The sequence below is a fragment of the Gemmatimonadaceae bacterium genome (genome assembly GCA_016720905.1).
GTDB lineage: Bacteria > Gemmatimonadota > Gemmatimonadetes > Gemmatimonadales > Gemmatimonadaceae > Gemmatimonas.
The window spans coordinates 115,196-172,866 of record JADKJT010000030.1 but is presented as its reverse complement, the minus strand read 5'-3'; the positions used below and the strand labels follow the sequence as shown (position 1 = coordinate 172,866).

At 64.2% G+C, this 57,671-nt stretch carries 45 protein-coding genes and 5 pseudogenes (2 of these 50 running past the window's edge); 17 read left to right on the top strand and 33 right to left on the bottom strand.

What is annotated here, in order from left to right; all coding sequences use genetic code 11:
• Positions 1–748: the 5' portion of a hypothetical protein gene (locus tag IPP90_19660; GenBank protein ID MBL0172877.1), read on the bottom strand. 389 nt of this gene lie to the left of the window's left edge; only the first 748 of its 1,137 coding nucleotides appear in the window; it begins with the start codon at positions 746–748; its stop codon lies off the left edge, out of view.
• Positions 749–946: 198 nt separating this feature from the next.
• On the opposite strand from IPP90_19660, the gene IPP90_19655 reads away from it, so the two are divergent.
• Positions 947–2,164 carry an NADP-dependent isocitrate dehydrogenase gene (locus IPP90_19655; protein MBL0172876.1) on the top strand — a complete coding sequence of 406 codons (1,218 nt, stop codon included), beginning with the start codon at positions 947–949 and terminating at the stop codon, positions 2,162–2,164.
• A 17-nt stretch (positions 2,165–2,181) separates the two neighbouring features.
• On the opposite strand, the gene IPP90_19650 is transcribed toward IPP90_19655, so the two are convergent.
• Together IPP90_19650 and IPP90_19645 are read right to left on the bottom strand one after the other, a co-directional pair.
• Positions 2,182–3,048, bottom strand: a complete 867-nt coding sequence (locus IPP90_19650; GenBank protein MBL0172875.1) for an ATPase — start codon at positions 3,046–3,048, stop codon at positions 2,182–2,184.
• A gap of 2 nt (positions 3,049–3,050) precedes the next feature.
• Positions 3,051–4,331: an MFS transporter gene (locus IPP90_19645; GenBank protein ID MBL0172874.1), complete on the bottom strand. Its 1,281-nt coding sequence runs from the start codon at positions 4,329–4,331 to the stop codon at positions 3,051–3,053.
• A gap of 158 nt (positions 4,332–4,489) precedes the next feature.
• On the opposite strand from IPP90_19645, the gene IPP90_19640 reads away from it, so the two are divergent.
• Together IPP90_19640 and IPP90_19635 are read left to right on the top strand one after the other, a co-directional pair.
• Positions 4,490–5,959: an aminopeptidase P N-terminal domain-containing protein gene (locus IPP90_19640; protein ID MBL0172873.1), complete on the top strand. Its 1,470-nt coding sequence runs from the start codon at positions 4,490–4,492 to the stop codon at positions 5,957–5,959.
• A 23-nt stretch (positions 5,960–5,982) separates the two neighbouring features.
• On the top strand, positions 5,983–7,206 hold the full coding sequence (locus IPP90_19635) for an aminotransferase class V-fold PLP-dependent enzyme (GenBank protein ID MBL0172872.1): 1,224 nt from the start codon (positions 5,983–5,985) through the stop codon (positions 7,204–7,206).
• A 31-nt stretch (positions 7,207–7,237) separates the two neighbouring features.
• On the opposite strand, the gene IPP90_19630 is transcribed toward IPP90_19635, so the two are convergent.
• Complete coding sequence (locus IPP90_19630; GenBank protein ID MBL0172871.1) at positions 7,238–8,623, bottom strand: FAD-binding oxidoreductase; 1,386 nt, start codon at positions 8,621–8,623, stop codon at positions 7,238–7,240.
• 102 nt (positions 8,624–8,725) lie between these two features.
• Between IPP90_19630 and IPP90_19625 the strand changes: the two genes are divergently transcribed.
• Positions 8,726–9,196: a hypothetical protein gene (locus tag IPP90_19625; protein MBL0172870.1), complete on the top strand. Its 471-nt coding sequence runs from the start codon at positions 8,726–8,728 to the stop codon at positions 9,194–9,196.
• Positions 9,197–9,254: 58 nt separating this feature from the next.
• On the opposite strand, the gene IPP90_19620 is transcribed toward IPP90_19625, so the two are convergent.
• The 6 genes from IPP90_19620 to IPP90_19595 all read right to left on the bottom strand — a co-directional run bounded on the left by IPP90_19620 (position 9,255) and on the right by IPP90_19595 (position 16,434).
• Positions 9,255–12,728: a S8 family serine peptidase gene (locus tag IPP90_19620; GenBank protein ID MBL0172869.1), complete on the bottom strand. Its 3,474-nt coding sequence runs from the start codon at positions 12,726–12,728 to the stop codon at positions 9,255–9,257.
• A 139-nt stretch (positions 12,729–12,867) separates the two neighbouring features.
• Positions 12,868–14,001: a metallophosphoesterase gene (locus IPP90_19615; GenBank protein MBL0172868.1), complete on the bottom strand. Its 1,134-nt coding sequence runs from the start codon at positions 13,999–14,001 to the stop codon at positions 12,868–12,870.
• Between the two features lie 19 nt (positions 14,002–14,020).
• A complete protein-coding gene (gene trmD, locus IPP90_19610; protein MBL0172867.1) occupies positions 14,021–14,800 on the bottom strand; it encodes a tRNA (guanosine(37)-N1)-methyltransferase TrmD in 780 nt (259 codons plus the stop codon).
• Between the two features lie 13 nt (positions 14,801–14,813).
• Positions 14,814–15,323 (bottom strand): 16S rRNA processing protein RimM, encoded by a 510-nt coding sequence (rimM, locus tag IPP90_19605; GenBank protein ID MBL0172866.1) that lies wholly within the window; start codon positions 15,321–15,323, stop codon positions 14,814–14,816.
• A 28-nt stretch (positions 15,324–15,351) separates the two neighbouring features.
• A complete protein-coding gene (gene rpsP / locus IPP90_19600; GenBank protein ID MBL0172865.1) occupies positions 15,352–15,666 on the bottom strand; it encodes a 30S ribosomal protein S16 in 315 nt (104 codons plus the stop codon).
• A 228-nt stretch (positions 15,667–15,894) separates the two neighbouring features.
• Positions 15,895–16,434, bottom strand: a complete 540-nt coding sequence (locus tag IPP90_19595; GenBank protein ID MBL0172864.1) for a DUF2911 domain-containing protein — start codon at positions 16,432–16,434, stop codon at positions 15,895–15,897.
• 113 nt (positions 16,435–16,547) lie between these two features.
• Here IPP90_19595 and IPP90_19590 point away from each other — a divergent pair, with 113 nt between their 5' ends.
• Entirely contained in the window at positions 16,548–17,018 is a 471-nt protein-coding gene (locus IPP90_19590) for a hypothetical protein (protein MBL0172863.1), read from the top strand.
• 28 nt (positions 17,019–17,046) lie between these two features.
• Here IPP90_19590 and IPP90_19585 read toward each other — a convergent pair whose 3' ends face one another.
• Both IPP90_19585 and ffh read right to left on the bottom strand, forming a co-directional pair.
• Positions 17,047–17,739, bottom strand: coding sequence for a cupin domain-containing protein (locus tag IPP90_19585; GenBank protein MBL0172862.1), 693 nt, complete (start codon positions 17,737–17,739; stop codon positions 17,047–17,049).
• A gap of 13 nt (positions 17,740–17,752) precedes the next feature.
• Positions 17,753–19,114, bottom strand: a complete 1,362-nt coding sequence (ffh, locus tag IPP90_19580; GenBank protein ID MBL0172861.1) for a signal recognition particle protein — start codon at positions 19,112–19,114, stop codon at positions 17,753–17,755.
• 196 nt (positions 19,115–19,310) lie between these two features.
• On the opposite strand from ffh, the gene lon reads away from it, so the two are divergent.
• Positions 19,311–21,833, top strand: a complete 2,523-nt coding sequence (lon, locus tag IPP90_19575) for an endopeptidase La (protein MBL0172860.1) — start codon at positions 19,311–19,313, stop codon at positions 21,831–21,833.
• On the opposite strand, the gene IPP90_19570 is transcribed toward lon, so the two are convergent.
• The 4 genes from IPP90_19570 to IPP90_19555 are packed head-to-tail and all read right to left on the bottom strand — an operon-like array spanning position 21,763 to position 26,103.
• On the bottom strand, positions 21,763–23,055 hold the full coding sequence (locus IPP90_19570; protein MBL0172859.1) for a DUF445 domain-containing protein: 1,293 nt from the start codon (positions 23,053–23,055) through the stop codon (positions 21,763–21,765). The genes lon and IPP90_19570 overlap by 71 nt on opposite strands.
• Before the next feature lie 46 nt (positions 23,056–23,101).
• On the bottom strand, positions 23,102–24,406 hold the full coding sequence (locus IPP90_19565; GenBank protein MBL0172858.1) for a hypothetical protein: 1,305 nt from the start codon (positions 24,404–24,406) through the stop codon (positions 23,102–23,104).
• A gap of 38 nt (positions 24,407–24,444) precedes the next feature.
• The gene (locus tag IPP90_19560) at positions 24,445–25,290 is read right to left on the bottom strand and encodes a prepilin peptidase (protein MBL0172857.1); all 846 of its coding nucleotides are present in this window, start codon (positions 25,288–25,290) and stop codon (positions 24,445–24,447) included.
• Positions 25,291–25,326: 36 nt separating this feature from the next.
• Complete coding sequence (locus IPP90_19555) at positions 25,327–26,103, bottom strand: RNA methyltransferase (GenBank protein MBL0172856.1); 777 nt, start codon at positions 26,101–26,103, stop codon at positions 25,327–25,329.
• Between the two features lie 131 nt (positions 26,104–26,234).
• Between IPP90_19555 and IPP90_19550 the strand changes: the two genes are divergently transcribed.
• The gene (locus tag IPP90_19550; GenBank protein MBL0172855.1) at positions 26,235–27,035 is read left to right on the top strand and encodes a M48 family metalloprotease; all 801 of its coding nucleotides are present in this window, start codon (positions 26,235–26,237) and stop codon (positions 27,033–27,035) included.
• Positions 27,036–27,127: 92 nt separating this feature from the next.
• On the opposite strand, the gene IPP90_19545 is transcribed toward IPP90_19550, so the two are convergent.
• The 4 genes from IPP90_19545 to IPP90_19530 are packed head-to-tail and all read right to left on the bottom strand — an operon-like array spanning position 27,128 to position 32,503.
• Positions 27,128–27,976: a purine-nucleoside phosphorylase gene (locus IPP90_19545; protein MBL0172854.1), complete on the bottom strand. Its 849-nt coding sequence runs from the start codon at positions 27,974–27,976 to the stop codon at positions 27,128–27,130.
• On the bottom strand, positions 27,973–29,055 hold the full coding sequence (gene add / locus IPP90_19540; GenBank protein MBL0172853.1) for an adenosine deaminase: 1,083 nt from the start codon (positions 29,053–29,055) through the stop codon (positions 27,973–27,975). Before add ends, IPP90_19545 begins: the two co-directional genes overlap by 4 nt.
• A complete protein-coding gene (locus IPP90_19535; protein MBL0172852.1) occupies positions 29,052–29,291 on the bottom strand; it encodes a hypothetical protein in 240 nt (79 codons plus the stop codon). The genes add and IPP90_19535 overlap by 4 nt, the downstream gene beginning before the upstream one ends.
• A complete protein-coding gene (locus IPP90_19530) occupies positions 29,288–32,503 on the bottom strand; it encodes a 5'-nucleotidase C-terminal domain-containing protein (protein MBL0172851.1) in 3,216 nt (1,071 codons plus the stop codon). The genes IPP90_19535 and IPP90_19530 overlap by 4 nt, the downstream gene beginning before the upstream one ends.
• Positions 32,504–32,813: 310 nt before the next feature.
• Between IPP90_19530 and udk the strand changes: the two genes are divergently transcribed.
• From udk to IPP90_19515, 3 genes are read left to right on the top strand one after another with little or no spacing between them, the layout of a single operon-like run.
• Positions 32,814–33,494 (top strand): uridine kinase, encoded by a 681-nt coding sequence (gene udk, locus IPP90_19525; GenBank protein MBL0172850.1) that lies wholly within the window; start codon positions 32,814–32,816, stop codon positions 33,492–33,494.
• A 5-nt stretch (positions 33,495–33,499) separates the two neighbouring features.
• Positions 33,500–34,219: a response regulator transcription factor gene (locus tag IPP90_19520; protein ID MBL0172849.1), complete on the top strand. Its 720-nt coding sequence runs from the start codon at positions 33,500–33,502 to the stop codon at positions 34,217–34,219.
• 12 nt (positions 34,220–34,231) lie between these two features.
• The gene (locus tag IPP90_19515) at positions 34,232–35,563 is read left to right on the top strand and encodes a hypothetical protein (GenBank protein ID MBL0172848.1); all 1,332 of its coding nucleotides are present in this window, start codon (positions 34,232–34,234) and stop codon (positions 35,561–35,563) included.
• 6 nt (positions 35,564–35,569) lie between these two features.
• Here the strand turns inward: IPP90_19515 and IPP90_19510 are convergent, their stop codons facing one another.
• The gene (locus IPP90_19510; protein ID MBL0172847.1) at positions 35,570–36,553 is read right to left on the bottom strand and encodes an NAD-dependent deacylase; all 984 of its coding nucleotides are present in this window, start codon (positions 36,551–36,553) and stop codon (positions 35,570–35,572) included.
• Between the two features lie 294 nt (positions 36,554–36,847).
• Here IPP90_19510 and IPP90_19505 point away from each other — a divergent pair, with 294 nt between their 5' ends.
• From IPP90_19505 to pstS (IPP90_19490), 4 genes are all read left to right on the top strand, one after another.
• A complete protein-coding gene (locus IPP90_19505; protein ID MBL0172846.1) occupies positions 36,848–39,574 on the top strand; it encodes a carboxypeptidase-like regulatory domain-containing protein in 2,727 nt (908 codons plus the stop codon).
• Between the two features lie 168 nt (positions 39,575–39,742).
• Positions 39,743–41,482 carry a hypothetical protein gene (locus tag IPP90_19500; GenBank protein MBL0172845.1) on the top strand — a complete coding sequence of 580 codons (1,740 nt, stop codon included), beginning with the start codon at positions 39,743–39,745 and terminating at the stop codon, positions 41,480–41,482.
• A 126-nt stretch (positions 41,483–41,608) separates the two neighbouring features.
• Positions 41,609–42,262 (top strand): hypothetical protein, encoded by a 654-nt coding sequence (locus tag IPP90_19495; protein ID MBL0172844.1) that lies wholly within the window; start codon positions 41,609–41,611, stop codon positions 42,260–42,262.
• Between the two features lie 14 nt (positions 42,263–42,276).
• Entirely contained in the window at positions 42,277–43,371 is a 1,095-nt protein-coding gene (gene pstS, locus IPP90_19490; protein MBL0172843.1) for a phosphate ABC transporter substrate-binding protein PstS, read from the top strand.
• Between the two features lie 9 nt (positions 43,372–43,380).
• Here the strand turns inward: pstS (IPP90_19490) and phoU are convergent, their stop codons facing one another.
• From phoU to pstS (IPP90_19450), 8 genes and pseudogenes are all read right to left on the bottom strand, one after another.
• Positions 43,381–44,016 carry a phosphate signaling complex protein PhoU gene (gene phoU / locus IPP90_19485; protein ID MBL0172842.1) on the bottom strand — a complete coding sequence of 212 codons (636 nt, stop codon included), beginning with the start codon at positions 44,014–44,016 and terminating at the stop codon, positions 43,381–43,383.
• A gap of 37 nt (positions 44,017–44,053) precedes the next feature.
• A pseudogene (locus IPP90_19480) lies at positions 44,054–44,650 on the bottom strand (phosphate ABC transporter ATP-binding protein).
• Positions 44,647–44,994 carry a hypothetical protein gene (locus tag IPP90_19475; protein ID MBL0172841.1) on the bottom strand — a complete coding sequence of 116 codons (348 nt, stop codon included), beginning with the start codon at positions 44,992–44,994 and terminating at the stop codon, positions 44,647–44,649. Before IPP90_19475 ends, IPP90_19480 begins: the two are co-directional and overlap by 4 nt.
• A pseudogene (locus IPP90_19470) lies at positions 44,991–45,771 on the bottom strand (phosphate ABC transporter ATP-binding protein). Before IPP90_19470 ends, IPP90_19475 begins: the two are co-directional and overlap by 4 nt.
• The gene (pstB, locus tag IPP90_19465) at positions 45,771–46,517 is read right to left on the bottom strand and encodes a phosphate ABC transporter ATP-binding protein (protein MBL0172840.1); all 747 of its coding nucleotides are present in this window, start codon (positions 46,515–46,517) and stop codon (positions 45,771–45,773) included. The pseudogene IPP90_19470 and the gene pstB overlap by 1 nt, the downstream one beginning before the upstream one ends.
• A gap of 13 nt (positions 46,518–46,530) precedes the next feature.
• A complete protein-coding gene (pstA, locus tag IPP90_19460) occupies positions 46,531–47,337 on the bottom strand; it encodes a phosphate ABC transporter permease PstA (protein MBL0172839.1) in 807 nt (268 codons plus the stop codon).
• A gap of 58 nt (positions 47,338–47,395) precedes the next feature.
• A pseudogene (gene pstC / locus IPP90_19455) lies at positions 47,396–48,328 on the bottom strand (phosphate ABC transporter permease subunit PstC).
• Positions 48,325–49,395 carry a phosphate ABC transporter substrate-binding protein PstS gene (gene pstS / locus IPP90_19450; GenBank protein MBL0172838.1) on the bottom strand — a complete coding sequence of 357 codons (1,071 nt, stop codon included), beginning with the start codon at positions 49,393–49,395 and terminating at the stop codon, positions 48,325–48,327. Before pstS (IPP90_19450) ends, pstC begins: the two are co-directional and overlap by 4 nt.
• Before the next feature lie 247 nt (positions 49,396–49,642).
• On the opposite strand from pstS (IPP90_19450), the gene IPP90_19445 reads away from it, so the two are divergent.
• Both IPP90_19445 and IPP90_19440 read left to right on the top strand, forming a co-directional pair.
• A complete protein-coding gene (locus IPP90_19445) occupies positions 49,643–51,253 on the top strand; it encodes a Ppx/GppA family phosphatase (GenBank protein ID MBL0172837.1) in 1,611 nt (536 codons plus the stop codon).
• Between the two features lie 136 nt (positions 51,254–51,389).
• Positions 51,390–52,606 (top strand): annotated as a pseudogene (locus tag IPP90_19440) (porin).
• A 30-nt stretch (positions 52,607–52,636) separates the two neighbouring features.
• Here the strand turns inward: IPP90_19440 and ppk1 are convergent.
• From ppk1 to IPP90_19420, 4 genes and pseudogenes are all read right to left on the bottom strand, one after another.
• Positions 52,637–54,830: pseudogene (ppk1, locus tag IPP90_19435) on the bottom strand (polyphosphate kinase 1).
• A gap of 37 nt (positions 54,831–54,867) precedes the next feature.
• The gene (locus IPP90_19430; protein ID MBL0172836.1) at positions 54,868–55,905 is read right to left on the bottom strand and encodes an inorganic phosphate transporter; all 1,038 of its coding nucleotides are present in this window, start codon (positions 55,903–55,905) and stop codon (positions 54,868–54,870) included.
• Positions 55,906–55,911: 6 nt separating this feature from the next.
• Positions 55,912–56,523: a DUF47 family protein gene (locus IPP90_19425; GenBank protein MBL0172835.1), complete on the bottom strand. Its 612-nt coding sequence runs from the start codon at positions 56,521–56,523 to the stop codon at positions 55,912–55,914.
• 141 nt (positions 56,524–56,664) lie between these two features.
• The gene (locus tag IPP90_19420; GenBank protein ID MBL0172834.1) at positions 56,665–57,435 is read right to left on the bottom strand and encodes a rhomboid family intramembrane serine protease; all 771 of its coding nucleotides are present in this window, start codon (positions 57,433–57,435) and stop codon (positions 56,665–56,667) included.
• Positions 57,436–57,643: 208 nt separating this feature from the next.
• Between IPP90_19420 and dnaK the strand changes: the two genes are divergently transcribed.
• Positions 57,644–57,671: the 5' end (the start) of a molecular chaperone DnaK gene (dnaK, locus tag IPP90_19415; protein MBL0172833.1), read on the top strand. Its footprint extends 1,925 nt past the window's final position; only the first 28 of its 1,953 coding nucleotides appear in the window; the start codon lies at positions 57,644–57,646; the stop codon falls past the right edge of the window.

The window sequence follows — 57,671 nt, the reverse complement described above, 5'->3', positions numbered from 1 at the left end:
TTTGCGTCATGACCGGACCCGAGGCATCGACCATGGGCACCAGACCGGCCACACGAACGGTGAACGCCGCGTCGTTGCCCACGTAGCGGTGATATCCGTCAAACGGCACGCCACTGCGGGTCGCCGTCATGAAGAACAAGCGCGCGGACGGGTTGAAGAATTCATACTGCTCGACCGACGCGTTCATCCACGGCGACGCCTGATTCATTTTGAAATCGGCCGAGAACGATGCCCGAAAGTTCCACACATGTGGCCATCCTACCACGCCGACGCGCCGCAAGTATCCCTGAACCAGTGGTGGCAAAGGCGCCAGATCCGCTTCCGTCACGTGGGACCGCTCGTACGTCGGCGCCGTATCAAGGAGCGCCCGTACGTCCGCGTGATAGCGCGACGCGAGACTGCCGGGGCGCTGGTCCGCCAGCACCACCAGCACTGGCAGCAGCACGAGCAGATTCACGACGGTACCGAATCTGGCGTCCCCCCAGGCACCCACAATCAGGGCCTGTGACAGGAGGACGCCGATGCCAGTCGGTATCCACCACCACCGGGACGACGTGGCCACCAGCAACGCCGACAGACTCAGGAGCAACGCGGCGACCAGCCACAGGCCGCCGGCCAACAGCGTTACCGACTGACGGAGCGCCGCGACGTCGGAAAATCCGAACGCTTTGACGAAGCCCAGCAGATGAATGCTTCCATGCAGCAGGAGCAGCAGCGCAAACGCCACGCGCATTGTCGGACGTTTCAAATGGGCATGCGGGCAATGGGTCGCTGCAGAATCGCCCAGTCATCCGCCCGCGTCGATCAGTAGAACCCCTACACCCCGGGGTGCGATGGGCCGACCAAGGCGATATCATTGGCGGAGCAACTTCGACTTTCCTCTTTCTCAGCCGCCCGCACCCGGTCGTCACCCGCGACACCGACTCGGACGGCGTCACACAACGTCATGGCCAAGATCAAGGTAGTGAACCCGGTCGTCGAGATGGACGGCGACGAGATGACCCGCATCATTTGGCAGTTCATCAAGGACAAGTTGATCCTGCCCTATCTGGATGTGCAGCTCGACTACTACGACTTGAGCATCGAACACCGGGACGCCACCAGCGACCAGGTGACGATCGACTCGGCTGAAGCGGCCAAGAGGCACGGCGTGGCCGTGAAGTGCGCGACCATCACACCCGACGAGGCGCGCGTCAAGGAATTCGGACTCAAGAAGATGTGGAAGAGCCCCAACGGCACGATTCGCAACATTCTTGGCGGCGTGATCTTCCGTGAGCCCATCATCATTTCCAACATCCCGCGGCTGGTACCAGGGTGGACGAAACCCATCGTCGTGGGTCGCCACGCGCACGGCGATCAGTACAAGGCCACCGACTTCAAGGTCCCTGGGCCCGGCACGGTCACCATGACGTACACACCGGCCGACGGGAGCGCGCCGATGCAGTTCGAGATCGCCAAGTTCGGCGTGGACGGCGGTGTGGCCATGGGCATGTACAACTACAACGATTCCATCCGCGACTTCGCGCGAGCCAGTCTCACCTACGGCCTGCAGCGCAATTATCCGGTGTACCTCAGCACGAAGAACACCATCCTCAAGGCCTACGACGGCACGTTCAAGGATATCTTCGAGCAGGTGTTCAACGACGAGTTCAAGACGGACTTCGACAAGCTTGGCCTCACGTACGAGCATCGCCTGATCGACGATATGGTCGCCTCCGCGCTCAAGTGGGAAGGCGGCTATGTGTGGGCCTGCAAGAACTACGACGGTGATGTGCAGTCGGACATCGTCGCCCAGGGCTTCGGATCACTGGGATTGATGACCAGCGTGCTGCTGACGCCTGACGGCAAGACGATGGAAGCCGAAGCCGCCCACGGCACCGTCACCCGCCACTTTCGCGAACACCAGAAAGGCAATGCCACGTCCACCAACCCGATCGCCTCGATCTTCGCCTGGACGCGAGGTCTGGCCCATCGGGGCAAGCTGGACGGCACGCCGGCCGTCACGACGTTTGCGCACGCGCTGGAAGCCGTGTGCATTGAGGCAGTGGAAGCAGGCGAGATGACCAAGGATCTCGCCATCCTCATCAGCAAGGACTCGCCGTACCTCAATACCGAAGCATTCCTCGACGCCATCGACCGCCGGTTGCAGGCGAAAATGGCGTAAGTCGCGTTCCGCGACGATCAGCGCGACGGTGCGTCGATCGTGTTCGCCAGCAACGTCACAAAGTCGTCGGCTGAGGTGACTCCGGGTACATCATCCATGTGGATGGTGTACCCGTGCGCTTTGGCAATCGCTTCGTATAGCGGGATGCGATGGCGGACGAGTTGCTCGAACCCCCACGCGGCGAACCCGTCGGGGTCCACCGCATCGTCATCGCGAACACCGGCCAGCTCCTTGTAGGTTCCCCACGCCGTCTCGAGGAATTCCGGCTGGTAGTACATCGGTTTCGGATGGCGCTTGAATCGCTCCACCAGTTGACGGGTATGCGCCTCGGTGCCTGCGATGTACACCAGCATCGTGTGCTCGGCCAGGCTGCACAGTACCGGGTCTGACGCGTCCGCCGGATCCACCACCTCGCACAGGCTCCCGCCGGAATCGCAGACGAAGTTCTGATAACCATAGATATCACGCGCGCGATCGATGAACTCCGCTACGTCAAGCAGCGCGCGCGTTTCGGCGAGCCGGTGCTGCTCCTGCCGCCGACGGTATTCGGCGAATGGAATGCCGCCTTTGGATGGATCGCCAGGCTGGCCCAGATACGTCGACAGCGGGCTGAGATTCTCGAACGAGAGATTCGACCGGATGTAGATGGAATCCGACCGTAGCAGCTGCCGCAGCAGCGGCACCTTCATGGCCTCGCGCTTGAAATTGTCGACGATGTGCTCGTCCATGTACCGCGTGCCAATGCGGTAATCCACCGAGTACTGGAACCAATCGTGCTGCTGCAACCGACCCGCCAGGGTCGTCTTGCCGACCCCCGACATCCCGAACAGTGTCACTGCCTTCGACGGCTGCGCGCGCAGTTCCTGCCCAGACACGAATCGCACGGCTACTCCAGTTCCCGACCGCGCGTTTCCGGAATGCCACTCCAGGCAATGGCACTCAGCAGGTAGGCCGCACCCGCCACGGCGAACGCCACTTGAAAGCCGCTGCTGGTGGCCAGCTTGCCTACCGTGAATGGTGCTGCCGCGCTGGCGATACGGCCGATGTTGTACGTGAAGCCCTGCGCGGACGCGCGAATCGTGGTGGGATAAATCTCCGCCGTGACCGCGCCGAAACCGCTGAAGAAGCCGGTGCCGAAAAAGGCCACAAACGGTCCAAGCAGCAGCAGGATGGTCGGGTCTTTCATCGATCCGTACAACGGGAGCAGCAGGCTCGCCATCAGCAGGTACGTCACGTACACCCGCTTGCGACTGATGACATCGGTGATATAGCCGAACGACACGTAGCCCAACCACATTCCGACCTGCATGAACACGATCAGCCACGACATGGTTTGCGTGGAGAGCCCAATGCCACCTTGGGTGGTTGGCAACGACAGGTACGCCGGTACCCAGCCGTTCAAACCCCACCATCCGAACAGGGCACAGGCGTTCATGAGCGTCACCACCGCCGTGAGGCGCAGCGTGCGGCCGCGAAACATGTCCAGCACGCTGCCCGTCGCCTTGCGTGCCACGTCACCGCCGGCCTTCTTCGCGCGCTGCAGCGCCAACCACGGTTCGGGCTCCTGCACGCTGCGGCGCAACCACAGCGTGAAGAATGCCGGCAGGATGCCGACAAAGAACACGGCGCGCCATCCGTAGCGAGGCAACACAAACCCCACCACCATGGCAGCGCTCGCAAAGCCGATGGCCCACGAACTCTGCATGTACCCCAGGGCACGTCCTCGATGCTTGGCCGGCCACGACTCCGACACCAGCGCCGCGCCGCTGGCCCATTCGCCACCCATTCCGAGTCCCAGCAACGCGCGGAACGCGGCGAATTGCCAGAAGGTCTGTGAAAATCCGCAGGCGGCGGTGAACACGGAATACAGCAGCACGCTGGCCATCATGGCGCGGGTGCGACCATAGCGATCGGCCACGAACCCGAAAATCAATCCCCCGGCAGCGCCTCCGAGGAGCGTGATGGACCCGAGGGCGCCGGCCTGCGTCTTCGTCAAGCCGAGTTCTGCGATGACCGCCGAGAGGGTCAGGGAGAACAGCATCACATCGAAGGCGTCAAGCGCCCAACCCATCGACGCGGCGATCAGAGCGCGGCGCGGTTGCGGACCGGCCACGCGCCACCAGCCGAACAGGCCGGCGTCGGGTTCTGGGGCGAGAGGAATTGACATCGCTCGAAGCTACACATCGGCGCCCGGCCGGTAAGTCAGTCTCCCCAATCCGGATCGCACGGCTCTTGACCTCGGTCTCCGCGAACGGCCATTGTCCATATCCGGCCCACTGATCATTCGCGCTGAATCCGAGCGCCCAGTCCTCTTTCCCAGGTCCGATGCGAATTCCGTCCGTTTGCGTGGCTGCCGCGATGTTTGCGTCCCCGATTGCCGAACTGTGCGCGCAGGACGCCGGGATCGTGACGCGGCAGGAGACGGCCGCGCGTCGGGACGCGCTGGCCGCGCGGCTGGACAGTGGCGTGGTGATTGCGTTTGGCGGGCGCGAACTGGTGCACGACTTCAGCACGTTCTTCCAGCTGCCGGCCTTTCGATATCTCACCGAGTTCGACGAGCCGGACGCCGCACTCGTCATGGTGGTGCGCAACAAGCGGGCACAAAGCACCCTCTTCGTCACGCCGATCGATGCACGCACGGCGTTCTACTATGGACAACGAACGAATGCGGGTAACAGCGAGGCGCGCACCGGGATGCCCGCACGCCCGTTCGACGCGCTGAACAGTGTGCTCGATTCGCTCGCGCAGACCGGACTGCCGTTCTATCACATCCCGGATGTGGAGACGATGGACTTCGCGCGCAACGACTCGCTGACGCGTGGTCAGGAGGCCGTCAAGGCGCTCGGTCGCCGGTATCCGGCACTGGCCATCCGCAACGGCATGCCGGCGGTGCTGCAACTGCGCGCCAGGAAGTCAGACGCCGAACAGGCGCTCATTCGACAGGCGGCACAGATCAGCGCCGAGGGTCACCGGGCCGCCATGCTGACGGCCAATCCCCTGCATGAGTATGAATTGCGCGCCTCGCTGGAATACGAGTTCACGCGCCGCGGCGCGGAGCGGCCCGCCTATGGATCGATTGTCGGCGCCGGCATCAACGGGACGCAGCTGCATTACATGAAAGATTCCGATCCGGTGAAACCGGGCGACCTGGTGGTCATGGACGCCGCCGCGGAGTTCCGCGGGTATGCGGCAGATATCACCCGCACCATTCCGGTCAGCGGGACCTACACGCCGGCCCAGCGCCAGATCTATCAGCTGGTGCGTGATGCGCAGGATATCGCCGAGCGCTATTCCAAGCCCGGCATGAGCGTGCGCGCGGCGGCCGATTCATCGGTCGCGGTGCGCGCCCGGGGATTGGCGGCATTGGGTCTCGTCGAAAGCGAAGACGCCTCGTTCGATCCGCCGTGGTCGGTGAATTGCACGGCCAATCCCGCACCGTGCAAACAAAGCAACCTGTGGATGATTCACGGCATCACCCACGGCATCGGGCTCGCGGTCCACGACCCCATTCAGGGCGGCGGTGCGGATGCGCGCTTCCAGATCGGTGACGCGTTCACCATCGAACCCGGCATCTACGTGAGCACTCGCGCGCTCGACGTGCTCCCCGATACGCCGAAGAATCGCGCGTTCATTGCCAAGGTCCGATCCGTCGTGCTCAAGTACCAGAACACCGGGGTGCGCATCGAGGACGACTACCTCATTACCGACAAGGGCCTCGAGCGCATTTCCATGGTGCCGCGAGAGATGGACGAGATCGAAGCGCTCATGAAACGCCGGGTCAAGGTGCAACCGTGAACAAGCGCGAGTTTCTGCAGGCGATGGGCGGGGCGTCGCTGGCCATGCTCTTCACGCCCGATCACCTCGCGGCATTCAGCGCGCTTCCCGCCACGGAGTTGGCCGGTCGCGCGGACTTCTGGGACACCGTTCGCGCCAGCTATCGCCTGACGCCCGCCTATATCAATCTGGAGAACGGCTATTACAGCATGCAGTCGCAGCCCGTGCTCGAACGGTTCATCGGGCATGTGCGCGAAGTGAACGTGCTGGCGGCGCGGTACATGCGCACCGTGCAGTATGACAACAAACGGAAGGCGCAGGAACGATTGGCGCAGCTGGCCGGCTGCTCACCGGATGAGCTGATCATCACCCGGAATACCACCGAGTCGCTGGACACCGTCGTGTCGGGCTATGACTGGAAGGTGGGCGACGAAGCCGTGATGTCCGTGCACGACTACGGCGCGATGCTCGATCAGTTCACCCTCATGAGCCGCCGCTGGGGCACGAAGAACGCGCTGGTCACCGTCCCGTTCGACCCCGCGTCCGACGATGAGGTCGTGCAGGTATACGCCAACGCCATCACGGCGCGCACCAGACTGTTGATGGTATGTCACCAGATCAACATTACCGGTCAGGTGCTGCCGGTCCGCAGAATCTGCGATATGGCGCATGCCAGGGGCGTGCACGTGATGGTGGACGGGGCGCACGCGTTTGCGCAGTTCGACTTTCGTATCCCCGATCTCGACTGCGACTATTACGGTGCCAGCCTGCATAAATGGCTTGGGACCGCCCTCGGCGCCGGCCTGTTGTACGTGCGCAAGGATCGCATTGCGTCGTTGTGGCCGATGTTTGGCGATATGGGCGTCCCCAATGACGACATCCGCAAGCTGAACCACACCGGCACGCACCCCGTGCACACGGATTTGGGCATCATCGACGCCATCGAGTTCCACGAGCATATCGGCATTCAGCGCAAGGAAGCGCGCTTGCGTTGGCTGCAACAGTACTGGACCACCAAAGTGCGCGGCCGCAAGAACGTCAATCTCTTCACGCCCAGCGACCCCAAGCGCACGGGCGCGATTGCCAACGTGGGTATCGCCGGCATGAAGCCCGGCGATCTCGCCACCACACTGTTCGACAAATACCGCATCTGGACCGTCGCCATCGATTCGGCCGGTGTGCAGGGTGTACGCATTTGTCCGCAGTTGTTCACGACCACCCAGGAACTCGACACGTTGGTGCGCGCCATCCGGGAGTTGTCGGCCTAGCGCACGGCGGATAAGGGTCTATGGGGCCGGACTAGAGTTGCCCCGTCGACCCCCACGTCGCGAGCATGGCCACATACCTCGGGTCCTCATACCGATCGAGTCGGAACGCCGACGCGTACGACGGCACCGCTCGGCCGGTAATGTGCGCCGCCAGCAGTTCACCGGCCGCTGGCGCGGCCATCAGCCCATATCCCGACAGCGCCGCATTCACATAGGCCCCCTGCACCGCCAGCGGGCCAATGAGCGGGCGGTTCTCTTCGGTCTTGGTGTAGTAGCCGCCATCTACATGGGTATGCGGCAGTCGATCCAGATACCGGTGCAGTCCCGGTGCGAGTCGCACCATGCCGCGCATCACCACTTCCGGATAGAAGGGATCATCGGGTAGCGGCAACACGGGCGCGTCGTACCGATGCGCACTGTGATAGTCCCAGAGCATCAACACGGTCCGGCTTTGTCGATAGCCTTCCGGTCGCAAGTGAATACCAGCGGGCAACCGGGTCGTGAGCCAGCGCGTCTCGTCACTCTCGGCGAATTCGGCGCGTTCCTCGTCCGACCATGTCAGCATTTGCGCGTCGTCCAGAATCACCAGCCCTGTATTGCGATCAACCACACCCAGTGTGTCCTCGAACGCCACTTTGAGATGCAGTTCCGAGAACACCGGCAGGTCAACGCCGACCAGCGTTGCCACGGACTTGGCAAAGGGACCGGCACAGTTCACAAAAACCGGCGTCGCGATGCGAGAACGCGTACCGTCGGTACACGCCACCGTCACCGAGTTCACGCGTCCGCCGTGCACATCGACGGCCTCCACGCGTCCCGCTAATACGGAAACGCCCAGGGCACGTGCTTCTTCCAACAGATACATGCCCAGTTGCTGTCCGCTCAACCACCCGCAGCGGCGGGCATGCAGCACCGCCACCACCTCATCCGCCAGAAACGAGAAGTGCGTCCGAATCGAGTCTGGATCGAGGAACAGGTCGGCGCCAATCGGATGATCGAGGTAGCCACTGTGCGCACTGACTTGATAGGCTACGGCGTCGGACGCCCGACGATACACCCGCAGATCACCCGCCCCTTGCTGCTCGGCCAATCGCGCGTCCGCAAGGAACTGCTCGGCCTTGGCCGAATCAGCCGTCGCATAGACGTAGCCTCGGCGGTTAAGCTGGAACCGGTTGTCGCTATGCGCGGCCCACTGCTCCAGCAGGTCGATACTGCGGTTCATCAGCCGCACCATGGCGTCGTCCGGCCCTGGCCACCAATTGCGGTACGCTTCGGATGATTTGTCGCTGGTCAACGTGAGTGGCGGGCGTTCGTCCACCAGCGTGATATTCCGCACGCCATGCACGGCCAACGCGTGCGCCGTGGCGATGCCGGCAATGCCGGCTCCACAAATCAGTACGTCACACGTTCCGGTCATGTCGGGAAGAATAGCGCCCGATTCACTGTCGGGGGAAACCCCTGGACCCGGCGCGGGTGACCAATTCGCAGGCCGGACCTCAACTCCAACGGAGCCACACCGATGACGCGCACACTCACGACCATTGCACTACTCCTCACGATCTCCGGCAGACTCTCCCCGCTGGCGGCTCAGACTGGTGCGGCGGTCGTCGGAAAATGGGATATCGAATTTGCCCGCGGCCAGCGCGTCGAGAACGACGTGGTCACGAATATCATGGCCAAGGGCAAGATCACCATCGCGATGTCCGGGGATTCTCTGCTGGCGACCCTCGAGGTGCCGCCACGTCCCGACGGCACGCCGGTGCCAAACGCCACCATTGGTGGCCGCTTCACCGATGGCGCGGCCGTATTCGTGCAAAAGCAAACCGTCCAGCTCAACATGAATGGTGAGATGCACTCCGCCGAGGCGACGGTCACCTGGACATTGCGGGCGAACGGGGATGCGATGACGGGTGGGATTGTCCGGGAGCTTCCGGGCATGTCGGTGCCCACCGAACCGGCTCCAGTCACTGGCACGCGGTCCAAGGCGTAGTGGCGCGACGCGGAGTGCCTGGTGTCGTCAGGCAGCCCGCGGTTGAACGGGTGCGCCACTACGACTTGCGAACGCTCACCACATAGCGACCCGTCTGCGATGCACCGATCCGCACCAGATAGTCTCCGGGTGTGAATGTGCGCGACACGCGAGCACAGTAGTCGTTGCCCGCCGGATCGATGTCGTCACTGGACGCCACGGCCGCGCCGAGCGCGGTGGTGATCGTCACCACGGGATCGGCTTCGAGCGCGTAGCGGCAGGCACCCACCTGACCGGTCACTTGCACGGTGTAGGTTCCCGGCTGCGCGATCCGCAGCCGGTAGTAGTCCGCGTCGTTGAGTGCCGTGAGATCACCGTTCATGTATCCATCGACGACCAACTCGTTGGCCTGTTCCGCTGTCCCATTCGGCTCAAGTTCAAATCCAGTCGAGACTGAAAACGTGGCGGTGTGCACGCCCGCGCCATCAACCACCACGCTCGTAGGGGAGGCGGCGGTTCCCAGTGCTCCCCATGCGCGCCACGGCAGCCCCGTCAGACCGTCTCCGCTTTCATCGTGGCCGGCAAATACCCAGTACGAACCATCAGGCAAGCCACCAAACTCGTACGCCCCACCGGCGCCGGCCGTCAGGGTACGTACGATGGCGCCAGTGGTCGCATTCATCAGGCGCACGAACAGCGATCGTGGCGGCCCGAGTGAACTCGTGAGCACGTTGCGGGCATTCAACAGACCCACGCCAAAAAAGTCATCGCGACCTGCCGCTCCGATATCTACGGCATAGTCGAGCAGCCGCTGACGCAACTGCGTAACGGTCAGCGACGGCTCGCGAGCCGCGAGCAGAGCGGCCACTCCCGTGACGTGAGGTGCCGCCATGGACGTCCCCTGCCAGGAATCGACCGTCGGCGCATTGGTTACGAAGTTCCAGGTCGAAGAGAGTACGCCGTGCGAATAGCCACTGCTCACCTGTCCGCCGGGCGCGGCGATTGTCACCGTGGCGCCGTATGACGAGTAGGTGGCCCGATTGAGTGTCGGTCCCACGGCCGACACCGAAACGACATCCGGGTAGGACGCGGGATACGATGGTGTCGAGTTGTTGTTGTTCCCGGCTGACGCAATTATCAGCGTGCCATTGGCAAGGGCTTGCGCGACGGCCGTCGACATGGCCGTGCTGAAGGTGGTCCCGCCAAGACTCATGTTGATGATTCGCGCCGGCCCACCCGTCGGCGTGACGGTTCCGCCGGCGCCGTCATCGGCCGGTAGACCGGCCGCATAGAGAATGCCCTGCGCCACGGTGAAATTGGAACCCGAGCCGTGGACTCCGAGCACCCGAACCGGCCGGATGCGAACCTGCCAGTTCACACCCACCACGCCGCTGGCGTTGGTGCGCACCGCACCAATTGTCCCGGACACATGCAGCCCGTGGTTACCGCTGCTCTTCACCTCGTTCACGCAGGTGCCGGCGTTGTTGAACGAGCGATTCGATGGCTGTGTCGGATCGGGGTCAGGGCCGTCATCATCGCCATTCGTGCTGGCGGTGCCGCCGACGCACAGCGCGACGGTGCCGACCGGCACGAAGTCGTATCCATCGGTGGTGGTCACACCGGCCATCGCGGGATGGTCGAATCGGATACCGTCGTCGACCACCGCCACCAGGACACTCGCGCTGCCCTGTGTCAGTCCCCACGCCTGCGGCAAGGCAATCATGTTGTAGTGCCAGGCCTGACTCATGTAGAGTGCATTCCCCGGGTAGGTCCCGTCACCAGGGAACGTCGCGAGGCGCGCGGCGTCAAAGGGATACGGCATCAGCCGTTCCAACACGTTCGACTTGACGGTGGCGTCGTGCCCGCTGTGCAGGAGCAAGGCTTCCATGGCTGTCGGCGCCACCACATGCGAGTACACTCGCCCGTTGCGCTCCACTGCCAGCACGCGCGGATCAGCGCGCAAGCGCGCGAATGCCGCCGCCTCCGAGATCCCCGGCTTAACCCTCACCAGCGCCGTCAGGATCGCCGGTGAGACGCCTGCGACGCTGATCAGTCCATCACGCACCGCCGGTGCAATGGCGTCCCGAATGGATACGCTCACCTCGGCGGCCACACTACGCTGCTGAAACGCATGTGACCCGATGGCCGGTGCGTCAATGCGATCGGGCCGATAGGTCACCAGCAACTCACCCGGAATCGCATCGTCGATGGACGCGACGTCTTGCGCGACCGAATTCTTCGGAATGACCGGTGGCGCACTGGATCGCTCACGGGCAGCCGCAGTGGAGCGCAGATTGAATGCCCGGATTCCGGAGACAGATGACGACACAACACCGCTGATCACGCCGTTGGGCGTGGCGGTGATCGAAAACTGCGCTTGCGCGGACGGGATGGCGCTCGACGTCGCCACAACCACCGACGTCCCGGCGTGAAGCGGCAGCGTGTAGCTGGCCGTCGCATTGCCGTTCTGGTCGCTGGCCGACGCGACACTGGACAATGTCCCGCCGCCCTGCTGGACGACGTACGTGATCGGCGTGCCGATCACCGGATTGGTGTAGCCGTCACGGACGCCCGCCTGCAACAGCGCGCTCAGCGTCGTGCCCGCCAGCGCCGTTTGGTTGTTGCCCGCGACCACCACCAGCGCAGCCGCCACTCCCGCCGACAAGGCAAACGCATCGCTCGTCGCTCCGCTCACGGAGGGAGCGCCGAACTGCAGCGCTTTCAATCCGATGGCACCACCAACGGCGAGGTTCGAGAACGTCACCACACCGGCAACCGACGTGGCAGTGGCGCCCGCCACAATGGTGCCGCCACCGGTGGCAACCGACGCGGTCACGATGGTGGAGTTGTCGCTCACCACACGAGTCCCGCGGGCGTCCTGCACCTCCGCCTGCGGTTGCGTGGTCAGTGCGATGCCGGCACGCGCGCCGAAGGGCTGTCGCGTAATGGCGAGTCTCGCCGCGCGTTGACGCACCTGCATGGTCCGCTCGCCCTGCACCGCGTCACTGCTGCCTCGGACGATGGCCGTCCCTTCGGCGACAGCCGTCATCAGTCCGTTGTCGTCAATCGTCACAACGCCCGGACTGGCCGAACTCCAGGTGAGTGTCTTGCCGCTGACCGCGTTGCCGCGCGCATCGCGCGCGGTGGCCATCGCGCGCGCCGTATCGCCAATTGCACGCAGCGTATCCGTCGACCACGTCACGACCACCTGCGTCACCGATTGCTGCACGGTCACCTGCACCGCGCCACTAATCGATCCACTGGCCGCCGTGATGGTGGCGGTGCCGTTGCCAACCGCCGTGACCACTCCGGCGGCAACCGTTGCGACATTCGGGTCGGACGACGTCCAGGTGAAGGTGACGGACGCGATGCTCCCTCCTTTGGCGTCCTTCGCCGTCGCCGTCAGCTGAACCGACTCCCCAATCGCGGCAATCGCCTGCGGCGGACTGGAAACGGCAATTGAGGCGACCGCGGCCGGGCCAGTCGGGCCGTCCCCGCCACCGCAGGCTGCCAGCGACACCAGAGCACAAACTGCGACCAATCTGAAACGCATGACCAAGTCCTCTGGCGATGCCGCCGGAGGACCGAAGTCGCCCGACCGCGTAGGTGAACAGAACCGTCACCTATTGATGCGCAGAAGACGGTGTCGGTGGCTCATGAAGCGCCCGAACTCGCCGATCGACGCTGGCCGGTCAGGGGGGAACGCCGTTCCCGTCCCACAATCCGGCCCGCGTGCTGCGGTACGGCTGATAGCCCCGACCCCAATCGATCCCCACCACATCCAGCCAGATGCGCGCGCCATCGACATGCACCACCACGTAGTGATATGCGTTGTCACCGGGTTCCATGCCGGGACGCACCAGATGCTGCAGGCGCACCGAGTCTCGACCAGCGGCCGTGATGTACTGGCGCAAGTCGGGCTCCCCTTGATAACTGTACAGTGGCGCCCCGCCGCCGCCGGTCACAATCTGATCGAGTCGCCGACGCACGCCCGTCGCGTCGGTGTAGCGTTCCACCCAGTGCTCGAACAGGTGTTCGTGCCCGGTGACCACGAGTTCAACGTGGTGCCGTCGAAACAGCGGCATATAGCGCGCGCGAATGGCGGCGGTGGGCCCTTCCACGATGGCCGCTCCATGCGGACCCGACGAGTACGCCGGATGGTGAAACGACGCCACGACGTGCGTATACCGTTTGCGATCAAGACCCGCCAACTGCGCACTGGCCCAGGCAAACTGCGTGGAGTCATCCGCGATGTTGGAATCCATCGTGAGGACAAACGTGTTGCCATAGCCAAATGCGTACGAGGGATAGCCGTTCAGTCGACGGGTCGCACCGTCAGCGGGGATCAATCCTGACACGGCCTGCAGGTAGTTCTTCAATCCCACCTGTCGTCCCGCATTGTTCAGGTCGGAGGCGGCGGTGACATCGTGATTGCCCGGCACAAGAAAGTACGGGACGCCGGCTTCCGTGGTGAGCCGATTGATCAGTCCCACAAAACTCACGTTCCACTGTTTGGGGTCGCGGCCGTTCACCACCGCATCGCCACTTTGCAGCACGAACCGCACGGGATCGGGACCGCTCTTGAGCGACCGGATCGTCGCCAGCATCGACTCCACCACCAGCGAATGCTCGTACTGTGGATCGATGCCGTCCCGACGCCCACGCGTATCACCATACACGATGAACGAGAATCGGGTCTCGTTGGCGCTCGCGGCCTCCGGCGGCAGTGGGTTGAGCGGCCGCTTGATCGCAACGACGGCCTCGACGGGGGAAGTCTGCGCCGCAACAAGAACGGGCGTGACACCAGCCAGCGTGACAACAAGCATCAGGGGGATCGATCGCATATTACCCGGTTGGTTTGCGTTTACGCGCCTTCTTCGCCGCCTTCTCCGCCTGCACCCGCTCGACCTCGCGAATGGCCGCTTCGCGCAACGCAATCAGGGTGCTCCGTTCCGCCCACGCCTCACGATCGCGCGCCTCCGCCTCGCGCGTTCGCTCCAGACTCTGCGCCTCGCGCCACGCGTTCACCTTGGCATGATCACCGCCCAGTAACACGTCGGGCACAGACAGGCCGCGGAAATCCGCCGGGCGGGTGTAGCTGGGCGCGCTGATGCCCCGATCGAAGAACGAATCCCCGCGCGCACTCTCGATGTCACCCATCGCGCCAGGCAGCAATCGGACAACCGCATCCACGATGGCCAGTGCCGCAGGTTCTCCGCCGCTCAACACGAAGTCGCCCAGCGACAGCTCCTCGGTGGCCAGATGTTGTGCCACACGCTCGTCTACGTCCTTGTAGTGGCCACACAACAGCGTGAGCTCGGTGCCCGCCGCGAAGCGCACCGCGTCCGCGTGTCCGAATCGTTTGCCGCGTGGTGACAACAGCACAATCGGCGCGGTCACCTGCAGTGACTCAACGGCCTCATAGAACGGGCCGGGTTTCATCACCATGCCGGGGCCACCGCCGAACGGGTAGTCATCCACCGTGCGATGTCGATCGTGCGTGAAGTCCCGCAAGTCGACCACATGGTACGAGGCCCCGCCGGTCCCCGCCGCCCTGGCGGGAATGCTCAGCGCCAGTGGCGCCGCGAAGAATTCCGGGAAGATCGTAACGATGTTGATGCGCAGCATGGAGCCAAACCTACTCCAACAACCCCTCGAGCGGTTTGAGCACGATCAGGCGCGCTTCCTCATCCACCCGCTCGATGATATCCGGATGCCAGGGGACCAGGGGCCGCCCGGTAGCCGTCTCGACTTCCAGCAAGAGCCCCTGCGGCGCGTCGTATACATCACGCACGCGACCAACCTGGCCCTGGCCAATCATTTCCACCTGCATGCCAATCAACGCCGAGACATAGACATCGTCCGGATCGGGCTCCGGCAGGCGTGCCGCGTCCACAAGCAGATAGCGCCCGCGCCAGAGATCGGCCTGATCACGATCCGGCACCTCGCGCACGCGGACCAGCCACTCCTTGTTCATATGCCGTCCGTCCACCACCGTAAGCGCGATGGGCGCGCCGCTGGCACTCATCGACAGCTTGCCTTCGCGGTCGCCCGCATAAATGACAACGCCGGACGCGAAAACCACGTCCGGCGCATCAGTCATCGGTTCGATGGCCCATGCGCCACGCACGCCATGCGCGCGACGCACTCGCCCAACTACCGCGTACTCGACCAGGTTACGCCTCGCTGTTCGGCATGGCGACGGCGGTGGCCTGCAGCTTCGCAGCCAGACGCGCTTCATGGCGTGACTTCATGACACCGGCACGACGCAGCAGCGAACGCACCGTATCCGTCGGCAGCGCGCCGACGTTCATCCAGTGGTGCACGCGATCGATCTTGAGATTGAGGGCGTTCTCGCCGCTGCGCGGCTGATACTGTCCGATGATCTCGATGAAACGGCCATCGCGAGGAGCGGTCGAGTCGGCAACAACAATGCGGTACATCGGGGTCTTCTTCCGCCCTTCACGGCGGAGACGAATACGAACGGCCATCTCGAGGTCCTCTGGCGATGAAATTCATGGCAGCGACGCACACGTGCTCACGTGGCGCACCACCGCCTGAGCTCTTCGCGCGTCCGGCGTTTCCGGGGCGCACTCAGGGCCCGCGTTCCAGCGGGCGAGGGACAGCCTTTAAAAATAGCCACAGGCGGGCGGTCAGCGCTACTGCACTGAGCCATTCCGCCCGCGATCTACCCTGCTAAGCTGTTCAAAGGGAACGGGTTACTTGACCGTGAAGGCCGCTGAGGCACGCGTCTTGTCCCAAGCCACAGCCAGTTCTCCCCCTTTCCCATTCGCCTTCACCGTGATCTCCATCTTTTCCACCACCGCAGGAATCGGCGTCACCACCATCGGCACCCGACCCAGATCCATCTCGGGCTTGTATTCGGTGCCCCACTGGCCGGTCTGCTTGTTGATGATCAACTGCCACTTGCCGTTCTCCTCAAGCAGCACCCGCATGGTGTAATTGCCTGCCGGCACGGCCAGCGCGCCAAACTGCAACGGCTTGCTGGTGGTGAACGCCGTGGCCTCGTTCGCGCCCATCCGCCACACCATACCCCACTTCATGTCGCCCAATCCGCCAAAGATCTCCCGCCCGCGTTTGGACGGCCGGCCGTAGTTCACGGAGATGTCGGCGCCGGCGATGGTCACTTTGAGCGAATCGCGCGGCGACGCGGGGGGCTGCTTGGCTCCCGGCGCTGGCATGGTCATCGCGGCTTGCGCCGACAGCGAATTCGGGGCGGCACAGAGGATCGCGGCCAAGGCGGAAAGGACAGGGGCGAAACGTGCGAAGTTCATCGGTATCGAGAAGTGTTGGGAGGTGAAAGATGCCAGCCGCGTAGTATACCGTACGTCGGCCGATTAGGTTGCTGGCCATGTCCAAATCGTCGCTCTATCGCGCTCTTCCGACCGCACGCCGCATCGCACTCGTCCAGCACGCGGTGTCCAATTTCAAGGGGACCAAGGCCATGTACGCCCAACGCCTGGTCGCCAAGGGCGGCGGGTTTCGCGCGGCCACGCTCGTGACCTGGCCGGCCGAACGACTGGCCAAGGAAGTCGTCCGCCTCAATGCCGAAACGGCACAGGACGAGCTTGAGCTCTTGCAGTTGCTGTATGTCGATCTCGAGCCGGGCATCCAGATTGCCTTTCTGGACGCGGCGGGTGTGACGCACGAGAAGGGCGTGATTCCGGAGACCGCCGAGCCACCCTATGCCGATGCGGATGCCGTGGCCCGTGCCGCCGCGTTGGTGCAAGAACAGTTCGGCGACGACGGTCTCCATTACCTCAATGTGCTCGTTCGCTACAACCTCACGGCGTGGCCAGGCCTGGACGCTCTGGTAACCTGAACCGCGCCAGCGCTCACGGCGCCAGCGCTCACGGCGCTTGCACGCGGTCGTCCAGTCGTACCATCAACAGACGCGCTGGCAACACCGAGCCCTCCAACGGCGCATACGTGTGCGGCTCGGCACTGCGAAATACCAGGCTCTCGCCGCGCGCGAGGGTAATCACCGTTGAGCCCACCGTGATTGTTGCCGCACCGTCCAGCACGTACACGAACTCCTCGCCCGGATGCGCGCGCGTCTCACTCGGCGCGTAGACTTCCACGACGTTTGACATCAGCTGGCCGTCGCTCAGTCTGGAGGCGAGCACCACGATCGGCACAGCGACCCCTTGGCGAGCCAGTTCGGCGCGTTCGTCCGGCGTCAGGGGACGATCGACCCCGCCCAGCGGTCCGGCACCAAAGTCTGTCAGGTCGTACCACCGATCGTCGTCAAGCCGGTGCACGGCCAGACGGTCGTCACCGGCGCTGTCGGGGTCCCGCAACCGCGCCACGTGAAGACCCAGGGCAGCCGCGACCTTCACAATGGTCATCGGATACGTGCCGCCACCCTGCTCGAGGCGAACGATGGAGGACTTCGAAAGTCCGGCCGCGTCAGCCAACTCGCGGATCGACCGACCCTGACGCATACGCGCGCGCCGCAGGCGGTCACCCAGCGCCTCCGACGACAGACTCTCCATCACGCGAGCCGCTTCCAGTTCCTGTTGTCGAATCGACGTTCCAGCCATCGCGACGTCTCCTCTACCGCATGCCGAACATCCCGCCACCGCCGCCACCAAACGGCAGGCGCGGCATCCCGCCACCCTTTCCGCCACCGCCACTCATCTTCTTCATCATCTTCTGCATCTCGCGGAACTGATCCAGCAGCTTGTTGATCTCGCTGACCGGACGTCCGCAGCCCTTGGAAATGCGCGCACGCCGTGAGCCGTTGAGGAGCTCCGGCTTCTTGCGCTCCTGCGGAGTCATCGAAAGCACAATCGCTTCGATGTGCTTCATCCGCTTGGGATCCATGTTCACGTCTTTCAGCATCTTGCTGTTCACACCTGGCAGCATCTTCAGCAGGTTCTCCATCGGTCCAAGCTTCTGCATCTGCCGCATGGCCGACAGGAAGTCCTCAAGGTCCATCCCTTCCTTGCGGACCTTTTTCTCCATCCGCTTCGCTTCCACGGCGTCAAACGATTCCTGCGCCTTCTCCACGAGCGAGACAATGTCGCCCATCTGCAGAATGCGTCCGGCCATGCGCTCGGGATGGAACTCTTCAAGCGCATCCGGCTTCTCGCCGACACCGATGTACTTGATGGGCTTCTTGAGCACTCCATAGATCGAAAGCGCCGCACCGCCGCGCGCGTCGCCATCCAGCTTGGTCAGGATGACGCCCGTGATATTCAGCGCGGCATCGAATCCCTGCGCGATCTTCACCGCTTCCTGACCCGTCATGCCGTCGGCGACAAACAGGATCTCGTCGGGTTTGATGGCCGCCTTGAGCCGCTTGAGCTCATCCATCATGTCGGCGTCGATCTGCAGTCGACCCGCCGTATCGATGATCACCACGCGCTCCCGCGCGCGGACGCCCTGATCGATGCCGGCCTTGGCGATCTTTACCACATCCTGCGTGGTGCGATCGGCGTACACCGGTACGTTGAGCGCGCTGCCAAGGGTCTCAAGCTGATCGATGGCGGCAGGGCGATACACGTCGGCCGCGACCAAGCGGGTGGACTTCCCTTCGGCCATCAACCGTCGCGCCAGCTTGCCGGCCGTGGTGGTCTTACCCGATCCCTGCAGACCGACCATCATCACGATCGTCGGGGGCACCGTGCTGATCTTGAGCCCTTCGCGACGTTCGCCCAGCATCGCCGTCAGCTCGTCATGGACGATCTTCACCAGCTGCTGGGCAGGCTGGATCGTCTTGATTTGCAGCACGCCCACGGCCTTCTTCTCCACCCGTTCCAGGAACTCACGGGTGAGGGCGAAATTCACGTCGGCTTCAAGGAGGACGCGGCGGACCTCACGCAGACCGTCCTTGATGTCGGCGTCGGTCAGGACGCCGCGTCCTCGCAGCTTGGCGAAGACGTTGCCGAGTTTGTCGGATAGTTCGTCGAACATAGTCTGGAAAGGCTAACGGCCGCCGAGGATGGGTACAACCGGACCCGGTGGGCGAACTTTCGCGTACCGGTTGTGGCCGGGGGGGTGACGAAAGGGGCCACCGGGAGCGCAACTTGCGTCGGAAACACGCGTTTCCCGTGACCCATGGCACAATAAATTGCGCTCAGGTCGCGGTCTCCACCCTCCCATCCGTCCCGTGTCGTCCACTAATCCGCGTTTTCCGGCCATTGCGATGCCCCGCGGCCAGCGGAAGGAAGAGATCCTCCGCGCCGAGTTGCCACCGACGTTGCCGCTGATGGCCTTGCGGTCCACCATCGTGTACCCGCTGGGAACCATTGCCGTGCAAATGGGCGCCGCAGAAAATCTGGCCTTGCTGCGCGCGCACGAGGAATCGGGGCTGGTGGTGGCGTTGGTCGTGGCGTCCGGCGATGGAGACGACGCGGTCGACCCGCACAAATTCGTCGGTCGCGTGGGCGTGGCCGCCCGGGTGCATGAGCGCATCAACTTGCCGGGCGAGACCATCCAGATCACGCTGCAGGGGCTGCGTCGGATCACCATTGATGCCATCGACCAGGTCACACCGTACGCCATCGCGCAGGTGCAGGGGGCGAAGGAAACACCGGCCGATGCCTCGGAGCTGGACGAACTCGTGGCGCGCACCGTGACCGCCGCAGAAACGCTGGCCGAACTGGTGGACCGCATCCCCAGCGAAGTGCCGCAGATTCTCAAGATGAACGTGTCCGACCCGGGTCGCTTTGCCGATCTCGCCGCCACGAACATGAACCTGCGCATCATCGACAAGGAAGAAGTGTTGCAGCGCCTCGACATCGGGCAGCGCATCCGATTCATCCTGTCTCGGCTCGAGCGCGAAGTGGCGCGCGCGCGCGTCATGGACGACGTGAAGAAGCAGACGGAGATCAAGATCGAGCAGCACCAGCGCGAGTTCTACCTGCGTCAGCAACTGCGCGCCATTCAATCCGAGCTCGGTGAAGCCGATCCGAACGAGAAGGAATCGGTCGACCTGCTGCGCAAGATCGAGGAAGCCGGACTGCCGGAGCGGGTGGTGCAGGAAGCGCGGCGCGAAACGGAACGGCTGCGCATGCTCTCACCGGCGTCCAGCGAATATCAGGTGCTCCGGACGTATCTGGATTGGGTGCTGGCGTTGCCGTGGAACGCCCGCACGGCCGACGATCAGGAAATCACGCTCTCACGCGTCGAACAGGCCTTGGAAGATCGACACTACGGGCTTGATGAAGCCAAGGAGCGCATCACCGAATACCTCGCTGTGCGCAAGCTGCGCGGCGGCGATCCCAGTGGCCCGATTCTCTGTTTCGTGGGTCCGCCGGGCACCGGCAAGACGTCGCTGGGCGAGGCCATCGCGAAGGCCATCGGGCGCGAGTTCTATCGCATTTCCGTGGGCGGCGTGCGCGACGAAGCGGAGATTCGCGGTCATCGCCGCACCTATGTGGGCGCCATGCCCGGGTTGCTGTTGCAGGCCCTGCGGCGCGTGGCCGTGCGCGATCCGGTCATCATGATCGATGAGATCGACAAGATGACCAACGGCGGCAATTCCGGCGACCCGACGGCGGCGATGCTGGAAGTGCTCGACCCCTCGCAGAACTCGAGTTTTGTCGATCACTATCTCAACCTGCCGTTCGACCTGTCGAGCGTGCTGTTCATTTGCACGGCCAACAGCCTGCATGACATTCCCGGCCCGTTGCGCGATCGACTCGAGGTGATTCGCATCGCGGGGTACACGATCGAGGAGAAGGTCGAGATCGCGCAGCGATATCTGATGCCGCGCCTGCTTGCGGATCACGGCTTGACGGTCGAGGACATTCACGTGTCGGAGGCCGCGCTCGGTTTCATCACCAGCCGCTATTCGCGTGAGGCGGGCCTGCGAACATTTGAACGCTCGCTGGCATCGCTGCTGCGCAAGCGTGCGCGCGCAAAGGCCGATGGCAATGATGCGCTGTGGGAGATGTCGATCGCGCGCATCGAGGAAATTCTTGGCACGCCCCGATTCACCAACGAGGCGGCCGAGCAGGAACCGGAAATCGGCGCGGTCACCGGGCTGGCCTGGACCAACATGGGCGGCGACTTGCTCACCATTGAAGCGCTGCGCATGCCGGGTACCGGCAAGCTCACGGTCACCGGGCAGTTGGGTGAGGTGATGCGCGAGTCGGTTGACGCCGCATATTCGTTCGTGCGGTCGCGGTCGGTGCCGCTGGGCATCGACGATGGCGAGTTTCGTGAAGCCGATCTGCACCTGCATTTTCCCGCCGGCGCGATTCCCAAGGATGGCCCATCCGCCGGCATCGCGGTGACGCTGGCCTTGGCCAGCGCCTTGTCCCGTCGCCCGGTGCGCCGGGATCTCGCCCTCACCGGCGAGGTGACGTTGCGCGGCAAAGTCCTGGAGATTGGCGGCGTGAAGGAGAAAGTGCTGGCCGCGTATCGCGCGGGACTGCGCGAAGTCATTCTCCCCAAGGGGAACGAGAAGGACGTGCGTGATGTGCCGCAGGAAGTGCGCGACAAGATGGCCTTCACCTTTGCCAGCACGATGGACGAGGTATTCCATCTGGCCCTGCTTCCGCTGCCCAACGCGCACCACGCCGACAGCGCACCGCTCTCGGAGGATCCGGCGGACGTCAGACCGCGAAACGCACCGCGATCAGATGCAGCAGCACCCCGACCATCCCGCCCACCAGCGTCCCGTTGATGCGAATGAACTGCAGATCGCGCCCGATCTGCAGTTCGATCTTCCGTGAGGTCGCGTTGGCATCCCACGCGCCCACCGTCGTGGCGATCAGTTTGGCCACTTCTTCGCGCGCCTGTTCAACGGCATACGTGACCAGTTCCACAACCCATCCGTTCACCTTGGCCGCCAGATCCGGATCGGCCAGCACCTTCTGGCCGAGTCCCGACAACCACCGCTCCACCTGATCGGGTTCGGTCTCCACGTCGTCGGCAAGCCGCTCGGCGTACCCCGTCAGGCGGGTCTTGAGATCGTCCCATACGCTGCGTGAGAAATCGCCGACGGCGGGATGCGCCAGCAACTCCAGCTTGATCTGCTCCGCGCGGGCGATGACCGTCGGGTTCTCCCGCAACGACACCACAAAGCGATCCACCGCTTCGTCGTAGCGCTGGCGCAGCGGATGCGCGGGATCGGCCGCCACCGCCACCAGCGTCTTCTCTACGCCACTGACCACGCGATCGCCCAACTTGTCCTCGACTGCGCCAGGCACCCACCACGGACTTTCTGCCTTCACCCGTTCGCGAATAACGTCTTCGTTTTCTTCCAGAAAACGCGCCGCAAGGCGCAGCGCATCATCCAACAGGGCCTGATGGCGACCGCCGGCCGTAAAGAGCTCGAAGATGCGCGCCAGCAGCGGTGAGACCTGCAAGGTCCGTAGTCGCGACACGATGCCACGATCCACCACCTGCTGCACGTCGTCGTCACGCATGACACTGGCGGCACCATGCAGGCCGCGCGCCACCATACGGGCCAGTCGCCGGCTGTTCTCAGGCTGCGACAACCACGTCGCGGCGCGCTCGCCAAGCTTCATGCCCGCCAGCTTGGATGCGACCACCTCGCGCGTGAGGAAATTGCGCTGGACAAAGTTGCCAAGCGCCGTGCCAATACGATCCTTGCGCGCCGGGACGATGGCCGTGTGCGGAATGGGAATGCCCAGCGGGTGCCGGAACAGCGCCGTCACGGCGAACCAGTCGGCAATCCCCCCCACCATGGCCGCCTCGGCGAAGGCGCGTACGTAGCCAACCCAGGGGAATCGGGTCTCGTACAAACGAGCCACCAGGTAGAGCAATGCGACCACGACCAACATCACCGTGGCCACCCGCTTCATCCGCACAAGACGGACGCGCTTGATCTCATCGTCCGCCGTAATGCGCAGCGCCAACGGCGTCGTGTCCACCGTCGTCATGCGGTCTGCGTCATGCGGTCTGCATCATGCGGTCTGCATCATGCGCTCAGTGTCCGATCGTCAGGCGCGCCGGATCGATCAGCGTCGTGCTGATTCCCGCAGGAGTGTCCATGAAGAATACTACGGGGCGACCCTGCCGCTGTTCCACCGACAGCGTCACCGTACGGGCGCCGTGCGTCTTGCCGGCCGGCACATCAAGCCGTCGCACGGTCGCGCCTTCGGCGACCGCCTGGCGCCTCATGTCGTATCGGCGCCGTGCAGCGTCCGCCAGCAGGTCCATGAAATCCGCCGCGTCCACCGAGGTATCCCAGACGCTCGCCCAGGCCAGCGCGTCGCCCTGCGTCGTGCGAATAACCGCGTACCGATCGCCATCGATACCGCCTGCGCCACGTCGGGCCAGTGCCTCGTCCTTGAGGTGCTGCACCAGCACCAATCGCGTCTCGAACTCGCCGAAGCTGTTGGCGTAGATCACCGTGCCGGACGATGGCGGCGGCAACGTCACGGGCGTTGGCACTTCCCGTTTCGATTTGTCGTCGGTGAAATACGCCGCGTCATTCAGAATCTGACGGGACGAAACCGGCAGGTCGGTGAGCAGCTCCTTCATGGGGCGCTTCTCGGCAAAGCGTCGCACGAAATCCGCACCGCCCAGATAGGGGAACAGCAGCCCCTCGCGAACAGCGCGCGGCGCCGACGCGAACACCGGCATGCCGCCTTGACCATCGCGAATCACATCGCGAATGCGATCCCACCCCCCCGGCATCCGGATCACCGGACCGGAATTGGGATCGACCAGCAGCTGGGTGTACACGGCCTGCCCCTCAAGGATGGCCTGGGCGGCCCCTTGCCGATCCGCGTCATCCGTCTGTGCCTGAATCGAGTCCACCCGCACATACTGGTCCTGCAACGCATGCACCAACTCATGCGTCACCGTCTGCTGCAGCAGCGCCTTCGGCGCGCCATCCACCACGTACAGCACCTTGGTGGAGGGATCGTAGTAGCCGATCACCTGCTCCTCCAGCAACCGTTGAAGCAGCGCGCCGAGGTCGAGCGTATCGGGCGAGAGCCCCAGCACGCGATAGGCACTCTGCTGCCCGTCGATCTGCTTCTTCGCGCGGTCACTGGTGAGCTGCTGCATCACGAACTTCGCCACGTCGTCGTGGGAACGAGTCTGCAGTCTGGGCGGCGTCTTGAAGGTCAGGCCCAACTGCTGCTCGATGCGCGGCACGGCGTCGGACACAATACTGGCGTACGGACCGTCGCCCTTGGGACGACGATCACCGCAGGCGATGGTCAGCAGCGTGACCGCCACCATGACCACACGACGGCTCACGGCGGGACGGTCGATGGTCACCTGGCGGCGATGGCGGGAATCTTCTTGGGTGCGGTTATTCACGTGGGGAATGCGCGCTGCACGTACCAGACGATGAGGCGATCACCCCAAAGCAAGGCCAGCATCGCGGCCGGCGCAAGGAACACGCCGAACGGCACATCAGGAAACTCGAACGGCGTGCCATTCCGTTTGCTGCGCACCCACACGACCGGTCCGACAAACACCAGGAAGAAGAGCGCGCCAACGAACGCGCCACCGATAATCGTCAGGAGTGCGCGCTCCGGGCCCAGTGCGGCGCCGACCACCGCCATCAGGGTCGTATCCCCGAACCCCATGGCTTCGCGCTTCATCGCAACTTCCGCCAGCCATCCGATAATCGTGATCGCCCCGGCACCCACGCACGCCCCAAGCAACGCCGGCCAGGGCGTGGCAAACTGGGAGGTCTCACCCACGAAGAAATTGGCGACCGCCATCCCGAGCACCAGAACAAGCCCGGAAATCGTGAAGCCGTCGGGGATCAGGTAGTGCTTGGCGTCCGTGACGGCGATGCCGAAGAGGATCGTGCCGAAGATCGCCATCCGCAGGGCTTCGAACGTTACGCCAAACGTCACCACACTCGCCACCCAGCCCAGCGCCACCAGCAGCTCCACGGCCGGGTACTGCATCGAGATGGGCAGCCCGCAGCCGCGACATTTGCCGCGCAGCAACATCCAGCTGACGACGGGGATGTTCTCGTGCCAGGCAATCGGCCGTTCGCACTTGGGACACCGTGATCGCGGTTTGACCACGCTCAACTCGGCGGGCCAGCGGGCAATGCACACGTTGAGGAACGAGCCGATGGACGCGCCGATCGCAAAGATCGGCAACAGCACCATCGCAGCGAATTCGGCAGTCAGTGGCAGCATCATGAGTGGGAAGTCCTGCCTGCGACCTTCCGGACGTCAGCCCGGACGCAGCGCATGCAGCAGTATGCCGGTGGCCACAGCCACGTTCAGCGACTCGACATTCGAAGCCATGCCAATCGCGACCCGCCGCGATGCGCATGACGCCGCCTGTGCTGAAAGCCCGGCGCCTTCGTTGCTGACCACCAGCGCCAATCGCGCAGGCAGGGCATCTCGACGCAGCACCTCCGACGAGTCGATCACGAGTCCGTCCGCGTCCGCCGCCCAGCAGGCGATGTCATGAGCATCGAGGAATGCCGTGACCTCCTCCCACGTTGCCGCTGGGACGGGGTGCACGAACAGGGCCCCCATCGAGCTACGGACGACCTTGGCGTTCCATAGGTCAACGGTTCCCGGCAGGGCGATCGTGGCGGTGACACCCAAGGCCGCCGCCGTCCGCACGATAGTGCCCACGTTTCCCGGGTCCTGGATGGCGTCCAGAAGCAGATAGCGGGCGGTCGGACCTGCGGGGGCCTCCAAGGGCAGCTCCGGGATTTCCCCGATGGCCAGCACCCCCTGCGGCGACTCAGTGCTGGCAGCGCTCTCCAGATCGGCACGCGTCACCACCTTGACCGGCACCCGGAGACCCTCCGCCACGACCAACAGCTCGGCACCTCTCGGGTCCTCGGCCACGTCGTCGGTGACCAGCAGCCCCACGATCGACAGCGGTGAGGCGAGCAGCGCTTCCACCGACCGCACCCCTTCCGCCACGAAGCAACCCTGCCGTTCCCGGGCTTTCCGCCGCTGCAAGTCTCTGGCAAGTGTCAGTAGCTTCACGGCAATCCGGCAGTTGGAGGACTGAAACGTCGGAGGCGGATGGCTCAAAATCACCGCCGTCGGGTACAGACTCTAATATGCGACACAGTGACCCTTTCGTGATGAGACGTACCCCAATGACACGAGCAACGATGCGCCCCCCCCTCGCGCTCGCCGCCGCCGTGGCGATGATTTCGACCAGCGGCTGTCTGGCGTCCACGCAGCAGGAAGTGGACCTCGGCAATGACTACGCCACACAGGTCGCGCAGCAGTTGCCGCTCATCCAGGACCCCGAAGTGGCGCGGTACATCACCCTGCTCGGCGATTCCATTGCCCGCGTGTCCGACGACCGGAGTCTCAAATGGTCGTTCCAGGTGGTCGACCAGACCGACATCAACGCCTTTGCGGTACCCGGTGGACACATCTACGTGTATCGCGGCCTGATCGAACACACCGCGAACATGTCGGAGTTGGCCGGCGTCATCGGGCACGAGATTGCCCACGTCACCCGACGGCACAGCATGCTGCAAATGCGTGACCAGCAGCGCGCGAATGTCGGGGTCACGCTGGGATGCATCATCGCACCGTCGGTGTGCAACAGCGGCGCCGGCAGTGCGGCCATCAACGTGGCCGGCGGTGCCGCCTTTGCGAAATTCAGTCGTGACGACGAAGCCGAGGCGGACAAATTCGGCGTCACCTTTGTCACCCGAGCCGGGATCGACCCGCGCGGCATGCCCAGCATGTTCCGCACGCTCATTGCCGTGCGCAAGACGAATCCCAGTGCGGTGGACAACTTCTTCGCCTCGCACCCGGTCGAGGAAAGCCGCGTCGCGGCCACGGAAGCGGAGATTGCCAAGATCAATCCCGTGGTGCTCAAGTCGCTCACGCGCGATTCACGGGCGTTTCAGGCGTTTAAGAGCCGGCTTTCCAGCCTGCCGAAAGCGCGCAAGTAAAGACGGGAGAATGGAGACGGGAGACTGAAGACATCCAGCCATCCGGACGTCTCCCGTCTGCCGTCTCCATTCTCCCGTCTTCAAATCCCCGCCTACAGTCGGCGCAAAAACTCCACCACCAGCGCCTCGAAATCGGCGGCGACTGCCTTTCCGGTCTCCACCACTTCACTGTGCTCAAGGGGCTGCAATGAGAGTCCGGCGGCCTTGTTGGTAATGCACGAGACGGCGGCCACGCGCATCCCGATGGCACGCGCCACCACCACCTCGGGGACCGTGGACATACCAACGGCATCAACGCCAAGTCGCTCCAACATCCGAACCTCGGCGGGCGTCTCGTAGGTTGGTCCCAGCAGGCCGCAGTACACACCCACCTGCAACGACACCCCGACCGCGCGCGCCGCATCATGCAGCAGCGTCTGCAGTTCGCGATCGTACGGCTCGGACATATCCGGGAACCGCTCATCGCCCGCTTCCAGCGGCCCCGACAGCGGATTGCGAAACATGAGATTCATGTGATCGGCAATCACCATCAGGTCGCCCGGGGAAAACGTGCGTCGCACGCCGCCGGCTGCATTGGATGCGAGATAGACGGGGGCACCCAGCGCCTGCATTACGCGCACCGGGAACGCCGCCAACGCGGCATCATGCCCTTCATACATGTGAAATCGACCTGCCATGAGCACCACGGGGCGATCGGCCAGTGTGCCGACAATCAACTGACCGGCGTGACCGGCCACCGTGGCGTTGGGGAATCCCGGTACATGGGAAAACGGAATGCGCGTGGCGTGCTCCATTTTCGCTGCCAACCCGCCCAAGCCCGACCCCAGCACAATGCCGCACACGGGAGTTCGGAAACCCGACCCCACGCGTTGCCGCACGTAATCCGCAGCGATGCGGGCCTCGGCGGAGCCGGGACCGCTACGCGCAACCGGCGCGCTCATTCGCTCTCGCCCCACGACAGCACGGCGGGATGCGCATCGGCCAACAGTTGCCGGATGTCACGTTCGGCCGCATGGCGCAGTCGCTGCCGTTCCACCTGCGGCAGGAATGCCGCATCGAACGCCGCCAGTGACAATGCCGTCAGATCGGCCAAACCGTACGAGAGATGCTGTGCACACCGCACGTACTCGTCGGTCAGTGACACACCGCTCATCAATCGGTTGTCCGTGCTGATCGTGACCACCGCTCCCAGTCGCTGATACCGCACCAGTGGGTGCTCGCCAAACGTCGGCACCACGCGCGTCTGCACATTGCTGGTTGGGCACACTTCCAGCGGAATCTGACGATCGACCACGTATGCTTCCAGCGACGGGTCTTCGTGCAACCGCGTCCCGTGGCCAATGCGGTCGGTGGCACAGCGATGCACCGCCTCGCGAATGGAATGCGCGCCATCTCCCTCGCCCGCGTGCACCGTGACCGCCACATCGTTGGCGCGGGCGAAGTCAAAGGCCAGCGCGTGCAGGTGCGCCGGATTCCCCAACTCGCCGCCGGCCAGGTCAAACGCAACAACCCCCTGCTCCTTGAACGCCACCGCCAGCTCGGCCATTTCCATGGCGTGTGGCCAGGGGAGGCTTCGTAAGGCGCAAATAATGACGCGCGCCAACGTGCCGCACTCGGCCTCGCCGCGAGCCAACCCACGGAGCACGGCCGCCACCACGTCGTCCAGCGACAGTCCGCCGCGCGTATTCAGTGCCGGGCAGAAGCGCACCTCGATATACCGCACGCCATCGAGTGCGGCATCCAGTACCAACTCGTGCGCAATGCGTTCAATCGATGCCGCGTCCTGCATGACGGCCAACGTGATCTCGAAACGCGCCAGGTATTCCGTCAGATTGTGCGCATCATCCACCCGCATCCAGTCGCCCAACGCCGCGGCCGTGGACACCGGCATCGGGCGTGATTGCTGAATTGACAGATCCAGCAGCGTTGACGGTCGCAACGAGCCGTCCAGATGGCAATGCAGCTCCGCCTTGGGCATCCGCTGCAGGATTTCGGTGAAGGCGGCGGACAGTTCAATCACGCGCCATCCTCCGTGCGATCACGCACCGGTACCACGCGGAAGATCGCACCACCGGTCAGCCGCGTATCGTGCGGCACCGGCAGCCCACGGCTATCCGTCAATCGTGAGACGCCGGCACCAATGGCCTCAGCCTGATCGGGAAAGAGCGCGCGTACTGCATCCAGTGCATGCGATCCGATCGGCACGCTGACGCCGCGTTCGTTCACATACACCCGCACGTCGGTCGGGGCGTTCATCGAATCCCGCCCGGCGCGACGGTACGGATGCGCGGCGTTGCGCTGGACCGCACGGGCTGCGGTTGCCGCGTCAGATACCCGGCAACGGCGTCGATATCGCGAATCGTCAGCACCTCCTGCGAAACCGAGGTGAGGCGGTCACTATTGTCCGGGTCGTCCAGCATGAAATCGTTGATGATCATGGTGTAAAGTCGCGTACTGACCAGCGGCGTGCCATCGCTGGTGGTCAGATGGACGACACGATCCCACTGGGGCCTTGCGGGATCGAAGTCCACCAGCAGCCCACTCACATGGATATCCGGGCGGCCGCGTAGGAGTCCTCGCTCTACCATGGCGCGAACCTGGTCCCCACGGACCCGGAGGCGCACGAGGACGTTTCCGAATGGCGAGATGGCATGGACGCCACCGTATGTGATCAGCCCTGACGGCACGTCAGCCCGAATCCCGCCGTTGTTCCAGGCGCCGAAATCGCCGTTGCCCATGATCCGGGCCGCATCAGCAACCAGGTTCCCCAGTCCGTACTGATTCCCCGTTCTTGGCATGGCCACTGCCATGGTGGCGACCGGTCGATTCATCCGACCTCTCACGCGAACCACCGCCGCGCGAACGATCGAATCGACCATCGGATCGGCACCGACACTGTCGGCCGCGGCAATCGTGCGCAAAGTGGATACAGCATCGCCGCCTTCCAGTGGGATATCGACCACCTGAATGGCGCGACCACTCGACGCCGGCTCCACCACCGGGAATCCATTGATCCGCAAATCCACGTTGACGTGGGAGTGCCCGATGATGAACGCGTCGGGCCGCTCGGTCAACCGTTGCGCCACGTCGATGCCACCGCCATGACACTCCGTGGCGGTGCCGGCCTCGCAGCGACCGCCGTCGTGAATCACCGCCACCACCACCTGCGCGCCGGACGCGCGCAACGTCCGAATGCGCTCACTGATCAACGGAGCCGGATCGACAAACGTGAGATCGGCCACGTTGCGGCGCTTGGTCGTGGTGCTCGTATGTGTCCCGGCCGCACCGACAATGCCAATGCGGATACCGTCGCGACTGACCACGGTGTCGTCGCGCACCCATGGTGGCATGCGGTTGCTCCGATCACGCACGTTCACCGCCAGCAGTCGATGACGCAATTCGCCCGAGCGCTTTCGCAGCGTGTCCTGCCCGAAATCGAACTCGTGATTGCCCAGGGCGCCGGCCGCCACGTCCAGACGATTCATCACGGCAACAGTTGGCCGTCCGGCATCCCAATCAGAGGCCGGCTGTCCGGTGAACAAGTCACCCGCATGAATGACCACGCTGCGACAGGTGCCCGTGCATTCTCGCTGTGCGCGGCGAATCGCCGCCGACAGTGCCACCGCGCCGCCCGTTTCCCGTCCCGGTTCTCCCGAAGGAAGGAGCGCGGCGTGAAAATCGCTGAAAGCAATCACGCGCACCATGCCGGTTGGGCGGCCACCAGGTGGCGTAACGGACGCGGTTCGGGAGGTCGGTGACGGTGCACTGCCGGACGCCTCCGATTGGCGACCGCGCATCTGCTCCGCAAACGCCGCCCCGCGCGCAGCCGCCGGTTCGAGCGTCCAGTTGCGCGTCGCGTACTCCGCCGGGATCAGCGCCTTGCCCAGCGAGGCGACCCGCTGCACTTCGTCGATCACCAGCTGTCGGATGTCGACGTCGCGCCGATACACCACCGGCGCGCCCACCAACATCGTGTAGCCGCCACCACCACTGGCGCGATAGCTGTTGAGCGCCATAGTGAACGAATCCGTGGGCGCCACCGTGCGGCCGTGCACCGTCAGCCTGACGAGGCGCGACCCCAGGGGGCGCGCAAGATCAATCGTGTAGTCCGCGCCGGCCACCACATCGAAATTGAATCCCGGGATCGCCGGATCAACAATGCCATCGGCGGGCGCTCGGCCATTCGCGTCAAGCGACCGATAGTAGCGCGCCGAGTGTTCAAGGTAGGCGCGCAACTGCGCACCGGAAATCTTCACGGCGCGGAGCAGATTCTCGTATGGGTAGAGCTTGCTCAGCGCTGCGATGGTGATGATGCCGCTGTCCAGCCCCGCATCAATTGAGAACGCGGCCGTGGCGGACAGATCCGCGCCGGTGGCGCGCCGCATGATTTCGTTCACCAGGTCGGTCACGGGCATATCCGCAACGCGGGCGCTATCCGCCCGCCACGCCACGGTGGTGCGACCAGCCGGCGCCATCACCCACGCCACCGCCGCCTGATGGGAGGCGGTTGTCGCGGCAAGCACCGTGGGCGACTCGGCATGTCCCGCCACGCGCACCGACTGTCCTCGGTGCGCCGCAACATGCCACCGACCGCGGAGGCGTTCCATCGTGAGTGACGCGACCGCCACACTGGCCGCCCAATTGCGCGGCTGCATGAGCAGGGCGCCATTGATTGTCGAGTCGACGAGCTCACGGTGGGAATGACCATAGACGACCAGGTCGATGCCATCAATTTCGCGCGGCAATCGCGCCGCCACGTTCTCCGACGGCAACTGCGTGGCGACGGTATCGTAGGTGGCCTCTTCATTAAGCCCGGAATGCAGCAGCACCACGATGACATCGGCCCGTTGACGTCGCGCATCCGCAACGGAGCGCCGCACCGCGGGAATGATATCCGTGATGGTCAGTCGCGCCGCGCGCAGGTTTTCCGCGTCCCACACCATGGAGCCCGGTGTGGTACCGCCAATGATGCCGATACGCACCACACCGCCGCGCGGCATACGCCGCGTGATCATCGTCATCGGTGCCACAAAGGGCGTGCCACCGGCGTCGCGCACATTGGCGGCCAGGAACGGAAAGGCCGCTTGGGACACCGCACGCTTGAGCAACGGCACGCCGTAGTTGAACTCGTGATTGCCCAGGACTGCCGCGTCGTATTGCATGACGTTCATGGCGGCAATGGCCGGATGAACAGGAGGCTGATTGACCTTGGCGGCCACAAACAACAGCGGATTGCCCTGCAGCAGGTCGCCGCCATCCACCAGCACCACCCGCCCGGGATTGGCTCGGCGCAGGGAATCGACGATGGTGGCCGCGCCGGCCAGCGTTCGTGTCGGGTCCGCAGCGTTCGCGTAGTAGTCCCAGGCGCGCAGGCGACCGTGCACATCGGTGGTCGCGGCCACCACCAGATCGTATCGATCGGCCCCTTGGGCGCTGAGGGCCGACGCCCACCCGTTGACCGACAGCATCAGGGCCCCGAGCGTTGCCGCCCGCCGTCTGCCAATCCGAAGGGGGTACACCAACCCGCACCGTGGTCTCATGGGCGAATGCTAGTGACCGTCCAGCACCCGCTCCACCCGTAGCCGCCGATTGAATGCGGCCGAATCCGGCGGCACCCCTCCCCCGGCCCGCCGTCGGCCGCGAAGTTCCATGTATTCAACGTCGGACCGGGCCACCGATACGTAATCGTTACTCGGTCGTGGCAGGCCTGACACGACCCTCAGGCAGGATGTTCATCGTGGTGTTGCAATCAGATTCGGCAGTGCGAGTTCCACCGTTGTGAAGCCGCTCATCATCGGCATTGCGGGCGGGACTGGATCCGGGAAGTCCACGGTAGCCCGCAAGGTTGCCGAGGCGCTTCCGGACGCCTCGGTCGCATTCCTGGAAATGGATGCGTACTACCGCGACTTCCGCCACCTGACGCTCCAGCAGTTGCAGCATGTCAACTGGGATCATCCGGATGCCTTTGACGTGGAGCTCCTGACCGCCCATCTCGCGGCGCTGTCGCGCGGTGAGCGGGTGGAGATGCCGGTGTACGAGTTCGCCTCACATTCTCGCAGCACACGAACGCGGGCCATTGAACCCGCTGACGTGGTCGTCATCGACGGGATCCTGCTACTCTCGGACCCCGCAGTGCGTGAGCTGTGCGATGTGAAGGTGTTCGTGGATGCCGATCCTGACATCCGTTTGATCCGTCGCATTCGCCGGGACACGGCGGTGCGCGGTCGCACGCTGGAGTCGGTGCTGGAGCAATACCTGACCACCGTGCAACCGATGCACCTGCAGTTTGTGGAACCCAGCAAGCGGTACGCCGACGTGATTGTCCCGCGAGGTGGCAGTAATACCGTGGCGATCGAGATGATCGTCGCCAAAATCCATCGGCGCCTCACCGCGCGTCATCTGGCGCGCGCGGCGTCGCCCACGCCGGCGTTCGTACCGACAGCGCCAGCCGACATCTGAGCCGCATGAATCCTGCACCGTCTTCCGTCGAACGCATCCTTGTTGTTGACGACGAGCCCGACATCGTGGCCCTGGTGGCGTACCATCTCGGAAAAGCCGGCTATCGTCTGGCCACGGCGTCGACCGGTCAGGATGCACTCGAAGCGGTACGACGGGAACGGTACTCGCTCATCGTGCTCGACCTGATGCTGCCGGGAATGTCCGGCTTCGATGTGCTGGAGGTGCTTCGCGGTGACGAAGCCACCCGTGACGTGGCCGTCCTGATGCTGACGGCTCGTCGCGAAGAGCCGGATCGCATTCGAGGGCTGTCGCTCGGCGCTGATGATTATCTCACCAAACCGTTCAGTCCCGCCGAGCTGGTCTTGCGCGTTGGAGCCATCTTGCGTCGGGCCGGCAACATTCCGGCGGCGACAGCAGACAGCCTTATCATTGGCCCGCTGCGAATTGATCGCGCCGCCATGACCGTGCTGGTCGAGAATCAGCCGGTGGAACTGACCCCGACGGAGTTCAAGCTGTTGCTGACGCTTGCCGAGCGCCGCGGACGTGTGCAAGGACGCGCGCACCTGCTTGAGACCGTATGGGAGGCGGCTCCGGACATTCAGACGCGCACCGTTGACATGCACATCCAACGCCTGCGCACAAAGTTGGGGGTCGCTGGTGACCTGATTGAAACGGTCCGGGGATTCGGCTATCGCCTCCGCGCGGCTGCAGCGCGGGGCAGCTGACGCACCCGCCACGTGCGAGGCACATCTCGTCTCCTCTCGAAGATCACCTTCGTCATCGCACTGGCTGTGGCGACGGCGCTCTTTGCGGTCGCCCAAGGTGTAAACATCTTTGCCGCCGCCGGATTCGCCGTCGTGGTTGGCGCCCTCGGGGCTAGTGTCGTGGCGGAATCCGTCCGACGACCGCTTGAGGAGCTCGATGACGTGGCGCGCGCCTTGGTTGGCGGTTGGTTGTCGCGGCGAGCGTCGTTGGCACCCTATGACGAGGCGGGCGGCCTTGCGGACTCCCTGCGACAGCTGGCCGATCAACTGTCGGCGCGACGACAGGAGTTGGCCGCCGCAGAAGAGTTGCTGATGGCCCTCACCGAGTCGCTGAATGAAGGGGTCGTCGCGGTCGATGCGCGGAAACAGGTGGTCCGCATCAACGATACCGCCAGACGACTCCTGCGACTGAGCGAGCCGGTGCCATTCCCGGCCGAATACCTGCCGCGTGATCGGGCGTTGCGAGCCGCGCTTGTCGACGTGCTCTCTGGGCGAGAAGCCGAACCGGATGAAGTCCGTGTCGATGATCGCACGCTGTCGTTGACGGCCCGGCCCTTGCCCGCCGGCGGCGCGGTGCTGGCGCTCTACGACCTCACGCCGTTTCGCCTACTGGAGTCCGTCCGTCGCGATTTCGTGGCCAATGTGTCGCATGAACTCCGTACGCCACTCACCGTGGTGTCAGGGTTTGTGGAGACGCTGACGGACGAGGCACTGCCGATTGCGTTGCGACGCCAGTTTCTCGGGATGGTGGCCAGCAACGTTCAACGAATGCAGCGCATCGTTGATGATCTGCTCGACCTATCGCGAATTGAGTCTGGCGGGTGGCTCCCCAACCCCGTCGAGCAGCGGTTTGCAGCGCTTGCCGAGGAAATTGCCGGCCCACTTCGGGCGGCCGCGCAGGCGAAAGGCGTCGCGATGCGGGTAGAGGAGGCGCCTGATGCACCCCACATTTACGCCGACACCACTGCCACCCGCCAGATACTCAGCAACCTGGCGGAAAACGCGTTGCGCCATACGGTGAATGGTGAGGTCGTGCTCTTCTCGGAATCGGCGACGGACGGCGATTGGATCGGTGTGCGCGATACGGGGACGGGGATCGGTGCGGCACAACTCCCGCGAATCTTCGAGCGATTCTATCGCGCCGATCCTGGTCGCTCTCGCGAGGCGGGAGGCACCGGATTGGGATTGGCTATTGTTCGACACCTCGCGGAGGCCCATGGCGGTCGGGTCCGCGCCGAAAGCACTCCAGGAGTCGGCACCACGATTGCCGTGCTGTTTCCTCGCCGTGATGAGACAGCGACCTAGTCGACCTCAGCGACTCCCCTGCTCGGTCGGAAAATCGGATAGCGCGGGCCCCGAAGGCGGTCCGCCCTCTAACGTCTCAAGCGGCTCGGAAACTGGCATCGACGGCTCGTCGGAACTTGACTGGGCGACGGCCGAACTTGCGGTCTCCACTCGTCGCGGCCGCTTTCCCGCGTACGCTTCCGCGATCAGTCTCGGCAGCATCACGCCCGACGGGCCTTCGACTGCCAGCACACTCGGACCGCGGCGTTGGCCTTCCATTGAGGGATTGACCACAATCACGGTCGCCCCGTGTGCCGCCGCCACCCACGGCAGCGATGCCGCTGGCTCGACCACGTTGGACGTGCCCACTGACAGGAAGACGTCACACGCCACCGCCGCATCGCGGGCGCGCTGATACTGGTCCATCGGAAGCGGCTCACCGAACCACACCACATCCGGACGCATCAGTGCTCCGCACTGCGGGCATCGGGGCGGGGTGTCGGACTGGTCTAACGTCGGTTCGATCGTTCCCGCGCACCCCGCACTGCACCTCGCGCGCATCAACGAGCCGTGTAACGACACAACATCGCGATTGCCCGCCCGTTGATGGAGGTCGTCAACATTCTGCGTGACCAGGGTGCAATGCGACACACGGGCGGCAAGTGTTGCCAGCGCCACATGTCCTGGATTCGGCAGCGCGGCACGCACCATGGCCCGGCGAGCGGAATACCACTGCCAGACCCGTTCGGGATGTTGGGCAAAGGCGTCAGGCGTGGCCAGTTCCTGCGGGGTAAACTGCGCCCAATGGCCAGTCAATGCATCCCGGAACGTCGGAATGCCGCTTTCTGCCGAAGTGCCGGCGCCCGTGAGGACACACACGTGTTCGGCCGACCGCAAAGCACGAGCGGCGACCGACAACGCCTCGGAGCGCGTCTGCGGGTCGGTGGTTGGGGGCGACGCGACCCGGCGCGGGTGGGCGTCAGAGCCATTCGGAGTGTGGGAGGCAGTCATTCCGAGGCGACATTACACGGCTCAGGCTCGCTCGGCAACCGGTCAGGGCCACGAATTCAACGCTTGAGAGGTCCAGGTCCCGGTGTGCGGCCGTGACACGGTCGTTGCAATTCCGTCGGCTGTTCGAAACCTGAGTCACGGAAGTTGCACGGCATCCGGAGCGCGCGGTGAGCCGCCCGGAGCAGTTCGACTCTTCGACTCTCACGCCGACTCCATATGCGCTTATCCGCCGACGAGACACGCCGCTTCGCCCCCATCCATTCTCGGAGCGGAGTGTCAGCCTCCGTTCGGGGAGTGGCCCTGATTCTGGGGTTGGCCGTTCCCCTCGTCTCCGGCGGCGCACAGGTAGCGTCGCCCACCGGCAAGGTCACCGGCCGCGTCATCGATGCGGCCACCGGTCAGGGTCTGACTGGCGCGCAGATTCAATTGGTGGGCACCACTAACGGCACGATGTCCGGCGTCGATGGTCGGTACCTCCTGCTGCGGGTGCCCGCGGGCACCGCCACGCTGCAAATCCGCCGCATTGGCTATGGGCCAAAGTCGGTCACGGGCGTTGTAGTGCCCGTGAACGGCGACGTCGAACAGGACGTGTCACTCACGGCCGCCGAGTTCCAACTGGCGGCAATCAGTGTGACGGCCAGCAAGGAGAAGGGGTCGGTCAACGACGCCCTCGATCAGCAGAAGAACGCCACCAACGTGGTGAACGCGATTACCGCCGAACAGATCGCGAAAAGTCCGGATGGCGACGCCGCCCAGGCCGCACAGCGCGTCTCCGGTGTGACCGTGCAGGACGGGAAGTACTTGCAAGTTCGCGGATTGGGCGAGCGCTACACCACCGCGTCGCTCAACGGTGCCCGCATCCCGAGCCCGGAGCCTGAGCGCAAGGTCATTCCGTTGGACCTGTTCCCCTCCAGCCTGCTGCAAGAGATCACCACCAGCAAGACGTTCACACCAGATCAGCCGGGCGACTTCGCCGGCGCGAATGTGAACATCCGGACCAAGGAGTTTCCCGCCAGTCGGCAGATCAACTATACCACCAGCTTCGGTGGCAACGATCGTGTGGTCGGACGGACATTGCCGATGGCGCCGCGCGCCGGCGGCGAGCTGGTGGGATTCTCGTATGGTGCCCGCAAGATGCCGCAGGCACTGTCGCAGGCCAACTTCTTCGGCAATGTATCGCAGACCCAGTTCAACCAGATCGCGCTGCAGCAGCGCAATGTATGGGACGCCGCCCCGCGCGCTGGAGGGCCGAACGGGTCGTTCGGCGCCTCAACGGGCGGCAACACCATTTTGGGTAAGCGGGTGGGGTACGTGTTGAGCGGCAACTACGGCTACACCGAGGAAGTGCGTGCCAACGAGCGCTTTGCCGTGGGTAATCAAGGCCCGAACAACACGGTCGTACCGCTCACCTCGCTCTCCGGGACAACCGGGCGCTCGAGCATTCAATGGGGCGGCATCGCGAACTTCGCGACGCTGGTTGGCCAGAGCTCCCGTCTGTCGCTCAACACCACCGCTACCCGGAGCGCCGACAACGAAGCGCGAACCGATCGGGGTTTTGACGAGAATCTCTCGGACAGCATTGCCCGCACGACGTTGCGCTACGTCGAACGCGGCGTGGTCACGGTGACCGGTCAGGGTGAGCACCAGTTGGGTGATCACAACAAGACCACATGGTCGGCCACGTATGGCAGCACCACGCGACGCGAGCCGGATCGTTCAGATGTGGTCTACTCCCGCGGTTCCGATGGCCAATTCTCGCTGCTCGCGTCCCTGGATGGCGCGCGTCGCCTGTATTTCAAGCTCACCGAGAACAACACCACCGCGCAGCTCGATCATGCGTTCCAGATTGGCGAGACGGCCAAGCAGAACACGCTCAAAATCGGCGCGTACACGCGCAGCACCGATCGCCAGGCCGATGCGCCCATCTACGCGTTCATCTCCCGCGCGCCATCGTCACTGCTGACCGAGAGCCCGAGTGTCATCTTCGGTTCGACCCAGTCGTGCGCCACGTGCTCGCTGATCAATGTCCAGCCCATCGGACAGGCCGGATCGTACACGGCGACGGATCGCACCTCGGCCGGCTACGCCATGCTGGACTGGGGGCTGCGCGAGAACATTCGCGTCATCGCCGGTGCGCGCGTGGAAGCGGCCAAGATCAATGTCGATGCGAGCACGCAGGGAGGATTTACCGCGGCCGCGCGCCTTGACAACACCGACGTGCTGCCGTCGCTGCTCATCAACACGCGCCTGTCGGAAACTCAAAACCTCCGGTTGGGGGTCACGCGCACGCTCGCCCGGCCGGAGTATCGGGAACTGGCACCGGTAACCTTTCGCGATGTGTTGGGGGGCGTGAGCGTCACGGGCAACGACAAGCTGCAGCGGTCGCTGATCGACAATTACGATGTGCGCTACGAACTTTTCCCCAATGCGGGTGAAGTGCTGAGCATCGGTGGCTTCGTCAAGCACTTTGACCGGCCGGTGGAGCGCATCGAGTCGGCAACGTCTGGCGCCTATCAGGCGCTGTATCAGAACGCCGTGAGCGCCACCGACATCGGCATGGAACTGGAGGCCCGCAAGCAGCTCGGGTTCCTGGGATCATGGGCGCAGGCCTTCACCGGCTTCTCCAACGTCACGTTGATGTCGTCCAAGGTGACACTCGATACCACGCGGGGACTGGCCGTCACCGATCGGTCGCGTCGGATGGTTGGACAGGCGCCGTACGTGGTGAACGCGGGCCTGACGTATTCGTCGCCCAGTGGGCGGACCAACGCCACGATTCTGTATAACGTGGTCGGCGAGCGCATCTACGCCGCTGGCGTGGCCCCGTTGCCAAACATCGTCGAAGCGCCGCGCGACATTGTGGATTTCTCGCTGCGTTTCCCCGTGTGGCGCGAGGTGTCGGGGCGTCTCGATGCGCGCAACCTGCTTGATGCACGCTATCGCTTCATGCAGGGCAATCTGGAGCGCGAAGGTTACAATGCCGGCCGCACGATCTCGTTCGGGCTCTCCTGGCGGCAGTAGTTTCCGCCGCGGACGTCGACGCGGTGTCTCACGGTCGTGTCGCGCCAGGTGCGCGTGACACGACCGTGACGCGTTACTGACCGTGTCACCACATCCGTGTGCTTCTATGGAGACGGCACAGTCACCTTCATCGATTGGCCGCTCACTCTCCACAACACAGGAAACCCGATGACGATGTCTCTGCGCATTCGCGCATTCGTCGCTGCTACAGCCGCCGTCTTGGCGCTTACGGCGTGTGGCAGCGACGACCCGGTGACGCCGCCGGCGAAGGGCTCGCTGACCGTGACAATCTCCGGCCTGCCGACGGGCACCAATGCCGGCGTCTCGGTGACCGGCCCGAGTTCTTTCTCGCAGAATCTGACGGCGACGCAGACGCTCTCGGTCGACGCCGGCAGCTACACGGTGGCGGCCGCACAGGTGACCGTCGGTGTCACCAAATACAATGCCACGGTGACGGGGTCGCCTGCGGCCGTAACGTCCGGTGGCTCGAGCAGTGCCACGGTCGCCTATAGCCTGACCGCGAACCCCACGATTGTCCTCAGCGGGTCGATCGCCGCGAACCGCACACTCACCCCCGATACGAACTACGTCATCCGTGGATTTGTGTACGTGAACAGCGGTGCCACCCTGACGATCAACGCGGGGACCAAGTTGGTCGGCGACACGACCGCGCTTGGCTCGGCGCTGTTCATTTTGCGCGGCGCGCGCATCGTGGCCAACGGCACCGAGACGCAGCCGGTTGTGTTCACGTCACAGCGGAGCGCTGGCAATCGCTCGCCAGGCGACTGGGGTGGACTGGTCATCGTGGGCAACGCGCGCAATAACCGCTCGGGGAGCATTATCATCGAGGGCTCCAACGGATCAGTCGTCGGGGCCGATCCCAACGGCATCGTGTACACCGGTGGCACCAATGACGCGGACAACAGCGGCACACTGCGATACGTGCGCGTGGAATTCGCGGGCTACGCCACCTTGCCGGACAACGAACTCAACTCCTTCACGTTCGCGGCAGTCGGCCGGGGCACGACGTTCGAATACCTCCAGTCGGTGGCCGGGCTCGACGATTCATTCGAATGGTTTGGCGGCACCGTGGACGGCAAGTACCTCGTCTCGTATGAGGCGGGAGACGATCACTTCGATACCTCCGAGGGATACAGCGGTCGCAACCAGTTCCTGATCGCCTATCAGTCGACGTTCCTCACGCCGCGCGCCGGCGCCGGCGCGATCTCGGCCGATCCGCAAGGCTTCGAAGTGGACGGCTGCAATGGTGGCGGATGCACGGCGCCATCCGGCGCGAATGCCCAGAGCTCCGGTCGCGACGACGGGCTGTACACCATGAACCTCTTTGCCAATTTCACGGTGATCGGTGTCGGCAGCACCCAGACGACTCCGACCAACGGCGGCGTGGGCATGGTGCTCCGTCGTGGCACGGGCGGCTACTACCTGAACGGTGTGGTCGCACGCTGGCCGCGACAGGCCATCTCGTTGCGCGACTCGACGTCCAACAACCGGTTTGTGGTCGACTCGCTGATCGCCCGCAACCTGTATTTCGCCGACAACGGCACCCAGAACACCGGTGTGATCTTTGATCCCACGGGCACCAATTTCGGACAGGAGTCCGCCTTCAGTGCCCGCAACGCGAATATCACCGTCGCGGCGGGATCGGTGACGGCCGCCAGCCTGTTCACGGCACTGCCCGCAGGTTCGGCAACGACCACGGGAGCCGACTTCGATTGGTCACCGTCGGCGAGTTCCCCGATTGCCACCGGTGGCCTGAGCAGCTTTACGGCCGACCCGCGCATCGCGGCGCGCGTGGGAACGTTTATTACACCAACCGCCTATCGCGGCGCCGCCGCCCCAGGTGGTACGAAGTGGTGGGCGAACTGGACCAGCTACACCCGCAACTAGCGTGTGCGGGGCCGACAGGGCGCCAATCCGCCCTGTCGGCCCGATCGCTTGCCGGAAGAGCCTTGAACGGTTGGCACCGTATGGTACGGCGCCAACCGTTCGTACTTCCCTCATCATTCCAGCCCCATGAATCGCTGTCGTGACTCCCTGCGCCTTCTCGCCTCGCTCTGCACGGCCTATGCGCTTGTGGTGAGCGCCTGCTCACCGCGCGACACCAACTCGTCGGCCGCAGACTCACAGGCCGCTCATGTTCGCGATGTGGTGGCGGCCGGGGGCACCGTCGACTCCATTCATCCGATTGCCGAACAGCTGCAGCGCTTTCAGGTCGATGTGGCGGAGCCTCCCGATTCGCTCCGGCACGCCAGCGCGTCCATTGACGGGTTGGTCACGCGCTGGGCGCGCGCGGTCGCCACGCGCGACACGGCGTCGCTGAACCGCATGACCATCGACCGGGCAGAGTTTGCGTGGTTGTACTATCCCGGATCACGACTGAGCAAGCCTCCGTACGAAGCGCCGCCACAGTTGCTGTGGGGGCAGATTCTGGACAACTCCGACGGCGGTGCGCGCCAGCTGTTCGCCCGATTCGGCGGCTCACCCTTCCAACTGATTCTGGTGAAATGTCCGGCGCCAAGTGACACAACGTCCACCAGTCTGGTATATACCGACTGCTCTGTACGTGTACGGCTGACGAATGGACATGTCGTTGAGGATCGCCTGTTCGGCTCAATCATCGAACATCAGGGTCGGTTCAAGTTCCTGGGCTACGCCAACCGCCTCTAGGCTGGAGGAATACGATGCGGTTGCTCCGGAATTGCCTGGGCGTCACGGCCCTTCTGCTCGGCGCCTGTGCCACTTCCCAAGAGGCCGCGGGACGAATCGACTCGGTCGGCGAGTCGCCCGCCGGCAGCACGCGCGTCGACCTTACGGGCGCTGGGGCGACGTTCCCGTATCCGATCTATGCGCGTTGGTTCAACGAGTACGCGCAGCGCACGAATGTCCGCATCAACTATCTCTCGATCGGCTCGGGGGGCGGCATTCGACAGGTGATGGACGGTACCGTCGATTTCGGCGCCACGGATGCGCCCATGACGGATGAGGAGCTGGCGCGATCGTCAACGCCGATCATGCATATTCCCACGGTGATGGGTGCCGTCGCCGTCACGTACAATCTCCCGGGCCTTGCCCGTCATCCGCTCAATCTGTCCGGTGACGTCCTGGCCGACATCTTTCTCGGCCGAATCACCACATGGAACGACGGCCGGATACGCGCGCTCAATCCTGACGCGCCGCTGCCGGCCGACACGGTGCAGGTCGTGCATCGCTCCGACGAAAGCGGGACATCCTATATCTTCAGCGAGTACCTCGCGGCCGTCAGTCCACGATGGCTCGCCGGACCCGGGCGCGGAAGAGACGTCCGCTGGCCAGTGGGAATTGGAGGTCGGGGAAACGAGGGCGTGGCCGGTCAGGTGAAGCAGACCGCGGGATCGATCGGCTACCTGGAAGTTGTCTATGCGCGCCAGAACCGCCTGCCGGTGGCACGGGTGCGCAATCGATCCGGACGGTTCATCGCACCGATGGCATTCGAAATTGCCTCGGCGGCGGCAGGCGTCATGAGTCTGGCGGGGCCGCGGTCCGATTTGCGCTGGTCACTCGTGAACGCGCCCGGCGATCAGTCCTACCCCATCGCATCGTTCACGTGGATGCTGATTTCGCCACAACGCATTGGAACGGAGAAGTCACGGCAGCTGGCGGACTTCCTCCGTTGGGCCCTGACAGACGGCGGTGACGTTGCGGCCAGTCTGGGTTATGTCGCGCTGCCGACGGTGACCGCCACCCGGGTCCTTGAGCTGCTCAACACGCTGGGGGCGACACCAGCGAATCGTCCTTGAAGGCGCGTCCTACTCGCCCCCATCCTCGGCATGATGCTTGATGGACTTCCCCTCAACGAGAAAGACCACGCCTTCGGCTACATTGGTCGCGAGATCCGCAACGCGTTCGAGATTCCTGGAGACCAGGAGGAGCTCCATACCCGTGCTGATCATCTGCGGATTCTCCATCATGTGCGTCAGCAGTATCCGGAACACCGAGCGATTCAGCGCATCGACCTGGTCGTCCCGCCGGCAGATCTCACGTCCCGCTGCCGGATCGCCGTGAATGAAGGCGTCAATGGCGTCGGCCAGCATCTTTCTGGTGAGACGGGCCATTTCGACGATTTCCGGCTCCGGCACGATGGGCCGGGCCTTGGAAACCCGCATCGCCGACTGCGCGATGTTGACGGCGTGATCGCCAACGCGCTCCAGATCGTTGGCAATGCGCATGGCCGACGTAATCGTGCGAAGGTCGCGCGCCATGGGCTGCTGGAGCGCAAGCAGCGAGATACACCGCTCCTCGATATCGACTTCCCGGGTGTCGATCTCCCGATCACCCAGGATGACGCGCTGCGCCTTCTCGTCATCGCGCGAGAGCAGTGCATCGACTGCCAGCGCCAGCGCCGTCTCGGCCGCGCCCGACATTGCGACAAGCCGCGAGCGCACGTCCGCGAGTTCCTCGTGAAAATGCCGGTGCGTCCGGTCATCCGAATCTCCCGGTGATGTAGTCTTCGGTACGCTCGTGCTGCGGCGTGAAGATCTGCTGCGTGTCGCCCATCTCCACCAGGCGCCCGGCATCGAAGAATCCGGTGCGGGCCGCGACACGCGCCGCCTGCTGCATATTGTGGGTCACGATAACGATTGTGTAGTCCTGCTTCAACTCAAAGATCAACTCTTCGACTTTCTGCGTGGCGATCGGGTCGAGCGCCGAGCAGGGTTCATCCATCAGCAGCACGGTCGGCGCATTGGCCAGCGCGCGCGCGATGCACAGTCGTTGCTGTTGGCCGCCCGACAACCCCGTGGCCGGCTGAGCAAGGCGGTCCTTCACCTCATCCCAGAGCGCCGCGCGACGCAAACAGCGCTCCACCACGTCGGGCAACTCGGCGGGGCGCACCAACGCGTTGAGCGCTGGCCCGTAGGCGACGTTGTCGTAGATCGACTTGGGGAAAGGGATTGGGTCGCTGAAAGACCATGCCGACGCGTTGTCGATGGGCGACCAGGTCCAGTCCCGCCCCACACGCGTTCGGCCTTCCACCATCAACTCGCCGGACACGCGCGAATCCGTGACCAGATCGTTCATCCGGTTGATACATTGGAAACCCGCATCGCCGACTGCGCGATGTTGACGGCGTGCTCGCCAACGCGCTCCAGATCGTTGGCAATGCGCATGGCCGACGTAATCGTGCGAAGGTCGCGCGCCATGGGCTGCTGGAGCGCCAGCAGCGAGATACACCGCTCCTCGATATCGACTTCCCGGGTCGATCTCCCGATCACCAGGATGACGCGCTGCGCCTTCTCGTCATCGCGCGAGAGCAGCGCATCGACTGCCAGCGCCAGCGCCGTCTCGGCCGCGCCCGACATTGCGACAAGCCGCGAGCGCACGTCCGCGAGTTCCTCGTGAAAATGCCTGTGCGTCTCGGTCATCCGAATCTCCCGGTGATGTAGTCTTCGGTACGCTCGTGCTGCGGCTTGGTGAAGATCTGCTGCGTGTCGCCCATCTCCACCAGGCGCCCGGCATCGAAGAATCCGGTGCGGGCCGCGACACGCGCCGCCTGCTGCATATTGTGGGTCACGATAACGATTGTGTAGTCCTGCTTGAACTCAAAGATCAACTCCTTCGACTTTCTGCGTCGCGATCGGGTCGAGCGCCGAGCAGGGCTCATCCATCAGCAGCACGGTCGGCGCATTGGCCAGCGCGCGGGCGATGCACAGGCGTTGCTGCTGGCCGCCGGACAACCCCGTGGCCGGCTGAGCAAGGCGGTCCTTCACCTCATCCCAGAGCGCCGCGCGACGCAAACAGCGCTCCACCACGTCGGGCAACTCGGCGGGGCGCACCAACGCGTTGAGCGCTGGCCCGTAGGCGACGTTGTCGTAGATCGACTTGGGAAAGGGATTGGGTCGCTGAAAGACCATGCCGACGCGTTGTCGATGGGCGACCAGGTCCAGTCCCGCCCCATACACGTTTCGGCCTTCCACCATCAACTCGCCGGACACGCGCGAATCCGTGACCAGATCGTTCATCCGGTTGATACAGCGGAGGAACGTGCTCTTGCCACAACCCGATGGCCCGATGATGGCCGTGACCTCTTTCGGGGCAATCTGGACCGTCACATCATGCAACGTCTTTCGCGCACCATACCAGAACGAAAAATCTTTGGCCTCGATAGCATGCGCCAAGGGCGCCACTCGCGTGTCAGGCATCAGCCGAACCGACCGGTGATGTACGCTTCGGTTTGTTCCTCACGCGGAGCCGTAAAGATCTGCTTGGTCACGCCATGCTCCACCATCGTTCCCATATAGAAGAAGCTGGTCGTGTCCGACACGCGAGCCGCCTGCTGCATGTTGTGCGTTACGATGACGATCGTGAACTCCCGCTTCAGATCGAAGACAAGCTCCTCGATCCGCTGCGTGCCTTGCGGATCGAGCGATGCCGTCGGTTCATCCAACAGGATGACTTCCGGTTCCGGCGCAATACTTCGCGCCAGGCACAGGCGCTGCTGCTGTCCGCCCGAAAGGGCCATCGCATTGGCGTTCAGCCGGTCCTTGACCTCTTCCCACAGCGCCGCCCGCCTCAGCGAACGCTCGACGACCTCGGCGACGCGCGCTTTGGACAGCGTCCGGTCCATAACCAGACCCGCTGCCACGTTGTCCGCGATCGACATGAAGGGAAACGGCGTCGGCTTCTGGAACACCATACCAATGCGGCGGCGCAAGCGCACCGGCGACACGTCCGGCGCATAGATATCCTGTCCGTCGAGCATGACCCGGCCGTCAATCCACGTACCGGGTACCGTCTCGTGCATGCGGTTAATGGTCCGCAGGAACGTCGACTTGCCGCACCCGGATGGTCCGATCAGCGCATGAACCTGATTCGTGGCGAAGGACAGGGAGACGTCCGTCACCGCGGCGAATGCGCCGTAGCGCGCCGTCAGTCCCTCGGTCCGGATGCGCGCGGTCGCGTCAGTCACGGCGACCGAACCGCTGGCGGGTGGCAAGTCGCGCCGCAATGCTGAGCACGAGCACGACCAGGATCAGGACCAGCGATGCGGTCCACGCCAGCTTGTGCCACTCTGGATATGGTCCGGTGGCATACTTGTACACCACCAGGGGAAGCGCGGCCATCGGCCGGTCCAGGTCGAACGAAAAATACTCCGAGCCGAGAGCGGTGAAGAGGAGCGGGGCCGTTTCCCCGGCGATGCGGGCAACGGACAAGAGTGACCCCGTGACGATGCCCGGCAACGCGGTGCGCAGCACGACCACGAGCGTGGTGCGCCAGCGGGTGTACCCAAGCGCGAGCGCCGCCTCGCGCAGCGAGTCGGGCACCAGGCGAACCAGCTCCTCGGTGGTGCGCATCACCATCGGAATCATCAGGAACGCGAGGGCGAACGAGCCCGCCAGCGCGGAGAAATGCCGCTGCGTGGCGACCACCCAGGTCCAGGCCAGCAGCCCGACGACGATGGACGGCGTGCCGTTCAGCACGTCAGCGACGAAGCGGGTGATCCAGGCGAGCCGCGTGCCGCGATACTCGCTGGCGTAGAGTCCGGCGGCGATGCCCAACGGCACGCCAACCAACGAGGCCACGCCGACAATCAAGAGCGTGCCATTGATGGCGTGCGCGACGCCGCCGCCGGTCTCGCCGACCGGCACGGGCCGGTTGACGAAGAAGCCGAATGAGAGCGACGAGGCGCCCTTCAGGATGAGCGAGCCGAGGATCAGGAAGAGCGGCAGCACCGCCAGCACCACGGCGACGCCCATGAGCGACACCATGAGCCGTGACTTGCCGCGGCGGATCGCGCGAGCGCATGGTCACGAGGCATGCGTTCCCGCGTCCGCGCGACACACGCCAGATCATCAGGCGGGCGGCGGCATTGATCAGCACGGTCACGCCGAAGAGCAGCAGTGCCATGTAGATCAGCGCCGACTCGTGGATCGGTCCGCCGGCGGCGTCCGCGAACTCGTTGGCGATCACGGCCGCCATGGAATAGCCGGGCGCGAAGAGCGAGGCCGCGACCTCATGCCGGTTGCCGATCAGCATCGTCACGGCCATCGTCTCGCCGAGCGCGCGGCCGAGTCCGAGGATGACGGCGCCGATGATCCCCGACTTGGCGTAGGGGACGATGGCGGTGCTCACCGCCTCCCAGCGCGTCGCCCCGAGGGCGAGCGCGGCCTCGCGCTGACCGGCCGGCACCGCGAGCAGCACCTCGCGCGAGACCGACATGATGAACGGCACGATCATGATCGTCAGGATCATCGCCGCGGAGAGTACCGACGGACCATAGATCGGGCCCGGAAAAAGCGGAGGAACCCGAGGCGCGCCTCGAGCACCGGATAGACCCACGTCGTCAGGAACGGGATGAGGACGAAGATGCCCCACATGCCGTAGACGACGCTCGGGATCGCCGCGAGCAGCTCGATCACCGTCGCGATCGGCTGGCGGATGCGCCCCGGCGCGAACTCGGTGAGATAGATGGCGACGCCGAGCGCGAGCGGCACGGCCATCGCGAGCGCGAGGAAGGACGTGAGCAACGTACCGAAGATCGCCGGCCAGGCCCCGAAGGTGCCCCGCGACCGGGTCCCAGGTGGAGGATGTGATGAATCCCAGCCCGAAACGACCGACCGCGGGTAGTGCGCCCCGCGTCAGTTCCGCCAGCAAAGCCAGAAGCAGCGCAGGGATTGTGCAGGCGGCCGCGATCAGCAGCCACTTGAAGAGCGTGTCACCCTTCGACCTACCCGATAGGGTGACCGGCTTGGTCTTCAGGGAAGCACCCGTCCTGCGCCCTTGAGCGTCGCGATCCGAGCCTTCACGCGCTCAGCCACGGCAGCCGGGAGCGGCGCATAGTGCAGTTCGCGCGCCATCGCGGCCGCCTCGGGTCCGGTCATCCAGGTGAGGAACGCCTTGATGGCCTTGGCCTTGTCGACGTCGGCGACGTCGGGGCTGACGAGGAGCCAGGTGAACGACGAGACGGGGTAGGCCCCTGCACCCGCGGCATCGACGATCGAGACGCGGAAGTCGGTGTCCTCGGCGAGCTCGACGCCGGCCGCGGCCGCGCTCACGCTCTCGAGGGTCGGCGCGACGAAGGCGCCCGACTTGTTCTTGATCTCGCCGACGGGCAGGTCGTTCGCGAGCTCGTAGATCAACTCCACGTAGCCGATCGTGCCCTCGACCTGCTTGATCTGCTGCGTGACGCCCTCGTTGCCCTTGCCGCCGAGACCGACCGGCCAATTCACGGACTTCCCGCGCCCGACCTTCTCGGCCCATTCTGGCGAGATGGTGCTCAGGTAGTCGGTCCAGATGAATGTGGTTCCCGATCCGTCGGAACGGTGCACGACGAGCAGGTCGATGGCGGGGAGCGTCACACCGGGATTGAGCGCGACGAGTCGCGCGTCATTCCACTTGGTGATCTTGCCGAGGAAGATGTCGGCGAGCGTGGCGGCGTCGAACTTGAGCGCGGTCTTGCCGAGCGACGGCAGGTTCCAGGTGACGGCGTCGGCGCCGAGCACGGTGGGGAGGTGGATCACCTGGCCCTTCACGGCAGTGATTTCGGCATCCGACATCGGGCCGTCTGTCGCGCCAAACTCCACCGTGCCTTCGGTGAACTGCTTCACACCGGCGCCGGACCCCAGCGACTGGTAGTTGACCTGGTTGCCCGTCGCCTTGTAGAACGCGTCGAACCACTTGGAGTAGATCGGATAGGGAAACGTGGCACCGGCACCGGTGAGCGCCACGGTCTTGTGCTCGCCGCCCTTGCAGGCAACAGCCGCGAAGGCCGAGACGCCAAGGACCAGCGACCGCACCAGCCCAACACGAAACGAATTGCGTGACATCAGGGCTCCAACGAGAGAGTGACGAAGGCAGACGCCCGGCGATGAGTGCAGCCGGCCAACGGCGCCATCGATTCCCACGAAGCTCACGGGGCCGTGTCACGGATACGTCACGGCGGCGTCACAAAGGGGCTACGAGCTGGGCTGACGCCGCGACCGGGCAGCCGTTCGAATGCAGGCCCTGTCGATCGCGCGCCGGTCCGATAGCTTCAGTCGTGGCCAATCCTGTTCACTATATGGGACCGAACGCATGACGGCACGCCCGCTTACACCGCCGTCCGGTAGTGGCGCGAGCGGCGATCAACGCATCGCCGCCATCGATATCGGGTCGAATTCCATTCGCCAGATCGTGGCCGACGTCTCGCTCACGGGTCAGATCCGGGTCATCGACGAGATGAAGGCGATGCCCCGACTCGGTGAAGGCCTTGAGCGAACGGGAGCCTTGGGCCAGACGGCGCTCGACGCGGCGTTGGCCTCGCTCCAACGCATGGTCATGCTGTCGAGGCAGCTGGGGGCCGCCCGGATCGAGATCGTGGCCACCAGTGCCGTTCGGGACGCCACCAACGGACTGGAGTTCACCAGTCGGGCGCAGTCGCTCACCGGCGTCGACATTCGTGTCCTGAGTGGTGAACAGGAAGCCCTGCTGTGCTATCGGAGTGCACTGGCCCACTTCGATCTGGGCGCCGGCCGCGCCCTGGTCATGGACATCGGCGGCGGCTCATTGGAGATCGTCCTGGCAAAGGATGGACTCATCGAGCGCGTGGCATCGATGCCCTTCGGCGCCGTACGGCTCACCGAACGGTTCCTCACGCCCGCAGTCAGGCCGCGCGCCGTGCGCGAGTTGCGCGAGCATGTGCGTGAGGGGCTTCGGAAGGCGTCCCCGGTCAAGGATTGGCGCGGGGTGCGTGTGATCGGGTCAGGCGGGACGTTCACGAATCTCGCGGGCATTATGCTGCAACGGCAGGGATTGACCTCGCGCGCACCGCACGGGACCCGGGTCTCGCGTGTGGAACTTGAACATCTGCTCGATTGGCTGCAGCGACTCGACCCGGAAGAACGCTCGCGCGTGCCGGGTCTGAACCCGGCCCGCGCCGACATCATTGTCGCCGGCCTGGCGACCGCGGCCGAAGTCATGGCGCGCTTCGACGCGCGCGACCTGGTGAGCTCCGGCTACGGAATACGTGAAGGCCTGCTGTTGGAATCGGCACGAGTGACGCCGGTAGTGGCCGATCCGGGGGCGGCCCGCGAGCGTTCCGTTCGAGAATTCGCCGAGCGGTGCCACTACGAGGAACCGCATTCGCGACAAGTGCAACAGCTCTCGCTGCAGCTCTTCGAGGCGCTGGCGCCGCGAATGGGTTTGGGCGCCGTGGACCGCCGCATCTTGTCGGATGCGGCGTTGCTGCACGATGTGGGCTACCACATCAACTACGAGAACCACCACAAGCACTCGTTCCATCTCATCTCGCACGCGGAACTCCTCGGCATGACGCCGGCTGAGCAGATCGCGATCGCCCACGTGGCGCGGTATCACCGTGGCACGGCGCCCAAACGCAAACACCGGGGGTTCGCGCAACTCGATCGCGTGTTGCGCGAACGCATCGTCAAGCTCTCGGCGCTCCTGCGTTTCGCCGACGGCCTGGATCGCGGCCACGTGAGTGCCGTTGGCCGGCTCAAGATTCGGTGGGCGGCCGACGCCGTTCGGGTCACGGTGTTGGAGGCCGAAGGAGCCACCAACGTGCGGCTGGAGTGCTGGGGAGGCGCCCGCAAGCGAGCCCTCCTCGAAGAAGTGCTCGGGCGCCCCGTGGAAGTGGTGGCCCCCGACGGGTCGGTGATCACCTTCGTTGAGGGCGACGGCGAGTAGCTGCAACCAAGCGACGGCTCGGAGTAACAGTTCGGCAACGATTGTAACAGCCCGGTCGCATTCGGCGCGTCGGTGTGACCACCGCGATACACTGTGGTGTCGCCGTCGTCACCAACTCGTACCCGACTCTTTACATATGCCTCGTCACTTCGCCACCCGATACGTGCCGGTGTCGCTCGCATTGCTGCTGGTTTCCGCAGACGCGCACGCGCAGGCCAAGACTCCCCCTCCCGCGCCGGCCGCCACGCCGTGGTACGAGAAGATTCGCGTCCGAGGCTATGGACAGATTCGGTATAACCGGTTGCTCGAGACGAACGATTCCCTGCAGTGCGAGCAGTGTGACCGCAGCTGGGGTGCCAACAACGGCGTATTCATCCGACGCGCACGCATCGTCTTCCAGGGGCAGGTCCACCCCCGGGTCTTCATTTACTTGCAGCCGGACTTCGCCAGCACGGTGGCACGTCGGGCAACGTCGCGCAGCTGCGCGACTGGTACACGGACATCGGACTCGACACGAAGAATGAGTTCCGACTGCGACTTGGGCAGAGCAAGGTGCCCTACAGCTTCGAGAATCTGCAGAGCAGCCAGAACCGACTGCCGCTCGATCGCGCGGACGCCACCAATAGCGCGTCGGCGAACGAGCGCGACATCGGTGCGTTCATGATGTGGGCGCCCAAGAAGATCCGTGATCGCTTTAGCAGCCTGGTGAACGACAACCTGAAGGGAAGCGGCGACTATGGGGTGCTTGCCATCGGGGCGTACAACGGTCAGACGGCCAATCGCCCTGAGGCCAACAATTCCCTGCACGTGGTGGCCCGTGCCACCTATCCCATCGCCGTCGGCAAACAGATCGTGGAGCCGTCGTTGGCCGCCTACAGCGGCAAGTACGACGTGACGTCAGATCAGCGAAGCACCGGCGTGAAAGGCAGGTCCGACTGGAATTATCGTGACGAGCGCGTCGTCGCGTCGATCAGCGTTGCCCCCAAACCATTCGGCCTGCTGGCCGAGTACAATGTGGGACGCGGGCCCGAGTACAATCCCGCGAAGGACAGCATTGAAACGCGTTCGCTCGAGGGAGGATTTGTCACCGCCACGTACCAGATCAAGAAGGGTCATCAGGTGCTGTTCCCGTTCGCCCGGTATCAGGTGTATGACGGCGGCAAGAAACACGAGCGCGACGCCAGAAGCTACACCGTGCGCGATTTCGAATTGGGGCTCGAATGGCAGCCCAACTCCAGCGTGGAATTCACCACCACGTACTACCATGGAGATCGCCGGTTCGAGGATAAGCAGCGCCCCAAGAATCACCAGCGTGGCGAGTTGCTGCGCCTTCAGGCGCAGTTCAACTTCTAGCGTCGGACAACCAACCCGGCCGTGGACGTGTCACGCGTCATCCACGGCCGGGTTGGTGCGTCCCTTGCCTTCCGTCCGCGCGTGGCCGCGCGGCCTGGATGATCGCTTGCGCGCCGCCGAGACCGGCTTGCCGTCCGGGAGCAGTCCCCATGGTTCGCGCATCAGGATGTGCTGCGTCGCGCGCTCAGGGCGCCCCAGCGGCTGACGACGACGGTACTGACCATCGACACTCAATTCCCACGCCTGCCGATTGTCCGACAGGCAGGTTTCCAGCAGCGACTTGAGCTTGCGATGCAGTTGCGCATCTTCGATGGGGACCATGGCTTCAACACGCCGGTCCAGGTTGCGCGGCATCCAGTCCGCTGACCCGATGTAGTACTCCGGCTGGCCGGCATTGCCGTACGATTGCAGCCGCGAGTGCTCCAGGAAACGTCCGAGAATCGAGATCACGCGAATGCGCTCGCTCACGCCAGGAACCCCCGGCAGCAGACAGCAGATACCGCGAATGATCAGGTCGATCTCGACGCCCGCCTGCGAGGCCCGATAGAGCGCGTCGATGATTCCCGGATCGACGAGCGCATTCATCTTCGCGATGATGCGCCCTCCCCTTCCGGCCTTGGCGTGCGTCGCCTCCCGATTGATCAACTCAATGGTTCGCTCACGCAAGTTGGCCGGCGCGACGAGCAGTTTCCGGTAACGCTTCTGCCGCGACATACCCGTCAGGGAATTGAACAGATCGGTCAGGTCGGCGCCGATCTGCGGGTTGCACGTGAACAGACCAATATCCGTGTACAGCCGCGCCGTCTTCGAGTTGTAGTTCCCGGTGCCCAGGTGGCAATAGCGACGAATGCCATCCGCATCACGACGCACCACCATGGCGGTTTTGGCATGGGTCTTAAGACCCGGCAGGCCATAGGCGACATGGATGCCGTATGACCTCCATGGTGCGCGCGAACGAGATGTTGTTCTGTTCGTCAAAACGGGCCTGCAGCTCGATCAGTACCGCCACCTGCTTGCCCTGCTCCGCCGCTTCAGTGAGCGCGCGCACGATGGCGGTGTCGCCCGAGGTGCGATACAAGGTCAGCTTGATCGCCAACACCTGCGGATCATGGGCGGCCAGTTCGAGAAACGCCTCGACCGTGGTTGCGAAGGACTCATACGGGTGATGCACCAACAGGTCTCGTTCGCGAATTGCGTCGAACAAATTGCGACCGTCGCGCAACGCGGCAGGTACAACCGGCGTGTACGGTGCATCGTGGAGATCGGCCAGATCGTCTGCCTCGAGTCCGCTGAGTGTCATCAGGTCACCCAGTTCCATCAACTCGTCGATGGTATGCACATCACCCGCCCGCAATGGCGCGATCGCTTGCGTTTCGCTCTCTCCCAACTCTTCAAGCAGCAGCTGTCGCATGGCAGCTGGCATCTCCCGATGCACTTCCAGGCGCACCACCTCGCCAAAGCGTCGTTGGAAGACCTGTTGCTCGATCGTCTCCAGCAGGTCCTCGGGCTGGTCGATCTGACCCAGATCGAGATCCGAGTAGCGTGTGATACGGAACGTGTGCCACTGCGATACGGTCATCCCCGGGAACAGCGCGCCGAGGTTTGCCCCGATGACGTCTTCCAGCGGCACAAAGCAATGCGGGCGACCCACAGGCACCCACCGCGGCAACGAGCGCGGCACCTTGACGCGGGCAAAGTGCTCAGCCCCAGTTACCGGATCGACAATCTGCACCGCCAGCGACAACGACAGATTCGAGATGTACGGAAACGGGTGTCCCGGATCGACGGCCAGCGGCGTGAGCACGGGAAAGACTTGTGACTCGAAGTATTCGCTGACGGTCGCGGCCTCACCGGCCGACAACTCCGGCATCCGAAGCAATCGCACGCCGCGCTCAGCCAGCGCCGGCCAGAGCTGGTCGCGAAGTGCCGTGCGCCGCCGCTCCATCAGGCCGGCGACGCGTGTGCGAATGGCCTCCAATTGCTCGGCGGGCGCCAGCGGATCGGGAAGGTACCGCGGCGCGCCGGAGGCCACCTTGCGCCGCAATCCAGCCACCCGCACCATGTAGAACTCGTCGAGGTTGGTGCTGAAGATGGCCAGAAACTTGAGGCGCTCCAACAGCGGAACGCGATCGTCGAGCGCCTCGTCGAGAACGCGCGCATTGAAGTCGAGCCAACTGAGCTCGCGATTCAAGTACGGCAAGGTGAGTGAGATGGAATTGGGCATGCGGCGTGTCGGCGATGGTGATCGCCGGCGACCAACGTTAGATGTGCACGAAGGCCGCGAGCAGTTGATAGGCGATGGCGGCCATCGTGGCCGCGGCCGGAATCGTCAATACCCACGCCCAGACAATCCGCCCCGCCAATCCCCACCGAACCGCCGACAGTCGGTTCGTCGCCCCGACTCCGACAATCGCGCCGGTAATGGTGTGCGTCGTGCTGACGGGAATCCCGAATTTCGTCGCGGTGAGAATCACCAGCGCGCCCGCCGTCTCGGCGCAAAAGCCACCGACCGGGCGCAGCTTCGTGATGCGTGTCCCCATCGTGTGGACGATTCGCCACCCACCGAACAGCGTCCCGAGCGAAATGCACGTGTACGCGCTCATTTCGACCCAGAGCGGGATTGTCTCGAAAGACTCCAGATACAGGTGGCTCTTCCAGCCGGTGGCGCCGGCGAACAGGGCCTTCGACGCGACAAGCAGGCCAACGATGATCCCCATGGTTTTCTGCGCGTCGTTCCCACCATGCGCCAGCGACAACAGCGCCGAACTGGTCATCTGGGCAATGCGGAAGAAATGCGAGGTGCCGGTGTTCGAGGCTTTCCGGAACAGGTTCATCACCAACAACATGAGCAGGAAGCCCATGAGCATGCCAAGCGCCGGCGACACCACGATGGCCGACAACGTCTCGATCCACTTCTTGCCCCACAGCAGCGCGACGAAACCACCCTTGGATACGGCGGCGCCGGCATAACCACCGATCAGCGCATGCGAGGAACTTGACGGTATGCCAAACCACCAGGTGATGAGATTCCAGATGATCGCGCCGAGCAGGCCGCCAAGAATCACCTGCGGATCGACAATCTTGACGTCGATGAACCCGCCTCCCACCGCCTTTGCGACCGAGGTGCCGACTACGAACAAGGCCGCAAAGTTGAAGGTGGCCGCCCACACCACGGCCGCCAGTGGGCTCAGCACGCGTGTCCCGACAATCGTGGCGATGGAGTTCGCGGAGTCGTGGAACCCGTTGATGAAGTCGAACGCCAGCGCGACGACGACGATGAACAAAACGAAGTAGATCACACGCGGTCAGCTGTTTTTCAGGGCGATGCTCTCCAGCACATTTGACACGTCATCGCATTCATCGATGGCGTGCTCAAGGGCGTCGAAGATCTCCTTCCACTTGATCACCTCGATCGCCGGCTCGTTGAGTGCAAAGAGGGCACCCACGCACTCGGCGTACAATCCATCTCCCTCTTCCTCAAGCAGCTTGATGGCCCGGCTGTGGGCCGACATGCGTTTCGGCTTGGTAACATCAACCACCGATTCGAGAATCTCCTGGCTGGCGCGGACGATGACGTCCGCCATCCGCACGCCCCCGGGACGTGGCTCCGTCACCCGGAACATCACCACGCGTCGGGCCGCACCGTTGATGATATCGATGACGTTGTCGAGCCGCTTGGCAAGTTGGTGAATGTCCTCACGGTCCAGCGGCGTGACGAAGCTCGTGTCAATGCGCTGATTGATGACATAGACAATCGCATCGCCTTCAGTTTCAACGCGCTTGATCTCGCTCGCAATGCGGGCCGCGTCGGCGGGATTCTCGAGCAGTGACTTGAGCAGGACCGCCGCGCTGCCGATATGCTCGGCCAATTGCCGGAAATAGTCGAAAAACGATTCGTCTTTGGAGAACAGCTTCACGGGACTTGACGGCTGAAGAAGACATCGGCGCGCGCAACACCGCGCGGTGACGTCCGTAAGCATCGCTGCGTGAGACCCGAAGCGCTACACCATCGATCGTTTCGCACAGGGATGTCCCATGCCAGATCGATCACGAACCGTTCAGGACCAAACGACTTTTGCGTCGGCCGCAACGCGACGCCGTCGCAGATATTCCACGTTGCGAAACACATGCACCAGCACCGCGCCGGCGACAAAGCCGCCGATATGGGCCCACACCGCCACACCGCCTGAGATATCGCGGTCAAACGGCCGCAATTGCGGGAGCCCCGCCACCACTTGGCTGGCGAACCAGAAGATGAGCACCGCCCACGCCGGCACCCGAAACAGGAAGATGGGAGGGAAATACGTGCGCACCGAAACGCGTGGATAGAGGAACAGGTACGCCCCCATGATCCCGGAAATCGCGCCGGATGCCCCCACGGTGGGCACCGGCGACGCCGGAGAAACGGCGATGTGGGCCAGCGCGGCAATCAGGCCCGTGATCAGATAGAACCCCAGGAACCGCAGGCGTCCCATGCTGTCTTCCACGTTGTTGCCAAATACCCAGAGATACAGGGAGTTGCCGATGATGTGGCTCCAACTGCCGTGGAGGAATATCGACAGAACCGGGGTCGCCCAATTGACTCCCTCACGGTCGACGATACAGGCCAGCGGTTGGCCGTCGATGGTCCCCAACGGCACGCCCTCCCCGATACGGGCCAGGTGCGTGAGCTCCCCGGGTACCATCCCCAAATTGCATACGCTCACCGCCAGATCGAACGGGTTGCCGCCGCCCTGCACGAACAACCACACGGCCCACGTCACCCCCAGAATGACCAGAGTCATGACCGGAGTGCGCAACGTGGGGTTGTCGTCGGAGATTGGAAACATGCGGGGTCCGTGTGAGGTGCTCCAATACTGCGCCATGGCGTGCCGAAACGGCAGACTGTCACTCAGACAGTCTCTGTAACCCCGGAAATCCGAGGAAATCCGCCGCTCCGGCAGCGAATTTCCGGCCTGTCCCTTGCCTCACAGCACGGCAGTGGCGGCCCCTCGGCCGACCAGCGGTTAGGCGAGTCTTCCACACCACGAGATACCAATGGCTGAGAAAGTTATCGGGATTGACC

Coding starts and splice junctions, on each gene's coding strand:
- IPP90_19560 (MBL0172857.1), bottom strand. CDS start 25,290: ATGCTGCCACTGACTGCCGAATTCGCTGCGATGGTGCTGTTGCCGATC.
- IPP90_19520 (MBL0172849.1), top strand. CDS start 33,500: ATGAATCCTGCACCGTCTTCCGTCGAACGCATCCTTGTTGTTGACGAC.
- IPP90_19630 (MBL0172871.1), bottom strand. CDS start 8,623: ATGACCGGAACGTGTGACGTACTGATTTGTGGAGCCGGCATTGCCGGC.
- IPP90_19445 (MBL0172837.1), top strand. CDS start 49,643: ATGACGGCACGCCCGCTTACACCGCCGTCCGGTAGTGGCGCGAGCGGC.
- IPP90_19655 (MBL0172876.1), top strand. CDS start 947: ATGGCCAAGATCAAGGTAGTGAACCCGGTCGTCGAGATGGACGGCGAC.
- IPP90_19495 (MBL0172844.1), top strand. CDS start 41,609: ATGAATCGCTGTCGTGACTCCCTGCGCCTTCTCGCCTCGCTCTGCACG.
- IPP90_19590 (MBL0172863.1), top strand. CDS start 16,548: ATGTCCAAATCGTCGCTCTATCGCGCTCTTCCGACCGCACGCCGCATC.
- IPP90_19530 (MBL0172851.1), bottom strand. CDS start 32,503: ATGCTGTCGGTCAACGGGTGGGCGTCGGCCCTCAGCGCCCAAGGGGCC.
- IPP90_19625 (MBL0172870.1), top strand. CDS start 8,726: ATGACGCGCACACTCACGACCATTGCACTACTCCTCACGATCTCCGGC.
- IPP90_19635 (MBL0172872.1), top strand. CDS start 5,983: ATGGGCGGGGCGTCGCTGGCCATGCTCTTCACGCCCGATCACCTCGCG.
- IPP90_19535 (MBL0172852.1), bottom strand. CDS start 29,291: ATGAACGCCCCGACCGACGTGCGGGTGTATGTGAACGAACGCGGCGTC.
- IPP90_19585 (MBL0172862.1), bottom strand. CDS start 17,739: ATGGCTGGAACGTCGATTCGACAACAGGAACTGGAAGCGGCTCGCGTG.
- IPP90_19645 (MBL0172874.1), bottom strand. CDS start 4,331: ATGTCAATTCCTCTCGCCCCAGAACCCGACGCCGGCCTGTTCGGCTGG.
- IPP90_19500 (MBL0172845.1), top strand. CDS start 39,743: ATGACGATGTCTCTGCGCATTCGCGCATTCGTCGCTGCTACAGCCGCC.
- IPP90_19640 (MBL0172873.1), top strand. CDS start 4,490: ATGCGAATTCCGTCCGTTTGCGTGGCTGCCGCGATGTTTGCGTCCCCG.
- pstA (MBL0172839.1), bottom strand. CDS start 47,337: ATGGTGTCGCTCATGGGCGTCGCCGTGGTGCTGGCGGTGCTGCCGCTC.
- IPP90_19510 (MBL0172847.1), bottom strand. CDS start 36,553: ATGACTGCCTCCCACACTCCGAATGGCTCTGACGCCCACCCGCGCCGG.
- rpsP (MBL0172865.1), bottom strand. CDS start 15,666: ATGGCCGTTCGTATTCGTCTCCGCCGTGAAGGGCGGAAGAAGACCCCG.
- IPP90_19475 (MBL0172841.1), bottom strand. CDS start 44,994: ATGACCGAGACGCACAGGCATTTTCACGAGGAACTCGCGGACGTGCGC.
- pstS (MBL0172843.1), top strand. CDS start 42,277: ATGCGGTTGCTCCGGAATTGCCTGGGCGTCACGGCCCTTCTGCTCGGC.
- IPP90_19420 (MBL0172834.1), bottom strand. CDS start 57,435: ATGTTTCCAATCTCCGACGACAACCCCACGTTGCGCACTCCGGTCATG.
- IPP90_19545 (MBL0172854.1), bottom strand. CDS start 27,976: ATGAGCGCGCCGGTTGCGCGTAGCGGTCCCGGCTCCGCCGAGGCCCGC.
- IPP90_19620 (MBL0172869.1), bottom strand. CDS start 12,728: ATGCGTTTCAGATTGGTCGCAGTTTGTGCTCTGGTGTCGCTGGCAGCC.
- ffh (MBL0172861.1), bottom strand. CDS start 19,114: ATGTTCGACGAACTATCCGACAAACTCGGCAACGTCTTCGCCAAGCTG.
- IPP90_19615 (MBL0172868.1), bottom strand. CDS start 14,001: ATGCTTGTTGTCACGCTGGCTGGTGTCACGCCCGTTCTTGTTGCGGCG.
- pstS (MBL0172838.1), bottom strand. CDS start 49,395: ATGTCACGCAATTCGTTTCGTGTTGGGCTGGTGCGGTCGCTGGTCCTT.
- IPP90_19550 (MBL0172855.1), top strand. CDS start 26,235: ATGCGCCCCCCCCTCGCGCTCGCCGCCGCCGTGGCGATGATTTCGACC.
- IPP90_19570 (MBL0172859.1), bottom strand. CDS start 23,055: ATGACGACGGTGGACACGACGCCGTTGGCGCTGCGCATTACGGCGGAC.